Origin of the sequence: Clostridium sp. NSJ-145 (assembly GCF_021044725.1) — a bacterium.
In the GTDB taxonomy this organism is placed as follows: Bacteria; Bacillota; Clostridia; order Clostridiales; family Clostridiaceae; genus Clostridium; species Clostridium disporicum_B.
This window is the reverse complement of record NZ_JAJNOS010000013.1, coordinates 57,672-102,092: the sequence shown is the minus strand read 5'-3', so window position 1 is coordinate 102,092 and position 44,421 is coordinate 57,672. Positions and strand designations below refer to the sequence as shown.

Annotated in this window: 42 protein-coding genes, 2 riboswitches and 2 other annotated features (1 of these 46 cut by a window edge); of the genes, 33 read left to right on the top strand and 9 right to left on the bottom strand. The window is 29.7% G+C overall.

Annotation, left to right across the window (positions count from 1 at the left end; all coding sequences use genetic code 11):
- Nucleotides 1-323: 323 nt before the first annotated feature.
- The 9 genes from LQE93_RS12565 (at nucleotide 324) to LQE93_RS12525 (ending at nucleotide 8,307) form a co-directional block, all read left to right on the top strand.
- On the top strand, nucleotides 324-1,292 hold the full coding sequence (locus LQE93_RS12565) for an ABC transporter permease (protein ID WP_186837735.1): 969 nt from the start codon (nucleotides 324-326) through the stop codon (nucleotides 1,290-1,292).
- Nucleotides 1,293-1,303: 11 nt separating this feature from the next.
- The gene (locus tag LQE93_RS12560; RefSeq protein WP_186837736.1) at nucleotides 1,304-2,320 is read left to right on the top strand and encodes an ABC transporter permease; all 1,017 of its coding nucleotides are present in this window, start codon (nucleotides 1,304-1,306) and stop codon (nucleotides 2,318-2,320) included.
- A 151-nt stretch (nucleotides 2,321-2,471) separates the two neighbouring features.
- Nucleotides 2,472-3,467 carry an ABC transporter ATP-binding protein gene (locus LQE93_RS12555; protein WP_347707658.1) on the top strand — a complete coding sequence of 332 codons (996 nt, stop codon included), beginning with the start codon at nucleotides 2,472-2,474 and terminating at the stop codon, nucleotides 3,465-3,467.
- Nucleotides 3,468-3,481: 14 nt separating this feature from the next.
- Nucleotides 3,482-4,465: an ABC transporter ATP-binding protein gene (locus tag LQE93_RS12550; protein WP_231073887.1), complete on the top strand. Its 984-nt coding sequence runs from the start codon at nucleotides 3,482-3,484 to the stop codon at nucleotides 4,463-4,465.
- A gap of 166 nt (nucleotides 4,466-4,631) precedes the next feature.
- Nucleotides 4,632-4,883, top strand: coding sequence for a GIY-YIG nuclease family protein (locus LQE93_RS12545; RefSeq protein ID WP_186837738.1), 252 nt, complete (start codon nucleotides 4,632-4,634; stop codon nucleotides 4,881-4,883).
- A gap of 352 nt (nucleotides 4,884-5,235) precedes the next feature.
- The gene (locus LQE93_RS12540; protein WP_231073885.1) at nucleotides 5,236-5,583 is read left to right on the top strand and encodes a hypothetical protein; all 348 of its coding nucleotides are present in this window, start codon (nucleotides 5,236-5,238) and stop codon (nucleotides 5,581-5,583) included.
- Between the two features lie 34 nt (nucleotides 5,584-5,617).
- The gene (locus LQE93_RS12535; protein ID WP_055265148.1) at nucleotides 5,618-6,286 is read left to right on the top strand and encodes a response regulator transcription factor; all 669 of its coding nucleotides are present in this window, start codon (nucleotides 5,618-5,620) and stop codon (nucleotides 6,284-6,286) included.
- A gap of 2 nt (nucleotides 6,287-6,288) precedes the next feature.
- Complete coding sequence (locus LQE93_RS12530) at nucleotides 6,289-7,656, top strand: sensor histidine kinase (RefSeq protein ID WP_055265146.1); 1,368 nt, start codon at nucleotides 6,289-6,291, stop codon at nucleotides 7,654-7,656.
- Nucleotides 7,657-7,686: 30 nt separating this feature from the next.
- Nucleotides 7,687-8,307 carry a PepSY domain-containing protein gene (locus LQE93_RS12525; RefSeq protein WP_055265144.1) on the top strand — a complete coding sequence of 207 codons (621 nt, stop codon included), beginning with the start codon at nucleotides 7,687-7,689 and terminating at the stop codon, nucleotides 8,305-8,307.
- A 263-nt stretch (nucleotides 8,308-8,570) separates the two neighbouring features.
- Here LQE93_RS12525 and LQE93_RS12520 read toward each other — a convergent pair whose 3' ends face one another.
- Entirely contained in the window at nucleotides 8,571-8,672 is a 102-nt protein-coding gene (locus LQE93_RS12520; RefSeq protein WP_041081648.1) for a putative holin-like toxin, read from the bottom strand.
- 246 nt (nucleotides 8,673-8,918) lie between these two features.
- Between LQE93_RS12520 and LQE93_RS12515 the strand changes: the two genes are divergently transcribed.
- Together LQE93_RS12515 and LQE93_RS12510 are read left to right on the top strand one after the other, a co-directional pair.
- Nucleotides 8,919-9,194, top strand: coding sequence for a MerR family transcriptional regulator (locus LQE93_RS12515; protein WP_231073883.1), 276 nt, complete (start codon nucleotides 8,919-8,921; stop codon nucleotides 9,192-9,194).
- Between the two features lie 114 nt (nucleotides 9,195-9,308).
- On the top strand, nucleotides 9,309-9,848 hold the full coding sequence (locus LQE93_RS12510; protein ID WP_231073881.1) for a hypothetical protein: 540 nt from the start codon (nucleotides 9,309-9,311) through the stop codon (nucleotides 9,846-9,848).
- Nucleotides 9,849-10,011: 163 nt separating this feature from the next.
- On the opposite strand, the gene LQE93_RS12505 is transcribed toward LQE93_RS12510, so the two are convergent.
- Nucleotides 10,012-10,665, bottom strand: coding sequence for an HD domain-containing protein (locus tag LQE93_RS12505; RefSeq protein WP_231073879.1), 654 nt, complete (start codon nucleotides 10,663-10,665; stop codon nucleotides 10,012-10,014).
- Between the two features lie 113 nt (nucleotides 10,666-10,778).
- Between LQE93_RS12505 and LQE93_RS12500 the strand changes: the two genes are divergently transcribed.
- Nucleotides 10,779-12,701 (top strand): ABC-F family ATP-binding cassette domain-containing protein, encoded by a 1,923-nt coding sequence (locus LQE93_RS12500; RefSeq protein WP_231073877.1) that lies wholly within the window; start codon nucleotides 10,779-10,781, stop codon nucleotides 12,699-12,701.
- A 315-nt stretch (nucleotides 12,702-13,016) separates the two neighbouring features.
- On the opposite strand, the gene LQE93_RS12495 is transcribed toward LQE93_RS12500, so the two are convergent.
- Nucleotides 13,017-13,238, bottom strand: coding sequence for a (2Fe-2S)-binding protein (locus tag LQE93_RS12495; protein ID WP_055265136.1), 222 nt, complete (start codon nucleotides 13,236-13,238; stop codon nucleotides 13,017-13,019).
- A 253-nt stretch (nucleotides 13,239-13,491) separates the two neighbouring features.
- Nucleotides 13,492-13,738, top strand: a binding site (T-box leader).
- A gap of 165 nt (nucleotides 13,739-13,903) precedes the next feature.
- On the opposite strand from LQE93_RS12495, the gene ileS reads away from it, so the two are divergent.
- Entirely contained in the window at nucleotides 13,904-17,014 is a 3,111-nt protein-coding gene (ileS, locus tag LQE93_RS12490) for an isoleucine--tRNA ligase (protein WP_231073876.1), read from the top strand.
- A 187-nt stretch (nucleotides 17,015-17,201) separates the two neighbouring features.
- A complete protein-coding gene (locus tag LQE93_RS12485; RefSeq protein ID WP_055265132.1) occupies nucleotides 17,202-18,200 on the top strand; it encodes a LacI family DNA-binding transcriptional regulator in 999 nt (332 codons plus the stop codon).
- 248 nt (nucleotides 18,201-18,448) lie between these two features.
- Here the strand turns inward: LQE93_RS12485 and LQE93_RS12480 are convergent, their stop codons facing one another.
- The gene (locus LQE93_RS12480; RefSeq protein WP_055265131.1) at nucleotides 18,449-18,634 is read right to left on the bottom strand and encodes a hypothetical protein; all 186 of its coding nucleotides are present in this window, start codon (nucleotides 18,632-18,634) and stop codon (nucleotides 18,449-18,451) included.
- A gap of 358 nt (nucleotides 18,635-18,992) precedes the next feature.
- On the opposite strand from LQE93_RS12480, the gene LQE93_RS12475 reads away from it, so the two are divergent.
- From LQE93_RS12475 to LQE93_RS12395, 17 genes are all read left to right on the top strand, one after another.
- A complete protein-coding gene (locus LQE93_RS12475; protein ID WP_055265129.1) occupies nucleotides 18,993-19,568 on the top strand; it encodes a nucleoside recognition domain-containing protein in 576 nt (191 codons plus the stop codon).
- Between the two features lie 13 nt (nucleotides 19,569-19,581).
- Nucleotides 19,582-20,106, top strand: a complete 525-nt coding sequence (locus LQE93_RS12470; protein WP_055265127.1) for a spore maturation protein — start codon at nucleotides 19,582-19,584, stop codon at nucleotides 20,104-20,106.
- 84 nt (nucleotides 20,107-20,190) lie between these two features.
- Nucleotides 20,191-21,456 (top strand): aminopeptidase P family protein, encoded by a 1,266-nt coding sequence (locus tag LQE93_RS12465; protein WP_231073874.1) that lies wholly within the window; start codon nucleotides 20,191-20,193, stop codon nucleotides 21,454-21,456.
- A gap of 80 nt (nucleotides 21,457-21,536) precedes the next feature.
- A riboswitch (Lysine riboswitch) is annotated at nucleotides 21,537-21,713 on the top strand.
- Nucleotides 21,714-21,836: 123 nt separating this feature from the next.
- Nucleotides 21,837-23,582 carry a Na+/H+ antiporter NhaC family protein gene (locus LQE93_RS12460; RefSeq protein WP_231073872.1) on the top strand — a complete coding sequence of 582 codons (1,746 nt, stop codon included), beginning with the start codon at nucleotides 21,837-21,839 and terminating at the stop codon, nucleotides 23,580-23,582.
- Between the two features lie 95 nt (nucleotides 23,583-23,677).
- Nucleotides 23,678-23,915: a binding site (T-box leader), on the top strand.
- A 130-nt stretch (nucleotides 23,916-24,045) separates the two neighbouring features.
- Nucleotides 24,046-25,998: a methionine--tRNA ligase gene (gene metG / locus LQE93_RS12455; RefSeq protein ID WP_055265121.1), complete on the top strand. Its 1,953-nt coding sequence runs from the start codon at nucleotides 24,046-24,048 to the stop codon at nucleotides 25,996-25,998.
- A gap of 445 nt (nucleotides 25,999-26,443) precedes the next feature.
- On the top strand, nucleotides 26,444-27,895 hold the full coding sequence (locus tag LQE93_RS12450) for a methionine--tRNA ligase (RefSeq protein ID WP_055265119.1): 1,452 nt from the start codon (nucleotides 26,444-26,446) through the stop codon (nucleotides 27,893-27,895).
- A 304-nt stretch (nucleotides 27,896-28,199) separates the two neighbouring features.
- On the top strand, nucleotides 28,200-28,730 hold the full coding sequence (locus LQE93_RS12445; RefSeq protein ID WP_231073871.1) for a sigma-70 family RNA polymerase sigma factor: 531 nt from the start codon (nucleotides 28,200-28,202) through the stop codon (nucleotides 28,728-28,730).
- Nucleotides 28,731-28,735: 5 nt separating this feature from the next.
- Nucleotides 28,736-29,056, top strand: a complete 321-nt coding sequence (locus LQE93_RS12440) for a hypothetical protein (RefSeq protein WP_055265115.1) — start codon at nucleotides 28,736-28,738, stop codon at nucleotides 29,054-29,056.
- An 18-nt stretch (nucleotides 29,057-29,074) separates the two neighbouring features.
- On the top strand, nucleotides 29,075-29,851 hold the full coding sequence (locus LQE93_RS12435) for a zinc ribbon domain-containing protein (RefSeq protein WP_231073868.1): 777 nt from the start codon (nucleotides 29,075-29,077) through the stop codon (nucleotides 29,849-29,851).
- A gap of 413 nt (nucleotides 29,852-30,264) precedes the next feature.
- Nucleotides 30,265-31,050 (top strand): TatD family hydrolase, encoded by a 786-nt coding sequence (locus LQE93_RS12430; protein WP_055265111.1) that lies wholly within the window; start codon nucleotides 30,265-30,267, stop codon nucleotides 31,048-31,050.
- A 230-nt stretch (nucleotides 31,051-31,280) separates the two neighbouring features.
- A complete protein-coding gene (locus LQE93_RS12425; protein WP_186837750.1) occupies nucleotides 31,281-32,327 on the top strand; it encodes a 3D domain-containing protein in 1,047 nt (348 codons plus the stop codon).
- 176 nt (nucleotides 32,328-32,503) lie between these two features.
- Nucleotides 32,504-33,058: a ribonuclease M5 gene (gene rnmV, locus LQE93_RS12420; protein ID WP_055265107.1), complete on the top strand. Its 555-nt coding sequence runs from the start codon at nucleotides 32,504-32,506 to the stop codon at nucleotides 33,056-33,058.
- Nucleotides 33,059-33,901, top strand: coding sequence for a 16S rRNA (adenine(1518)-N(6)/adenine(1519)-N(6))-dimethyltransferase RsmA (rsmA, locus tag LQE93_RS12415; RefSeq protein ID WP_231073866.1), 843 nt, complete (start codon nucleotides 33,059-33,061; stop codon nucleotides 33,899-33,901). It abuts the gene before it with no gap.
- A gap of 140 nt (nucleotides 33,902-34,041) precedes the next feature.
- Nucleotides 34,042-35,253, top strand: coding sequence for a DUF7922 domain-containing protein (locus LQE93_RS12410; protein WP_231073864.1), 1,212 nt, complete (start codon nucleotides 34,042-34,044; stop codon nucleotides 35,251-35,253).
- Between the two features lie 136 nt (nucleotides 35,254-35,389).
- Entirely contained in the window at nucleotides 35,390-36,217 is an 828-nt protein-coding gene (locus LQE93_RS12405; RefSeq protein ID WP_055265101.1) for a hypothetical protein, read from the top strand.
- Between the two features lie 13 nt (nucleotides 36,218-36,230).
- On the top strand, nucleotides 36,231-37,070 hold the full coding sequence (locus LQE93_RS12400) for an Mrp/NBP35 family ATP-binding protein (protein ID WP_055265099.1): 840 nt from the start codon (nucleotides 36,231-36,233) through the stop codon (nucleotides 37,068-37,070).
- Nucleotides 37,071-37,145: 75 nt separating this feature from the next.
- On the top strand, nucleotides 37,146-37,334 hold the full coding sequence (locus LQE93_RS12395; protein WP_055265097.1) for a ferredoxin: 189 nt from the start codon (nucleotides 37,146-37,148) through the stop codon (nucleotides 37,332-37,334).
- 27 nt (nucleotides 37,335-37,361) lie between these two features.
- Here the strand turns inward: LQE93_RS12395 and thiT are convergent, their stop codons facing one another.
- From thiT to LQE93_RS12375, 4 genes are all read right to left on the bottom strand, one after another.
- The gene (gene thiT / locus LQE93_RS12390; protein ID WP_231073862.1) at nucleotides 37,362-38,015 is read right to left on the bottom strand and encodes an energy-coupled thiamine transporter ThiT; all 654 of its coding nucleotides are present in this window, start codon (nucleotides 38,013-38,015) and stop codon (nucleotides 37,362-37,364) included.
- A gap of 53 nt (nucleotides 38,016-38,068) precedes the next feature.
- A riboswitch (TPP riboswitch) is annotated at nucleotides 38,069-38,171 on the bottom strand.
- A gap of 22 nt (nucleotides 38,172-38,193) precedes the next feature.
- The gene (locus tag LQE93_RS12385) at nucleotides 38,194-38,397 is read right to left on the bottom strand and encodes a hypothetical protein (RefSeq protein WP_055265093.1); all 204 of its coding nucleotides are present in this window, start codon (nucleotides 38,395-38,397) and stop codon (nucleotides 38,194-38,196) included.
- Between the two features lie 84 nt (nucleotides 38,398-38,481).
- Complete coding sequence (locus LQE93_RS12380) at nucleotides 38,482-38,937, bottom strand: PadR family transcriptional regulator (RefSeq protein ID WP_055265091.1); 456 nt, start codon at nucleotides 38,935-38,937, stop codon at nucleotides 38,482-38,484.
- A gap of 5 nt (nucleotides 38,938-38,942) precedes the next feature.
- Nucleotides 38,943-39,788: a DegV family protein gene (locus tag LQE93_RS12375; protein ID WP_055265089.1), complete on the bottom strand. Its 846-nt coding sequence runs from the start codon at nucleotides 39,786-39,788 to the stop codon at nucleotides 38,943-38,945.
- A 288-nt stretch (nucleotides 39,789-40,076) separates the two neighbouring features.
- Between LQE93_RS12375 and nrdD the strand changes: the two genes are divergently transcribed.
- Both nrdD and nrdG read left to right on the top strand, forming a co-directional pair.
- Nucleotides 40,077-42,188, top strand: coding sequence for an anaerobic ribonucleoside-triphosphate reductase (gene nrdD, locus LQE93_RS12370; RefSeq protein WP_055265087.1), 2,112 nt, complete (start codon nucleotides 40,077-40,079; stop codon nucleotides 42,186-42,188).
- A 276-nt stretch (nucleotides 42,189-42,464) separates the two neighbouring features.
- The gene (gene nrdG, locus LQE93_RS12365; protein WP_186837751.1) at nucleotides 42,465-42,974 is read left to right on the top strand and encodes an anaerobic ribonucleoside-triphosphate reductase activating protein; all 510 of its coding nucleotides are present in this window, start codon (nucleotides 42,465-42,467) and stop codon (nucleotides 42,972-42,974) included.
- Between the two features lie 218 nt (nucleotides 42,975-43,192).
- Here nrdG and asnS read toward each other — a convergent pair whose 3' ends face one another.
- A protein-coding gene (asnS, locus tag LQE93_RS12360) for an asparagine--tRNA ligase (protein WP_055265083.1) crosses the window boundary here: on the bottom strand, nucleotides 43,193-44,421 show its 3' portion. Its footprint extends 166 nt past the window's final position; only the last 1,229 of its 1,395 coding nucleotides appear in the window; the start codon falls outside the window, past its right edge; the stop codon is at nucleotides 43,193-43,195.

The window sequence follows — 44,421 nt, the reverse complement described above, 5'->3', positions numbered from 1 at the left end:
TAATAAAAGAAAATTTGAGTTTTAAATAGACAATTTTAGTATATTACGATTCAAATAGGATGTCCATTTGGACATCCTATTATGTTATGCTAATTTCAACACTATTTTAAAACAAAGCCTAAATAAATTAAATTTAAGTTATCTAGTGCAATGATTATAAAACTAAAATTTAATTGAAATGTAAAAGTAAATACTGTAGTAACTAATATCATTAAATACTTTAAATGTAATTTATTTATTGCAAATGTGTGAATAAAGTATTAATTAGCCAATATAAAAAATATCATTAAATAATTTTAAATCTGAACGAAAGAGGTGTATCTATGAAGCAATATGTTATACGTCGTATATTAATTAGTATAGTTGTTCTTTTCGGAGTATCATTCATGATTTATGGGATATTACGTTTAATGCCTGGGGACTTTATTGAGCAAATGACATCAGGAAATCCAAGTATAACAGCGGAACAAAAAGAGTTTTTAAGAGAATCTTATGGATTAAATGGAACTGTTATTGAAGGATATGTAACTTGGATAAAAAAAGCTATCACAGGAGATTTCGGAAAATCATTCCTTTATGCAAAGCCTGTTACTGAAGTAATAAAGAGCAGAATGTGGACATCTTTCTCATTAGCAGCAATTGCTTTTGTTATACAGCTCTGTATAGCGATTCCGCTCGGAATACTTGCGGCTACAAAACAATATACAAAAACAGATTATCTTATAGTTTTTCTTGCATTAGCAGGAATATCTTTACCAAGCTTCTTCTTAGCAGCTGTTTTACAAAGAGTTTTTGCTATGGGACTGGGATGGGTTCCTTTATCAGGTATGGTAACGGCAAGAGAAAATTTTACAGGATTTAGATTAACTTTAGATATTGGATACCATTTTATTTTACCAATTACAGTGTTTGTAATAACTGGTATTGGTGGATGGTTAAGATATGTTAGAACAAATATGTTAGAAGTATTAAATGCTGACTATATAAGAACTGCACGTGCTAAAGGTTTATCTGAGCGTAAAGTAATAGGAAAGCATGGATTTAGAAATACATTAATTCCAATAGTAACATTTATCGGAGGAACAATACCAAGCTTGTTTGCAGGAGCAATAATATCAGAAGGAATATTCTCTATTCCTGGATTAGGAAAAGCGGCTCTTGATGCAGTTCAAAATAAGGATTTACCTTTCTTAATGGGATACCTAATGTTTATGGCTGTACTTACATTACTTGGAACACTTATTTCAGATATATTATACGCAGTAGTTGATCCGAGAGTTAGATATAATTAGGAGGGGTTTTGATGATAACTGCAGAAGAATTAAAAAACATTAAGCAATCTAACCAAGAAGAACAAGATAGTTTTGAGAAAAACCAAATAATTCAAACTCCAGGTCAGCTGATAATGAAAAGATTTTTAAGAAACAAGTTAGCTATTTTAGGGGTATGTATTATTTTAGCAATTTCCTTGTTCTCATTTGTAGGACCATTATTTTCACCTTATGGAGAATATGAAATATTTTATATAAATCAAACAACTGGTGAAGAAATAAGAATGACTGATACGGAAGGAATTAAAGGGAAGAATGTAGGAGTTAATGTAAAAGCTCCAATGTCAGCTTCTCACCCTTTAGGTACTGATGCTGATGGTCGTGACGTATTAACTAGACTTATGTACGGTGGAAGAATATCCATAATGTTCAGTGTAGTTGTAACAATCATTGAGTTGCTGTTAGGAGTAACTTTAGGAGGAATAGCTGGTTATTATGGCGGAAAGATAGATATGTTAATCATGAGATTAGTTGAAATATTCTATTGTATACCATTCTTCCCGTTAATGCTTGTTACATCATCATTGATGGCTGCCTTTGGAGTAAAGCCTCAGATGAAGATTTATTTCTTAATGCTTATAATGGGGGTATTCAACTGGGCAGGTGTTGCGAGAATGATTAGAGGACAAATTCTTTCAATACGTGAAATGGACTATATGCAAGCAGCAGAAGCTTGTGGTTTAAGTGTAAGTCGTAAGATATTTAAGCATCTAATTCCTAATGTTACTCCAGTAATCATAGTAATGGCTACTATGGATCTTGGTAGTTTCATATTAACTGAATCAGCTTTAAGCTACTTAGGAGTAGGACTTTCATTCCCATATGCATCATTAGGTAATATGGTTAATGCGGTTAATAGTACTGTAATAATGAAAAATTACTTAAATATTTGGTTACCACCAGGAATAATGATATTATTCATAGTTATGGCCTTTAACTTTATTGGTGATGGTTTAAGAGATGCATTCGATCCAAGGATGAAGAGGTAGGTGAGTAGAAGTGGAAATGAATAATAAAGAATATAAAAAGCAACAAAGAGCTAAAATGAAAGAAATAAAGAAATTCAACTCAAAGATGTATAAGAAGTATAATAAGGATAAGAAACTTAAAAATGTACCAGAATCTCATTATACAGTAACTATGAGGGATGAAAATAATATATTAGAGTTTCATAATTTACAAACTCACTTCTTTACTGATACAGGAACTGTAAAAGCTGTTGATGGAGTATCTTTTGATATCCCAAGAGGAGCTACAGTAGGTGTAGTAGGTGAATCAGGATGTGGTAAATCTGTAACTAGTCTTTCTATAATGAGATTATTACAAGGACCACAAGGACAAATTGTTGGTGGAGAAATAAGATTTAATAATAAAAGTTCAGGAAAGGCAGTAGATATTGCTAAACTTCCTTTAACAGAAATGCAAAAGTTACGTGGAAATGAAATCTCAATGATTTTCCAAGAACCTATGACTAGTTTAAATCCAGTGTTTACAATTGGTGATCAATTAGCTGAACCAATTATGTTGCATGACCCTAAGATGAAAAAAGCAGATGTAGAAACTAGGGTAATAGAATTATTAAAACTAGTAGGTATAGCTAATCCAGAAGGTATAGTTAATAGATATCCTCACGAATTAAGTGGTGGTATGAAACAAAGAATTGTAATTGCAATGGCATTATGCTGCGACCCTCAATTAATTGTTGCAGATGAGCCTACAACAGCATTAGACGTTACTATTCAGGCGCAAATATTAGATTTACTTCGTGATTTGAAGGATAAAATAAATGCATCTATAATGCTTATAACTCATGACCTTGGAGTAGTAGCTAGTATGTGTGATTATGTAGTTGTTATGTATGCAGGTAGAGTAATTGAAAAAGGAACAGTACATGAAATATTTAAAGATCCTAAACATCCATATACTATTGGGTTAATTAAGTCTTTACCAAGTATGAATGAAGGTAATGATAAGCTATATTCTATACCTGGAAATGTTCCAAATCCAATTAATATGCCAAATCACTGTTACTTCAAAAATAGATGTGATAAGTGTAATGATGAATGTTTTGGAGATTACCCTCCTATTAAGGAAATAACACAAACACATAAAGTAAGCTGTCATCTTTATAAATAACTAAGGAGGTAATTATGAGTAGCCAAAATATTTTAGAAGTTAAAAATTTAAAGAAGCATTTCCCTATAAAAGCTGGTGTATTCCAACATGTTGTTGGACATGTTAAGTCAGTTGATGGGGTGTCTTTTGAAATAAAAAAAGGACAAACATTTGGGCTAGTAGGTGAATCTGGTTGTGGAAAAACTACAATAGGACGTACAATACTAAGATTAGTAGAACCTACAGAAGGTGAAGCTATATTAAATGGAAAAGACATATTTAAAATGTCTAAAAAAGAGCTTCAAAAAATTAGACCAGAAGCTCAAATTATTTTCCAAGACCCATACTCTTCATTGGATCCTCGTATGCCTGTTGGTGAAATTATAGGTGAAGCTGTAAGAGCACATGGAATAGTTCCAAAAGAGCAGTATAGAGAATATATAATGCAAATAATGGAGGATTGTGGATTAAGACCATATCATATAGATCGTTACCCACATGAATTCTCAGGAGGACAACGTCAACGTATATGTATTGCCCGTGCATTAGCTCTTAATCCAAGTTTAATTATTGCTGATGAACCAGTAAGTGCATTAGATGTTTCTATTCAAGCACAAATAATAAACTTAATGAGAGAACTTCAAGAAAAGAGAGGTATTTCTTATTTATTTATATCGCATGATTTATCAGTAATAAAATATATTTCTCATGTAATAGGTGTAATGTACTTAGGAAATTTAGTTGAATATGCAACAACTGAGGAGCTATTTAATAATCCTATGCATCCATATACTAAGGCATTATTAAGTGCGGTTCCAGTACCGGATCCAGATGTTAAGATGGATAGAACTATATTAGAGGGAGATCTTCCATCTCCAGCTAATCCACCAGTTGGATGTAAATTTAATACACGTTGTCCAGAATGTATGGATATCTGTACTAAAGAAGCACCAACATTAAGAGTAATGAAAAATGGACATAAAATAGCTTGTCATTTATATGATGAAAAAGATTTATAATATTAAATACTAAGTAAGAAGAGCTGTTCGATGAACAGCTCTTTACTTATGTGAAAATAAGGTGCAATTAAAAAAATGATTCTTACTTTTATACAATGTCTTTTACATATAAATAAGGAATATTATAATAAATGTATACAATAAAGATGTGGATGGATAAGTTGATATGAATTATGTTTATATTTTAAAGTGTAGTGATGATAGTCTATATACTGGTTGGACAAACAATTTGGAGAAAAGATTTAAAGCGCATTCCACTGGTAAAGGAGCAAAATATACAAAGGCTAGATTACCAGTGGAATTAGTATATTATGAAGAGTTTGAAGATAAGATAGATGCAATGAAGAGAGAATATGAGATAAAGCAATTGAAGAGAAAAGAGAAGTTAGAATTAATTAATAGAAAAATTGATGTGTGAATGTCAGCGATTAGAAATTAAATCTTAGAATAAAGAGAAGTGAATATTAAAAATAGTAGTATTAATAAATAAGTTATAGAAATAGTAGAATCTTTTTATATGAAAAGACTACTATTTTTTTTGAAATTTTTAATAAGTATAATGGAGAAACTTAAAATTTGAGTTTTGTTAGTTGAATTTATATTTTTATTACTAGAAAAAGAAATTACACTTAATATTAATAATTACAGTTGGTGTATATTTGGTGTAAAAAGATTAAAAAATTTTAATTTTACTCTAATTTTGTCTTCATGAAAGATATTAGCTTGTATTATATAATTCAATTACAGATTAGCAATAAGGAGAAGATAATATGAATAAATATTTAGAAGCAATAAGAGATAAAATAAAAACAAATAAAAGAAAATTAATAAAAAGAGCATCAATAGTAGTAGCCATAATAGCTGGATTAGGTATTGCAGCATTTGCAACTGTTTATAGTATAGCAAAATCTAATATTAATTATACAGTTGAAGAAGCAAAAGCAATAGTACTTCAATCAGTTCAAGGAGAAATAGTAAGAGTTAATAAAAGATTAGATTTAGATACTTTTAGTTTTGACTATGAATTTAAAATAAAAGATAAAAATAATATGCTGATAAAGGCTGATGTAAATTCTAGCTTAGGTGTTATTACAGATTTAGATAGCTATTATGATTAAAATTCAAATATGAATTAAATAAGGAGCAATCACTGTGAAAAACATATTAATTGTTGAAGATGAAGCAAATATTTCTGACTTTGTAAAAGGAGAATTAGAATATGAAGGATATAATGTTTGCATTAAAGAAGATGGTAGAGAAGGTTTGGAAGAAGCTTTAAAAAACGAATATGATCTTATAATATTGGACGTTATGTTACCTTCTATGAATGGTTTTGAAATATGTAGAAGATTAAAGAGAGAAAAACAGTCCACGGTAATAATGCTCAGTGCAAAAGATAGTGTAATGGATAAGGTTAATGGTCTTCAAATAGGAGCGGATGATTACATAGCAAAACCATTTGCAATAGAAGAATTACTTGCACGTATTGAAGTAGTATTTAGAAGGCAAGATAATTCAAATAATTACATAATAAAATTTAAGGACATCACAATTAATAAAAGTTCAAGAATTGTTAAAAAAGATGGTAATGAGATAAATTTAACTAATAAAGAGTATGAATTATTAATGATATTGCTAGATAACAAGGATAAGGTGGTTACTAGAGAAGAACTATTAGAAAAAATATGGGGATATGGATATGAACCAGAAACTAATGTTATAGATGTATATATCAGATATTTAAGGTCAAAGTTAAATAATGAGAATAAGGAACAATATATACAAACAGTTAGATCAGTTGGTTATATTATGAGGAGCTAATAATGAAAACTAAAAAGGTACCTATATTTTTAGAATTTATGAAAAAATCATTTTTTATAATTGGTTTAATTTTATTTATATATACAATTGGTCAACTAATTGCATTTGGTATGTTTACAGATGAATATGAAAGAGATTTATTAAAAGATAGGTATAAAGAGATAGTTAGTTTATCTCAAGATATAAACGTACAAATATCAGAAAATAGTTTTTATCAATACTTACAACATTTAGCAAATGATGATGAATATATTAGGATTTATTCATCAAACAAAATATACTATGAATCTCTATCTGAAGTATGGGAAAATATTAAATTTGATTATTTAAATAAAGATATTTCAATTAAACCTAGATTTTTTGATTCTGATATATATATGGTACTAACAGCCCCAATAAATATAGCAGGGTCCGAATATACATTACAGATAGCTAGAGAAAATGAGATGTTGAAGGATTTTACTGAAAACTCTTTTCCAATTTTAATTTTTACATTAATTTTAGGATTGATTTTAAGTGGTATAGGAGCTATTTACGTTTCAAAGAATTTTATAAATAGACTTAGAAGGCTTACAACAACTATGAATGAAATAAAGGAAAATGGTATCAATAAAAGAGCTGAGATTTCAGGACTAAATGATGAGATTGATAAAGTAAATATTGTTTTTAACTCAATGATGGATGAATTAGAAGAAGCATTTCATGAGCAAAGTAGATTTGTGTCAGATGCATCACATGAATTAAAAACACCGCTGACAGCACTTCATGGACACTTAAGTATGCTTAAAAGATGGGGAAAGAATGATAAAGATCGTTTAGAGAAATCATTGGATATATGTTTAAAAGAAGTTGAAAGATTAAAAAAATTAGTAAATGATATGTTATTACTATCTAAAGCAGAAAAATCAGAAATAAACTTAGATAAATTAGAAGAAATTAATCCGATAATAGTAGTTGATGAGGTTATAGAAGAATATAGAGTTTTAAAGCCAAATGTAAAATATATCGTTAATACTGATGAAGATATAAATATGAAAATTGACCCAAATGATTTAAAACAATTATTAATTATATTTATTGATAATTCTATAAAATATAACAATAAGGATAATATAGAAATTGAAATAACATTAAAAAAAGAAGCTAGTAAATTAAAATTAGAAGTTAAGGATAATGGGATTGGAATTCCAGAGAATGAAATTAATAATGTAATGAAGAGATTCTACAAGATTGATAAATCTAGAGTAAATAATAATTCTTTTGGAATTGGATTATCCATTGCAAATAGAATAGCAAATAATTATAATGCTAAAATTCAAATAGATAGTGAATTAGATAAATATACGAGGATAAGTGTATATTTCAAGTGATATAAATTATATTTAACAAAAGGAGAAAAAATGAAAAAATTAAGTTTAGCAGCGATTATAGTAACAGTTAGTATTAGCTTAATAGGATGTACAAATTCAGGTGTAGCAAATAACGGTAATGGGAATAACACTGAATCTAGTATACAAGATAGCAGTGAAAGTAGTAAACAAAATAATAATGTAAATAATACAGGTGATATTTCATTAGATAAAGCAAAAGAAATAGCGTTATCACATGCAGGATTAAGTAGTGATCAAGTAACATTTGTTCAAGCAAACAAGGATTTTGATGATGGAATTCAAAAATACGACATAGAGTTTTATTGTAATGGTAAAGAATATGATTATGAAATTAACGCATATAATGGACAAATTATACAATATGATTATGATATGGAGTATGATTATATTCAAAACAATAATAATCAAAGCAATGTAAATAACATAGCTAAGATTTCAGTAGAAGAAGCAAAACAAATTGTATTATCACATGCAGGTTTAACAAGTAATCAAGTTACTTTCAAAAGGACAGAATTAGATTTTGATTATGGGATTCAAAAATATGAAGTAGAATTTTATTATAATAATAGAGAATATAGTTATGAAGTAGATGCTAATACTGGAGATATATTGGCTTATGAGCAGGATTAGCGTATACTAAGAAAGAAGTGCTACTCTTAAATAGGGGAGCACTTTTTTGCCACAACATATTTTTATAAAGATATTATTATTAAATATATTTAAGTTTATTTTTTATAAAAATTTGATATAATATAAATAAGAAGTTCAGAAAATAAAAAAGTAGAGTGCGTCAACACTCTACTAAATATACAATTCTAGTTGCTTAGGCAACTGGTATCACTAATTTTTTATTGATTTAAAAATAGTAGCTGTCCAATTGCGATGTGGGGCTACTATTTTTTTGAGATTTTTTCTATAAGTAACACTATAAATGTTAATAATGCTATTAAGAATATACCTGCTGTAAATAGTAACATTAAATCATCGTTACTCATTAGTATCACCTCCTTTCACAAGAAAGGTGAGTGATACCAGTAGCCCACATTCAACTTTTAAATTGTACTTTAGAATTATACCATAATTATGTAGAAAACAAACAGAAGAATAAAATGGTAAAACTATTAGTACTTGCAATAGTTACTGAGAACCGTATCACAAAGAATATGAAAATTTAAAAGTAATAAATTGTTATTGACTGATACCTAGGGCATTAGATTAACATCTAAATTAGAGGTGGTTATATGTTAATAAATGAAGTATGTAAATTAACAGGCTTAACAAAGAAAGCAATTGAATATTATGAAAAACAAGGATTAATAAAGCCTATAAAGAGCGATAATGGATATAGAAATTATTCACAAGAGGATATAGCTTTATTAAATGAAATATCCTTGTATAGAAAATTAGATATAAGCATTAAAGATATTAAGGTAATAATAAAGAGTAGAGATAAGAAAGATATAATTAATAACATTATTAAAGATAAACAAAATAAAGAAATTCAAATAAAAATGTAAAAGAGATATTTAGAAGAAATAATAGAAAATAACTTCGATAGAATTTCAATAAAAGAATTAAATGATGAGATTATTGAAAGTGAAAAAAATAATGGAGAATTTATTAAGAGAGAGTTGATTAGAGCTTTTCCTGATGGAATGGGAAAATATTTAGCATATCATTTTGCACCATACTTAAATGAACCTATAGATACTCCTGATAAATATGAAGCATGGATTAATATTGTTGAATTTTTAGATAATGTTCCTGAAATAAAAATACCTAGATTTATTCAAATTGGATATGAGAATATAAGTGATGAAATAGCAAAGAAAATAAATGATGATACAAGAAATGAAATAAACAATATGCTAAATGCAGAAGGCGAAGAGTTAGAAAGGTATAAGCAAAAATTATTGGATAATATAGAAAAACAAAATGATAAATCATTATTAAAAGTTATGAATCCTTTTTATAAGTTTAAAAAGCAACTTAATGAATTTTTTAATAGCAGTGGATACTATGATATATTTTTACCTAACATGAAAATATTAAGTAGTGAGTATAAAGAGTATCATGATAAACTTACAAAGTTAAATGATAAGCTATCTAAGGAATTAGGGATTAAATATGATGAAAATATGAGAGTAATAATATCTAAAGATAATGATTAATAGTGTAAGAATAATATATAATTAAAATAGATGTGAAAAGTAGCTTTAGTTATTTATAGTGGTTAACTAAGGCTACTTTTAATGTTTTTTATATAAGTTTTAATAGTAATTTGCTATTATGAATATTATTAACTATAATAACTGCACCAATTATTGCCTAATATTATTTCCCAGGAAAATTCCACTCAGAATAAAACTCATCTAAAAAGCTTTCCATAAATTCATGTCTTTTTTTAGCTATTTCTTTAGCTGTTTTTGTATTCATTAGGTCTTTTAGCTTTAATAGTTTTTCGTAAAAATGATTTACAGTATGATTTTCTAGGTTTTTAACTTGTTCTAAACTTTCAAAGTTGATTGGAGCTACAGATGGGTCATAAATAGGTCTTCCTTTACTACCACCATAAGCAAAAGTTCTAGCTATTCCAATAGCACCAATGGCATCTAGTCTATCAGCATCTTGAACGACCTTACCTTCAATAGAAATTTGAGTAGAATCTACTACACCACCTTTAAAGGACATAGTTTTAATAATAGATATAATTTTATTTATATCATCTTTAGATACATCTATAGAATTTAAAAAGTTTTCTGTAACAGTAGTATTAGTTTCAGTACCATCTGAAAATTTCCAATCATCAATATCATGTAATAATGCAGTCATTTCGACTATAAAAAGGTCAGCATTTTCTTTTTCACCAATAAATTTAGCTAAATTATAAACTCTTTCTATATGAAACCAATCATGGCCACTACCTTCACCGTATAGCTTTTCTTTTACGAAGTCTTTAGTATTCTTTATCATTTTATTTTTATCCATAAATGACTCCTTTGATTTTTATTTAGTATTATTTTATTATACATAACATTTAATAAAGCTAGTAGTTATATTATAATAAGAACATAAGATTCGAAAATGAAGAGGATGATTTTATGAATTTAATTACATTAGAAAATATAAGTAAAAGTTATTCGGAAAAAATATTAGTAGATAATATATCATTAGGAATAAATGAAGGCGAAAAAATAGGTATCATAGGAGTGAATGGTACTGGGAAATCAACATTTTTAAAAATAATTGCAGGTGTTGAAGAGCCAGATTCAGGAACTGTAACTAAAGGAAATAGAGTAAGAATAGAATATCTTTCACAAAGTCCTAACTATGATGAAAATGCAACAGTTATAGAGCAAGTATTTAGAGGAAACTCTGAAGAAATGAGTTTATTAAGAGATTATGAAGAAGTATTAGAAGAAATAAGTAAAAATCCTTCTAATGAAGATTTAAATAATAAGTTAATAAAGCTTCAAGGAAAAATAGATGCTTTAAATCTTTGGGGACTAGAAAGTGAAGCAAAAGTTGTATTAACTAAGCTTGGAATAAATGATTTTGAAGCAAAGGTAAGTACTCTTTCTGGGGGACAAAAGAAGAGAGTAATGCTTGCTTCTGCATTAATAACTCCATGTGAATTATTAATACTAGATGAGCCTACTAACCACTTAGATAATGAAACTATAAACTGGTTAGAAGAATATTTAAATAGCAGAAAAGGTGCTTTATTAATGATAACTCACGATAGATATTTCTTAGATAGAGTTACAAACAGAATTTTAGAATTGGACCAAGGAAGACTGTTTAGCTATGAAGGTAATTACTCTGTTTTCTTGGAAAAGAAGATGGAGAGAATGGAAATTGAGCAAGCATCAGAAGAAAAGAGACAAAACCTTATAAGAAAAGAGCTTGCGTGGGTTAGAAGAGGTGCAAAGGCTAGAACAACTAAACAAAAAGCAAGATTAGATAGATTTGATGAACTTGTTAATCGAAAGGTATATGAACAATCTGAAAATGTTGAAATCTCAGTTATGGGAAGTAGACTTGGTAAGAAGATAATTGAAATTGAAAATATATCTAAGAGCTTTGGCGATAAGCAGTTAATAAAAGATTTTAGCTATATTGTGACTAGACAAGATAGAATAGGTATAGTTGGTGAAAATGGTGTAGGTAAATCTACATTAATTAAAATGTTAGAAGAGAAATTAAAACCTGATAGTGGAGAGATAGTAAAAGGTGAAACTGTTAGAATAGCTTGCTTCTCTCAAGATGATGAGCACATGAATCCAGATATGAGAGCTATTGAGTATATAAAAGAAGTAGCAGAGTATTTACAAACAGCTACAGGAGAAAGAATAACTGCATCTCAAATGTGTGAAAAGTTCTTATTTGATGGAACTTTACAATGGACTCCAATTGGAAAGTTATCAGGTGGAGAAAGAAGAAGACTTCATCTTTTAAGAGTTCTTATGGATTCCCCTAATGTACTTTTATTAGATGAGCCTACTAACGATTTAGATATAGAAACTCTTAAGAGATTAGAAGATTATCTTGATGACTTCGGTGGAGTAGTTATAACTGTATCCCATGATAGATATTTCTTAGATAGAATATGTAATAAAATTTTTGCTTATGAAGGTAATGGTAATATAAGAATATACACAGGAAACTATAGCGATTACCTATTAACTAAAGAATATGAGGAAGCTATAAATAAACAAGAAAAAGCTTCAGAGAAGCCTAAAGATTTATCTGAGAAAAAAGAAAGAGTAAAAGAGAAAAAGTTAAAATTTACTTATAAAGAAGAAAGAGAATTTGAAACTATTGATGAAGATATAGAAAACTTAGAAAATAAAATATCTGAAATAGATATATTAATGGAAAAAAACTCTAGAGATTTTGGAAAACTTCAAGAATTGATGAAGGAAAAAGAAGAGGCTGAAGCTGAATTAGAACATAAATATGAAAGATGGGAATATTTAAATGATTTAGCTCAAAAAATAGAAGAACAGAAAAATAATAAGTAGTGAAAAATACTACCAATATATATTTAGTAGATGTACACTTACAGTGTAACTTCAAGTAACCAAATTAAAGTTTGGACTTTTAGTCAAGTTTGTATGAGTGAATCGAAAATTTAGATTTCACTTATGTATAATTAAAAGAAAAAATCACATAATATTAATGTAGCAAGGATGGGTAAAGATAACTCAATACCTATGCTACTGTAGATGAACTAGTAATATTTTATATTGCTAGTTCATTTTAGTTGCAAAAAAATATCCTACAATATAATTATAGGATATTCTACATATTTGGGGATATGTATATTAAAGTTAATGTTAATTACTATTTAAATGATCGTTTATTAAAGTTTGAATTTTATCTTTGCATCTAAAGCCTTTGCAGCCACCAGTACAAGCACCAGTTACTTTTACAACATCATCAACAGTATGAGCTCCTTTAGCTATTACGTCTTTAATTGTTGCTCTAGAAATAGCTTTACATACACAAACCTTAGTTATCTTATCAAGAATCTCTTGATTTAAATTATTGTTTTCCATAGTGTATCCACTCCTAAATATTAAGAACCATCTTATTAGAGAACTAATATAATAATCTATGATTTAATTATAATAATAGAAAAAACAAAAGTCAATATTAATTAATAATGATTATTAATGCAAACTTTATACCAAGTATGCTATTATTATTCGTCTTTTGATAGTAAAGTATTTTATTAAAACTAATATTATAAAATAAAACAGTTTTTGGATGTAATTGACAATGAACTTTTCATAATATATAATAGAACCGTTAAAAACTATGATTAGGAAAAGTATTTAAGTTTTTTCTTTAAGAGAGTGATTGGTTGGTGTGAAATCATAGAAATGCTTTAAGAAAATCACCTATGAGTTGGAGGCTGAAAGTTTGACAATTAAGCTATCCCGTAATCCTGCGTTAAAGGATAGGATATGATAGTATCTGAAGATATGGCTCGTTTTATATATAATGTGAGCTTAATAACCATAGGTGGTATAGCGAATAACACTTCGTCCTTTTGGATGGAGTTTTTTTATTATATAAAAATTATATATATTTAATTTAAGTAATTTTTCTTATTTAAAGGTTGATACTAAAGATGTTGATACTAAGGATAATGTAAAAATATTTATTATTTCAATTTAAAGCAAAATAAGTAATTACATTAAGAGAAGGGAGAAGCAATATGTACAAAAAAGTAGAACTTCCAAATGGTTTTGTTGGCTTAGAAAAAGAAGTTGCAAATCTTTGGACTGCAAGAAATGTCATAAAAAAGAATTTTGATATGAACCAAGATGGTGAATATTTCACTTTCTATGATGGACCTCCAACAGCAAACGGTAGACCTCACGTAGGACACGTTTTAACAAGAGTTATGAAGGATATAATCCCAAGATACAAGGTTATGAAGGGATATAAGGTTATAAGAAAAGCTGGTTGGGATACTCACGGACTTCCAGTTGAACTTGAAATCGAAAAGAAGCTTGGAATTTCAGGTAAAGAACAAATAGAAGAGTACGGAGTTGAAAAATTCGTTAAAGAATGTAAAGAAAGCGTATTTACTTACGTAAGTATGTGGGAAAAGATGACTAACCAAATCGGTTATTGGGTTGATATGGAAAATCCATATGTAACTTATCATAACCCATACATCGAATCAGTTTGGTGGGCATTAAAACAAATGTGGGATAAAGGTCTTTTATATGAAGGACACAAAGTAATGCCATACTGCCCAAGATGTGGAACTGCATTATCATCTCACGAAGTTGCTCAAGGATATAAAGACGTTAAGGACTTAACTTGTATAGCTAAATTTAAAGTTGAAGGAGAAGAGAATAAGTATATCTTAGCTTGGACAACAACTCCTTGGACATTACCTTCAAACTTAGCTTTATGTATAAACAAAGCATACACTTATGTAGAAGCAAAAGTTGGAGAAGAAACATTAATATTAGCTAAAGATTTAGCAGCGAAAGTTTTAGGCGAAGATTATGAAATAGTTAGAGAATTCCCTGGAACTGAACTTTTAGGAACTAAGTATGAACAATTAATGCCTTTCGGTAAAGTTGAAGGTAAAGCATTTGAAGTAATTCACGGTGATTACGTTACTTTATCAGATGGTACTGGTATAGTTCATATAGCTCCAGCTTACGGTGAAGATGACAGCTTAGTAGCTAAAGCTAATGGAATCACTTTCATTAACTTAGTTGACAGAGAAGGTAGATTCGTAGAAGAAGTTACTCCATGGGCAGGAAAATTCGTTAAGAAATGTGATGAAAGCATCTGTAAATGGCTTGAAGAAAACAACAAGTTATTTAAATCAGAAAGACACCTTCACTCATATCCACATTGTTGGAGATGTGACACACCACTTCTTTACTATCCAAAGGAAAGCTGGTTTGTTGCAATGACAACTCTAAGAGATAAGCTTTTAGAAAACAATAATAAGATTAACTGGTACCCAGATAACATAAGAACAGGTAGATTTGGTAAGTTCTTAGAAAATGTTATCGACTGGGGTATTTCAAGAGATAGATATTGGGGAACTCCACTTCCAATTTGGGGATGTGAATGCGGACATAAAGAATGTATCGGAAGCATCGAAGAATTAAGAGAAAAGGGAATAAATGTTCCAGAAGATATCGAATTACACAAACCTTATATAGACAATGTTCACTTAAAGTGTGAAAAGTGTGGAAAAGAAATGACAAGAACTAACGAAGTTATTGACTGTTGGTTTGACTCAGGTTCAATGCCATTTGCACAATTACACTACCCATTTGAAAATAAGGAATTATTCGAGGAAAACTTCCCAGCTCAATTTATATCAGAAGCTGTTGACCAAACAAGAGGATGGTTCTACACATTATTAGCAATTTCAACTGCTATATTTGATAGAAATCCATTTGAAAACTGTATAGTTTTAGGTCACGTTCTAGATAAGAAGGGCTTAAAGATGTCAAAATCTAAGGGTAATGTTGTAGATCCATTCACAGTATTAGATGCTCAAGGTGCTGATGCTACAAGATGGCATTTCTACACTGCAAGTGCTCCATGGTTACCAACAAGATTCTCAGTTGATGATGTTGGTGAAGCTGGAAGAAAGTTTATGGGAACATTATGGAATGTTTACTCATTCTACGTTCTATATGCTGAATTAGACCAATTCAATCCGCTTAACTATGCTGATTTCGTATCAGAAAATGTTATGGATAAATGGATTATGTCTAAGCTTAACACATTAGTTAAGGACGTTGATTCTATGTTAGATTCATACCAAATAACTCAAGCTGCTTTAGCTATTGAAGATTTCACAGATGAGTTATCAAACTGGTATGTAAGAAGAAACAGAGGTAGATACTGGTCAGAAGAATTAACTAATGACAAGATTGGTGCTTATGTAACTTTATACAGAGTATTAACTACTTTAATAAAGGTTGCAGCTCCATTCGTACCATTTATAACAGAAAATATTTATCAAAACTTAGTAGCTGGATTAGACAATAATGCTCCAGAAAGCATTCACTTATGTTCATGGCCACAAGTTGATGAAAGTGCTATAAATAAAGATTTAGAAAAGGAAATGGATTTAGCTTACACAATAGTTAAGCTTGGAAGAAGTGCAAGAAATGGTGCTAACATTAAGAATAGACAGCCACTTTCTAAGATGCTTATTTCAACAGATTCACTTCCAGAATACTACGGAGATATCATAACTGATGAGTTAAATATCAAAGAAGTAGAATTTGGTGCTGACCTTTCTAAATACGTTAACTTTGAAATCAAGCCAAACCTACCTGTATTAGGAAGAGCTTATGGTAAGATGATACCTGGAATCAGAAAAGAAATAGCTGCTAGAAACCAAATGGAATTAGCTCAAGCTATCCAAAATGGGGAAACAGTAACTATAAATGTTGATGGAACTGAAATTGAACTTAATAAGGAAAACTTATTAGTTACAATGCAAGGTTTAGAAGGATATGCATTTGCTGGTGAAGGTTCAATAGGTGTTGTTCTTGATACTCATATTTCAGAAGAACTTAGAGAAGAAGGTCACGTAAGAGAAATGATTTCTAAGATTCAAAATATGAGAAAAGATAAAGGATTTGAAGTTGCAGATAAGATTAATTTATATGTAGCAGGAAACGAAATGCTAGAAGGCGTTATCAAAAAGTTTGCTGATACTATAAAGAAAGAAACTTTAACTCAAGAAATAGTATTTAATGGAGATTATGATTATACTGAAACTGTTATTAATGGTGAAAAATTAAATATGACAGTAGAAGTAGTTAAATAATTTAAAAATATTATGGTAAAGAAGGGAATTAACTCATAATTCCCTTCTTTTTTTGAAAGAATATATAAAGATAGATAAATTAGTTCAAAATTATATTATATTAATAAAATACTTATATGTTCTTGTACAACTAATGAAAAAACGGTATAATTAATAATTAAAATGAAAAAAATGGAGTGATGTTGACATGGCTACTTCTATTAAAGATGTTGCAAGAGAAGCGGGCGTTTCAATAGCTACGGTTTCTAGAGTACTTAATGATATAGATGTTGTAAATGAAGATACAAAGAAAAAGGTATTGGATGCAATAAAGAAATTAGGATACAGACCAAATATCGTAGCTAGAAGCTTAAAGACTCAAAGAACGAAGACAATAGGAATATTAGTTCCAGATATATCAAGTGGATTTTATCCTGAAATAGTTAGAGGAGCAGAAGATGTTGCTAATATATATGATTATAACGTTATATTATGTAACTCAGACTTTGACTACGATAAAGAAAAAGATTACTTAAGAGTATTGAAAGAGAAAATGGTAGATGGAGTTATCTACATGAGCTCTTCATTACAAGAAGAATCTCTAGATATTATTAATGATTTAGATTTAAAAACTGTTTTAGTTGAAACAAAAGACAGAGAAGGAAGATTACCAAGCGTAACTATAGATAACATAGAGGCTTCATATGAAGCAACTAAGCATTTACTTGAAAAAGGAATAAAAAATATTGCCTTTGTAGGAGTAAAGAAAGAGGTAGCTAATGCTTGGGGAGATAGATTCTTAGGATACGAAAAAGCTTTAAAAGAAGCTGGATTAGAAGTTGATGAAGATTTAGTATACCTTCAAAATCTTAAATACAAGACAGGTAGTGATGCTGCGGAAAAATTCTTAAGCCTTTCTAAAAAATTTGAAGGGGTTGTATGTGCATCAGATGAAATAGCTATGGGAGTTATAAATGGATTAAGAGAAAAGGGAATTAATACTCCAGATGACGTTAGTGTTATAGGATTTAATAATAACGCTGTAGCATCATATTTCTATCCAAGATTAACTACAGTAAATCAACCAAGTTATGATATGGGATCTGTAGCTATGAGAATGTTAATTAAAATCTTAAATAATAAACCTTTAGAAGAAGGTCAATATGTATTAGATTATAAGTTAATACAAAGAGAAAGTTGTAAATAAGTCGTTTTATACGACTTATTTTTTTTTATTTATAAAGATTGTAATAATAAAGAAAATATGGTAAACTATATACATAAGGTTGAGAACGTTTACTAAATAAAATAAAATGGGTTAAAAAATTCAACTATGTATGTGTTATTTTATGAGAGTATAAGTTAAATGGGTGTAATAATAATTTAGTAAACAAGATAATAAAAAGATAGCTATGGGTAAGCTATCTTTTTTTATTTTGAATAAAATATGTTATTTTATAATATTCCTTCATTTTTTAATATATCTTCTAATTGTTGTACCTTTTGAGTTAAAGTATAGAATTTTTCCTTTAAAACTTCTTTTGGGGCATCTATTGTATCAACGAATTCTTCCATTTCTTCAACCGTTTTTAATGCTTCCTCTATGTCTCTTTGAGCTAATTTTAAGTTTGATTCTTTCATCGGTACATCTCCTTATATTTAAAGTAAAACTAATATAGTATTTATCTTTATCCTATCACTAATAAATAGACGTTGCAAGGCATATATTTTAAATAGTTAACAGTTAAAAGAGAAAAGTTAAGAAGTGAAAAATCAACAGTTCCACGCGTTTATAAAATTAATAGTTAAAAGTAAAAGTTGGGGTGTAAATTCAGCTGAACTGAATTTAAAACATAATATAAAAAATTACGGAGTTGTTTTATCCATAACTTTTAATTTGTTATTTTACACTATTAATAAAAATAAGGAACGGTTTTATAAAAGCTAATAACTACTAAATCTTAACTATTAACTATTAATTAAATTGGGGGGATAGTAAATGATAAATTACATATGGTTTATAATGATTTTTCTAGGAATACTAGTTAGTATATTTACTGGCAATGGGGAAGCTATGTCTAATACAATAATTAGTTCTATAGATAGTACCGTTACTTTTATTATAAGTTTAGTTGGATTAATGTGCTTTTGGTGTGGAGTAATGAAGGTTGCTGAAAAAAGTGGATTAACAGAGAAGTTAGCAAAGCTTATGAAACCGATACTTAAAGTGATTTTTAAGGAAGCAGCAAAGGATGAAAAAGCATTAGGGGCAATTGTAATGAATATAACTGCTAATATGATGGGGTTAGGAAATGCTGCTACACCTTTTGGGATAAAAGCTATGGAAGAAATGGATAGATTAAATAGAGATAAAGGAAGAGCTAGTAATGATATGGCGTTATTTCTTGTACTTAACGCGGCTTGTGTTCAGTTAGTACCATCCACGGTAATTTCTATAAGAGCGGCAGCAGGGTCTACAAATCCTGGGGTAATAATTTTACCTGCGATTATATCAACCACGGTGGCGGCTATTGTAGGTGTTATATGTGCTAAAATTCTTCAGAGATATTTTTAAGGAGGGATAGAGTATGTTTCAATATATAACTAAAAGTATAATTCCTATAATAGTATTTATAATAATAACTTATGGGATGTTTAAGGGAAGAAAGGTTTATGATTGGTTTGTTGAAGGTGCAAAAGATGGATTAAAGGTATGTATGAATATTTTTCCTTATCTTTTAGCTATGATTTTGGCGGTTCATATATTTAGGGAAGCTAAGCTTTTAGATATGTTAAATAATCTTATCTCTCCTATATCAGGATTAATAGGTTTACCTAAAGAAGTAGTTCCTCTTGTTTTAGTAAAACCTCTGTCAGGAAGTGGAGCTATGGGAATATTTACTGATATACTTAAAAATTATGGACCAGATACGTTTATAGGGTTAGTATCATCAGTAATAATGGGAACTACAGAAACTATATTTTATACTGTAACGGTATACTTTGGTGCAGTTAAAATTAAAAAAGTAAGACATACAGTTTGGGCTGCAGTGATGGCTGATATGACAGCAATTATTATGGCAATATTAATGGTAAAAATTCTTATATTTTAAAAGTTTATGGAAAAATTTTGTTTTTATAGATATAATATTTATTAATTGTAGCTGTTAATTTAATACGCAAAGGAGAAAAAGTATATGAAGGCAGATTTTTTTAAAAATAATAGAAAAAGATTATTTGAAAAAATAAAAGATAATTCAATTGTGATTTTATTTGCAGGTAATGCGCCTAAAAAGACTGCAGATGAAGCATACCCATTTACGCCTAATAGAAACTTTTACTATTCAACAGGAATAAGTGAAGAAAATCATATTCTTGTAATGAGTAAAGTAGGTGGAAGTGAGAAGAGTACATTATTTATAAAAGATATAGACCCTGATTTAGAAAGATGGATAGGAAAGAGTATTCGTAAAGATGAAGCTACTGAAATTAGTGGTATTGAAGACGTAAAATTTAAAAGTCAATTTGATTCAGAGATTCATAGATTGCTTTGCTTAAAAGAAGAAGTGAATCTATACTTAGATTTAGAAAGAGATAGTATTTCTTCAACATCTAGTATAGCAAATGAATTTGCTAAGGATATAATTTCTAAATATCCACAAGTAATGATTAAAAATATATTTAGTATATTTGGAGAATTACGACTAGTAAAAAGTGAAGAAGAAGTTGATAACATAAAAAAAGCTATATCAATAACTATCGAAGGTATTGAAGCTTTAATGAAAAATTCTAAAGCAGGAATAAAAGAATATCAATTAGAATCATATTTTGATTTTGTATGTAAAAATAATGGGGTAAAGGATTTTGCATTTAAAACTATTGCAGCTGCAGGAAAAAATGCAGCTACATTACACTATGTAGCAAATGATTCAGAATTAAAAGACGGAGATTTAATTCAGTTTGATTTAGGAGCACAATATAACTTTTACAATGCAGATATTTCGAGAGCCTTCCCTGTAAACGGAAAATTTACAGAGAGACAAAAAGCTGTTTATAATGCTGTTTTAAAGGTTAACGAAGAAATAATAAATGATATAAAACCAGGAAAAACATTTAGAGATATCAATAAAAAAGCTACTGATCTAATAGCTGAAGAATGTATTAAACTTGGACTTATAAAAGAAAAATCAGAGGTTAGTAAGTATTATTTTCATAGCATTGGACATAGTTTAGGACTAGATACTCATGATTTAGAAACACCTCATAGAGATATAACATTTAAAGAAGGTGTAGTATATACAGTAGAACCAGGAATTTATATTGAAGAAGAAAATATGGGCATAAGAATAGAAGACGATATTCTAGTAACGAAAGATGGAGTAGTAAATTTAACAAGTGGAATGATAAAGACTGTGGAAGAAATAGAAACTTTTATGGCAAAGTATAATAATAACATTAAATAAATATACTTGAAAAAAGTTATAAAATGGTATTGTCAAGAACGAATATAATGTGTATAATTATAATAAATTAATCGTGAATAAATAAAGGTAGAGGCGCGATACTTAAGAGTACTATTGATGAGGTAAGCACTGTGAGTTAATAGGAAAGGAATTATCGCCGAAGCATACAACTAATGCTTTAAGGTTGTATAGCTGGGGATGTATATAATATATATATCACTGTCACAAACTTGTTTTTGTGGTGAGCTATCATTTGAGGAAGACCTAATTTTTTAATGCAATTTTAGGGCCTTGAGTGTTAACTCAAGGCTCTTTTTATTGCACAAAAGCAAAACCCTTTAATTATTCACAAAAAATATATTAATTAGGGGGAAACAAAAATGAAAAAGACGGGATTTAGAGTAATCCTACTAACAATGATTATTTTTACTTTATCAACAACAATGGCATTTGCCAGTGAGTTAGAACCAGCAGCAGTAAATGCAGAAAGATTTGGGTTATTAACTTTAATACCACCAATAGTAGCGATAGTATTAGCATTTATTACTAAGAACGTTGTTATTTCTTTATTTATAGGGATTTTATCAGGTAGCTTTTTAATTAGCCTTACAGGATATAATGTGTTTTATGCACTTATACAAGCATTCTTAGATTTTGTTACAAGAGCATTAAATTCTTTAGCAGATCCATGGAATGCAGGTATAATACTTCAGGTATTGGCAATTGGAGGAGTTATTAATTTAGTAGGTAAAATGGGTGGAGCTAAGGCTATAGCAGAAGCTTTAGCAAAAAAAGCAAAGACTGCAAGAAGCACTCAATTAATAACTTGGTTATTAGGATTATTCGTATTCTTTGATGATTACGCAAATTCACTTATAGTTGGACCTATAATGCGTCCAGTAGCTGATAAGATGAAGATTTCAAGAGAGAGATTAGCGTTTATAATTGATGCAACTGCAGCGCCAGTAGCTGGGCTTGCAATAATATCAACTTGGATTGGATTAGAAGTTAGCTTAATAGGTGAAGGGTTTAATCAAATAGGTGTAGAAGCAAGTGGATTTGGAGTATTCCTTCAAACTATACCATATAGATTTTACAACATATTAATTCTTGCATTTATAATTATTACAGCAGTTACTTTAAAAGAATTTGGACCAATGAGAAAAGCTGAAATAGCTGCAAGAAAGAGAAATAAAGATATTGTTGAAGAGATAGCAGCATCATCTTCACAAATGGATGAATTAGAACCAAAAGAAGGTGTAGAGCTTAGCATATGGAATGCAATTATTCCAATAGGGACACTAATTATTTCAGCGCTAGTAGCATTCTACTATAGTGGATATAGCTCAATAATGGGTGGAGATAACGTAGCACTTCAACAAATAATGACTAACTCACCAATGTCATTTGCAGGAATAATGGAAGCTTTCTCAGCAGCAGATGCTTCAGTAGCATTATTCCAATCAGCATTATTTGCATCAGTTGTAACTATAATTATGGCTGTTAGTAAAAAGATATTTACTTTAAGTGAAGCTATAGAAACTTGGGTAGATGGAATGAAAGGGCTAATTATTACAGGAGTTATTCTTATATTAGCTTGGTCTTTAGGTTCAGTAATTAAAGAACTTGGAACTGCATATTATTTAGTTGAAGCTTTACAAGGTGCTATACCAGCATTTTTATTACCAAGTTTAATATTCGTTCTAGGAGCAGTAATATCATTCTCAACTGGAACTGCATATGGAACAATGAGTATATTAATGCCATTAGCAATACCTCTTGCACATTCAATTAATCCTGAAATGTCATTTATAGTAGTTTCTACAAGTGCAGTATTAACAGGGGCGATATTTGGAGATCATTGTTCACCAATTTCAGATACAACAATACTTTCATCAATGGGTGCAGGATGTAACCACATAAATCACGTTAATACACAAATATGGTATTCATTATTTGTTGCAACAATAACAATATTATTTGGTTATATTCCAGCAGGTTTAGGATTACCTATATATCTAGTATTACCATTAGCACTAGTTGCTGTATATGTTGGGGTACAAATATTTGGTAAGAGGGTAGATGAAGCTAACATAGAAGATGAAACAGGCGCTTTAGCAAAATAAGAAAATAATAGGGGCTATATAAAGGCTGTGCATGGGGGCACAGCTTTTATTTTTGCTTATTGACAGTTTTTACATTTTAGCATATTATAAAATTAATAAATGCATAGAAAAGAAGAGTAGTTTAGGAATATGTCTAAAGAGAGCTAGGATTTGGTGAAAGCTAGCGTCATTGAACTTTATGAAGATGGTCTTGGAGCAGATTATCTGAGTCTTATGATTAGGATAATACGGTAGCAACCGTTATATTGCACGGTGATGATAGTCACCTAGTGAGATATTTATTGTGAGATAAATGTAAAAATAGAGTGGTAACGCGTATATAACGCCTCTATATGGGTAATTAACCTATATAGAGGATTTTTTTATAATTAAAAATTAATAATTAGAAGTGAATATTTAACGAAAATATCAAAATTTAAATTCCTATATCTTAATTATTAATTAGAAAAAAGGAGGAAGAAATATGACTAAAAAACCATATTATATAACTACTGCAATTGCATATACTTCAGGTAAGCCACATATAGGTAATACTTATGAGGTAGTTTTAGCTGATAGTATAGCAAGATATAAGAGATTACAAGGCTATGATGTTCAATTCCAAACAGGAACAGACGAACATGGTCAAAAAATTGAGTTAAAAGCTCAAGAAGCTGGTATTACACCAAAGGAATTTGTTGATAATATAGCAGGTGAAATTAAAGGAATTTGGGATTTAATGAATACTTCTTATGATAAATTTATCAGAACAACTGATGAGTATCATGAAAAACAAGTTCAAAAAATATTCAAGAAGCTTTACGAACAAGGGGATATATATAAAGGTCACTATGAAGGATTATATTGTACACCATGTGAATCTTTCTTTACTTCATCACAATTAGTTGATGGTAAGTGTCCTGACTGTGGAAGAGAAGTTCAACCAGCTCAAGAAGAAGCATATTTCTTAAAGCTTAGCAAATATACAGATAGATTAATTGAGCATATAAACACTCATCCAGAGTTTATTCAACCAGAATCACGTAAAAATGAAATGATGAACAACTTCTTATTACCAGGATTACAAGATTTATGTGTATCAAGAACATCATTTAAGTGGGGTATTCCAGTTGATTTTGATGATAAACACGTTGTATATGTATGGCTTGATGCTCTTTCAAACTATATAACTGGTTTAGGATATGATTTAGATGGAAATCATGCAGAAGCGTATACAAAATTCTGGCCAGCAGATTTACACTTAATAGGTAAGGATATTTTAAGATTCCATACTATTTACTGGCCAATTATGTTAATGGCTCTTGATATTCCATTACCAAAGCAAATTTTCGGTCATCCATGGTTATTACAAGGTGACGGAAAAATGAGTAAGTCTAAAGGTAATGTTATATACGCTGATGATTTAGTAGAATTATTTGGTGTTGATGCAGTTCGTTACTTCGTTCTTCATGAAATGCCATTCGATAATGACGGAACAATCACTTGGGAATTAGTTACTGAAAGAGTTAACTCAGATTTAGCTAATACTTTAGGAAATCTTGTTTCTAGAACAGTTACAATGGTTGAAAAGTATTTTGATGGAGTAATTCCAGTACCAATGGTTAAAGAAGCTGTGGATGATGAGCTTATCTCATTAGCGCTTGAAACTCCTAAAAAAGTTGCAGATAAGATGGAGCATTTAAGAATTGCAGATGCTTTAGATCAAATATGGAACTTAATTAGAAGAACAAATAAATATATAGATGAAACTACTCCTTGGGTTCTTGGAAAAGATGAATCTCAAAAGGATAGACTTGCTACAGTACTTTATAACTTATGTGAAAGTATAAGATTTATATCAAGCTTAATTGCACCATTCTTACCAGAAACAAGTGCAAAAATCAATGAACAAGTTAATATTTCAAAAACAGATTTAGAAAGCTTACATTCATTTGATGGAACAGCTGCTGGAACAAAGGTTAATAGAGGTGAAGCAATTTTCCCAAGACTAGATGTAAAAGCAATATTAGAGGTAGTTGAAAAGAAAAAAGCAGAACAATTAGCAGCACAACAAAAAGTTGAAGAAAAGAGAGAAATAACTCCAATTAAAGAGGAAATCACAATAGATGATTTTGCTAAGCTTGACTTAAGAGTAGTTAAAGTAACTGCTTGTGAACCAATCAAGGGAGCAAAAAAATTATTAAAATTAAAAGTAGATTTAAATGGTGAAGAAAGACAGGTAGTATCAGGAATAGCTAAATTCTATAAACCAGAAGAATTAGTAGGAAAATACGTTGTTTTAGTAGCTAACTTAAAGCCAGTAACATTAAGAGGAGAATTATCTCAAGGTATGATACTTGCTGCAGCTACAGACGATGATAGTGTATTAAACCTAGTAAGTCCAGGTGAACTACCAACAGGAAGCCAAGTAAGATAAGTGAGACTCTAAATCTCCGATTTAGCTAGTCGAACTTACACCTACGAACGGATGTGAGTCGGTGTTTCCTCTAAGACTCTAAATCTCTGATTTAGCTAGTCGAACTTACACCTACGAACGGATGTGAGTCGGTGTTTCCTTTAAGACTCTAAATCTCCGATTTAGCCAGTCGAACTTACACAGACGAACGGATGTGAGTCGGTGTTTCCTCTAGACTCTAAATCTCTGATTTAGCTAGTCGAATTTGACTAAAAGCTCAAGTCTGTGATTGGGTATCTTGAAGTTACACTATAAGTGTATTGATTTGACGATAGAGGAAGTTTCACTTAAAACAAAGGAGCCATTAGGCTCCTTATTTTATAGTGAAAAGTTTTGCTAAAGCAATATTTTCACTTTCACCGTAGGTGAACTTTTCATCTTTGTAGCAATAAAAGGGGGTTTTTTAATGAATATAATTATAGGAAATGCATGGCCTTATGCTAATGGACCACTTCATTTAGGAAGAATTGCTGTATGGTTACCTGGGGACATTTTAGCTAGGTATCATAGAATGATGGGAGATAATGTTGTATTTATATCAGGAACTGACTGTCATGGTACTCCTGTTACTAATAGAGCAGAAGAAGAGGGGATATCTCCGTTAGAAGCTGTAGAAAAATATCATAAGGAATTTCAAAAATGTTTTAAATCTTTAGGATTTTCTTTTGATATTTTTGAAAAAACTCATTCTGAATATCACCAAGAAAAGGTAAAAAAATTTATTTTAGATTTATATGAAAAAGGATATATATATGAAGAAATAGTAGATGGGTCAAAACATTTATTCTTTGCTTTATCTAAGTTTGAGGATGATGTAAAGTACATATTTGATAATGAAGATGGATGGAGAGAAAATGCCAAAAAAATATTAAAAAGATATCTTGATGAAGGATTAAGGGATAGAGCTGTAACAAGAGATTTTAATTGGGGCGTTGATGTACCGTTAGACGGATATGAAGATAAAAAAATATATGTATGGATTGAAGCGGTAATGGGATATCTTACTGCCAGTATGAAATGTCTAAGTGAAAGAGGAGAGGATTGGAAAGAATATTGGAGCGGAGATGATTCAAGGGTTTATTTTGTTCACGGAAAAGATAATATACCTTTCCATACTGTTATTTTCCCAGCTATTTTATGTGGAGTAGGAATTAAAAATCCTAATTTAAGAATGATATCAAGTGAGCATTTAAAACTAGAAGGAAAACCATTCTCATCAGTTAAGAATTGGGCATTATGGGCTGATTATATTACAAAGAATTATAACGTAGATAGTTTTAGATATTATCTTATGCTAAACTCTCCAGAAGATAAGGATACTGATTTTTCATGGAGGGATTATATAAATGTAAATAATTTTGATTTGGTAAGTACTTTTTCTCACTATGTACAAAGGGTAATAACTTTCTCAAGAAAAAATTATGGACCGAGAATACCAAGTGGAATTATAGAGGAAAGTTTAAAAAATGAAATTTTAGATTTATATTTTAGCGTTGGAGACGATATTGAAGAGGGGCATTTTAATAGTGCGTTAAATAATATAATGGCTTTTTGCAGAAAGGCTAATAAAGATTTTAAAGAAAATTTATTATGGGACATGGCAGAGAAGAATCCTGATTACTGCAAGAATAAGGTCTATAATAATATTCAAATAGTAGCTAATATAGCTAATTTATTAGAACCATTTATGCCTAATATTTGTGAAAATATAAGAACTTCCTTAAGTATTAATGAACCTATATGGAGTTTTATAGAAAAAAGAGATGGAATATTAAAAGAGGTTGATTTAGAACTAAAGAGAATTGATAAAAGAAGAGCTATTGATGAAGTTTTAAGATTAAAAGAGAAAAGAAATTAAAAAAAAACTAGAGCCTAAGTTGGGGGACGTCGGCTCTAGTTACCATTCTTTATAAGGAAACTCTTTCTCCTGAAATGTAACTTCAACTAATAAAATCAGAGATTTTGAGTTTCATTTAAGGTGGTTTTTTAGGGGTAAATAATAATGCTTTAACTACTTTACAAGTATTATATTACCCTTTTTTTGTGTCAATTAAGTGTCAAAAAAGCAAAGAAAATATTAACAAAATTTTTTGAAATTAAAATGAACTATTTTGAAGATATTACGTCTTAATAATGAAAGTTAATTTAAGGGGGTATTAAGAGTGGAGGAGATAGAGCTAATCAAAAAAGCTCAAGATGGCAATAAACATGCCATGAACATATTGCTTCAGAATAATTATAAAGCTCTATATGGATTTACTCTGAAAATGACTGCTAATGAAGATCTAACTCAAGATATAGTTCAAGAAGTTTGCTTAAAAGCTGTTGTTAATATAAATAAGTTCAAAGGGAAATCGAAATTTCAGTCATGGTTAATATCAATAGCTATTAATTATTATAGAGATATTATAAGAAGAAATAAAAAAATAGATTATAGTTATGAAATAGAGTTAAGCTATATTGAAAATAATGAAACAAACACTATATTAGATAGGTTACAAGTAGAAGAGATGCTTAAAGAGCTGAAAAAAATGCCTTATGAAAAACGAATATCATTTATATTGAAACATTATTATGGATATTCTTATGAAGAAATCTCTAAGGTATTTAAATGTTCTGAGGGAACTGTAAAATCTAGAGTGTTCTATACTGCATCAAGGTTAAAAAAGAAATTAGTAGGAAGTGAGGTGTGATATAAATGGATGATAGTAATATGTTAAATGATGAAAGCTTAGATAAATTAGGATATATAAAAGAGTTAGACATATTTTCTATAGTAGATAAACAGTTTGATAAAAAGCGTGAAAGAAAGAGAGTAAAAAGAGCGATTTTTATTTCTATATTAATAGTTGTATTTGTATCACTAATAACATGCTTAGCTATAATTATGCCTAGGATAGCAGTTATTGATAAAAGGATTATGAATATACCTAAATTAATTATAGGATATTATTTTGTTTCTGTATCAATGATGATGTTACTTATTATACCTATAATAAAAAGAAAGAAGTCTTATTAGAAAAGGGGGAGAAATTTTATGTTAATTATGTTTATGCCAATGATTTTTATGGCTATAATTTTTGGATTATTTATATGGCAAGCTATTTGGGTTGCTCTTGATTCAAGAAAAAGAGGAGAAGAGTATTGGTGGCTATGGACTATAGCTGCATTTATAGCATTTCCAGTTGGAATTATAGTTTATGCAATAGTTAGTAGAAGCGATAGAAGAAGATGCAATAACTGTGGAAAAGAAGTACCAAAAGACTTAAAGTTATGCCCATACTGTGGGGAAAGGTGTGGAAACTTTTGTCCTAACTGTGGACAAAATGTTCAACCGGGGTGGAGATTCTGTCCTAATTGTACAACAGAACTACCTGATGAAATAGCTAATAGTAAAAGAAAAATAAATAATAAACCTATTATAATAGTAGTTTCTATAATAGTAGTATTAGCAATTTTATTTGTGGGTATGTTCGTAGTAAGCTACGTTAGTTTCTCTGGAATTACTGGAAGCTACGCTGAAGAGATTAACACTTTTGATACAAGCGGATATCAAGGTAGGGTATTTAATGAAAGAACAACAGACGTTTTAGAATATACAATTACATCTAATCAGCATAGCTTTTGGTATAAGGGAGAAAGAGAAAAAGGCGATATAGTGGTGAAGCTATATGATAAAGATGGAAATTTAAAATCAGAAACAGATAAGATTTCAGCTGAAGAATTTACTGAAGGAATGTTTGTAGAACCAGGACAAAAGGTAGAAGTTTATCTAAATGATTATAAAGGTTCATTTTATGTAAGATTCAATTAATGAGAGGTATTACACCATAAAGGAAATTGGAACAAGAAGTGGAACGAGCTTGGAACAAGTTTTAAAAGTAGAGCACTTCTTTTTAAAAATAGAATAATATGTGGAACAAGAGGAACAAGAATCGGTCTTGTTCCTTTTGTTGTTCCATATGGGAAGTGGCTAAAATACTAGGATTGATTAATGTTTGGAACAAGGGAACAAGAATTATATATTAAGAACGAATAATAAGTAATAGTAATTATAGGTGCGCGTACACGCATATACACGCGTATAGGAAAAAATGGAGCTTGTTCCTATTCTTGTTCCACATAAGAATATATAAGATTGAAATTTAATGTTTATATACTTATCAAAATTTTGAGCTTTGGTATAATAAGAATAATGATTTAAATTGAAAAATAAGGAGATATATTATGGAACCTAAATATAAGATTTTTGATACACATGCTCACTATGATGATGAGGCTTTTGATGAAGATAGAGAAGAGGTATTAAAACAGATTCAAGAAGCTGGAGTTATAGGAGTATTAAATTGTGCTTGCTCTAGAAAAAGCTTAACGACAACTAATGAATTAACATTAAAGTATGATTTTATATATGGGGCATTAGGGATACATCCAAGTGATGCTTATGATTATAATGAAGACGTTAGAGCTGAGATTATAGAAAAGGCTAATTCTAATAAAAAGATATTAGCTATTGGAGAAATAGGATTAGATTATTATTGGGAAGAGAATCCAGATAGAGAAACTCAAAAAAGAGTCTTTAGAGAACAGATGGAATTAGCTAGAGAGTTAAAACTTCCAGTTGTTATTCATGATAGGGATGCACATAAAGATACACTAGATATAATGAAGGAATATCCAGAGGTTAAGGGGATAGTTCATTGTTTTTCAGGTAGTGTAGAATTTGCTAAAGAATGTGTAAAATTAGGTTACTATATAGGAGTAACAGGAGTAGTTACATTTAAAAATGCTAAAAAAATAGTAGAAGTAGTGGATGAAATTCCTATTGATAGATTATTAGTTGAAACTGATTGCCCTTATATGGCACCAGTACCTAATAGAGGAAAAAGGAATAAATCGGATTATATTGAATATATAATAGAACAAATAGCTGAAATAAAGAAAATTGACCCGATTAATGCAAATATCAAATTAAATGAGAATTTTGAGAGGTTGATTTCAAGAGAAAAGTAAAGTAAAATAATACTACAGGTTTTCCTTTTATTTCCATCACAATTAACATAATATCATCAAAAACTTAACATTTTAATAACTATAAAAACAGCTATCATTTTATTTATTTTATTTTTTATGTACAGTGGTACATTTTTAGTAGTTAAATATAGTAAGAGTGGTAAATTTGACAAAAAGTATTGAATTATAATATAATTCAAATACACTCTTGCCAAAGGAGGTTTAGGTAGATGATAGAAAAATGTAAGGAATACCTTAAAAGAAATTTTTCTAATAGTCCTAAGGCAAAGATTTTGTTATGTGCTATTGTGACGGTAGTTATAGCATTATCTGTAGCGAGTCTGAGAAAAACTGTAACGTTAGTTGTAGATGGAAATGAAGTAAAAGTTACAACGTTTAAAGGGACTGTTAAAGATCTAGTATTAGATCAAGGAATAGAACTTACTGAAAAGGACAAAGTGCAGCCAGCTTTAGATGACAGATTATCAGAAGGCGAAAAGATAACAATTACGAAAGCTGTAGAGGTTCAGTTAATAACAATGGATAAGGAATTATCAATTTTAACAGCTGAAAAAACTGTAGAAGATATGTTAGATGCTGAATACGAAGCGCTTAAGTCACAAGGAATTGAATTTATAAAGAATATAGATGAGGTTGAGCCTAATCTTGATACAAAAATACAAAAGAATTTACAAATTAAATTAGTTAAGGTTGAAGAGGTAAAAGAAGTCGCAACTGAGACAATTCAATTTGATACAGTTACAGAAGAAGATGGAAGTTTAGACATAAGTGTTGAAGAAATTAGACAAGAAGGAGTTCCTGGGCAAAAAGAAATTACTTATAGAGTACTGAAAAAAGATGGCAAAGAGGTTTCTAGAGAAGTAGTAGGTTCTAAGGTAGTAGCCGAACCAGTAAATGAAATAATTGTTCAAGGGACAAGAAGGACCTTCGCAAGTAGAAGTGGAGAGGTTCTTGATTATAAAGAACTTCTGTATTGTGAGTCTACAGCTTATACAGGTGATGGAATCACCGCTACTGGAACTGTTCCAGTGTACAACCCTAATGGTATAAGTACTATAGCTGTCGATCCAAGAGTAATTCCGCTAGGATCATTAGTATATGTTGATGGCTATGGAAAAGCTGTTGCCGCAGATACAGGAGGAGCTATTCAAGGAAGTATAATTGATATATATGTAAATAGTCACGATCACGCTACCAGTTGGGGTAGAAAATATGGTGTGCCTGTATATATATTAGCTTATCCAGGAGAATGGTAAAGGAAAGAGGTTAGTTTGGACTAGCCTCTTTTTATATGTGTACAAATAAAAATATATATTATAAAAAATGTAAATTCTAATTTTTTATAAGAGTGGATTTGCTATTATAAAGTTTGACATAATAGAGATATAGGGATACAGTAATATAAGATATACTATGAAAGGAAGATAGTACTTTGATTAAAGAAGTTATAGTAGTAGAGGGAAGAGACGATATTACTGCAGTAAAGCAAGCAGTAGATGCAGAAATGATAGCAGTTGGTGGATTTGGAATTAATGCAAAGGTAATAGCAAGAATTAAAGAAGCCCAAAAGAGAAAAGGTGTAATAGTTCTTACTGATCCAGATTTCGCTGGAGAAAAAATAAGAAAAATAATAGCTAAAAGAGTGCCAGGGATAAAGCATGCTTATATTGCTCAAGAAGACGGAATTAAGGGCGATGATATAGGTGTAGAAAATGCAACTCCTGAAGTTATAATAGAAGCATTAAATAGAGCTAAGGTAACATTAGAAGTAAAAGAAAAAGTATTTGATTATGAGGATATGATTTATTTCAAGCTTACTGGAGATAGTAATTCTAAGGCAAGAAGAATTGAACTAGGAAAAGAGCTAGGAATAGGATATGGTAATGCAAATCAAATGTTATCTAGATTAAATAATTACGGAATTACTAAAGAAGAATTTATAAATGCTATAAATAAAATAGATAAAAAATTAGAAGAGGGTAAATAGATGGATATACAAGATGTAAAAACAGCCGAATTGGTTAAAAAATATAATTTTAAATTTACTAAAAGCTTAGGACAAAACTTTTTAGTAGATCAATCTGTTCCAAGAGACATAGTAGATGGAGCTGATGTTGGTCCAGAGGATTTAGTTATAGAAATAGGACCAGGGGTAGGTACATTAACAGCTCAATTATTAAAAATAGCTAAAAGAGTTGTAGCTATAGAATTAGATGATACCCTAATACCAATACTTACAGAAGAATTAGGAGGATATTCTAATTTTAGTCTTATACATAATGATGCATTAAAAGTAAACTTTGATGAGATAATAGGTGACGAGAAAAGCGTAAAACTAGTTGCTAATCTTCCATATTATGTTACAACTCCAATAATAGTAAAGCTATTGAAGGAAAAGCATAAGTTTAAATCATTAACTATAATGATTCAAAAGGAAGTAGCAGAGAGAATGAATGCAGAACCTGGTAATAAGGAGTATGGTGCATTAACTTTATTGGTTCAATACTATTGTAATACTAAGATTGTTAGAAAAGTACCACCTGCTTGTTTTATACCAAGACCAAAGGTAGATTCTATAGTTATAAGATTAGATAAACTTGATGAACCAAAAGTAAAGGTAGATAATGAAAAATTATTCTTTGATATAATAAGAAATTCATTTAATATGAGAAGAAAAACTTTATGGAATGGCGTAAAGAGCATTGGACCAGCAAAAGAAAAATTAGAAGAGGCATTTGAAAAGGCTGGAGTTGATCCTAAGAGAAGAGGAGAAACACTAACTATACAAGAATTTGCAACATTATCTAATTGTATAAATGAAATAATTTAAATAATTAATAATTAAAGTCAGCGAAAGCTGGCTTTTTTCATTAATTAATAATTATAAATTCTTCAGTTTTAATTATTAACATATTTGGCTATGCAATGCATATAATATATGGAATTTATATAAATTGGAGGTTCTATAGAGTGGCAAGTAACAATAAATTGTATAGAAACTTTATAATATTGCAAGAAGACGAGAGAGGATATTCTAATGCAACAGGTAAAACGCTATCAGGATATTCTAAGATTGAAGCAAGAGCAGAAAAATGCAAAGTTTCTTTCTATGCTCAAAACTTGAAAAAAGATACTGATGATTATCATATGGTACTTATCTGCTGTAAGAAAGATTGCAAACAAATAATCGATCTTGGAAAAATAGTAATAAGTGATACTGGTAAGGGAGAAATAACAAAAGAGTATGATGCGTCTAATATAGGTGGATTAGGAGTTAGCTTTGATAAGATATGTGGAGCTGCTGTGGCTAAAATGAAAGATGGACTACCTATATATGTTATGTGTGGATTTTTAAATAGTGAACAACCTTCAGACAATTGGAAGAATTATAAGGTTGTAAAATGCAATGAACATAAACCAATAACTATGGAGAAAAAGCCTAAGAAAGATGACTGTAAGGATGATAAAAAGTCAGATAAAAAATCAGAAAAGAAATCAGATAAGTGTGAACATAAAAAGAGAGATGATGATGATAAACCTGTAGAAATTTCTTCAATTAGTAAAGATGATAATAATGATAAGGTTCAAGAAGAACCTAGGGCAGAAGAAGTAAATACAGAAGAGACTAAAGTAGAAGAAGAAAAAGTAGAAGAGCCGAAGGTAGAGGAAGTTCCATATGTTCCTAGGGAAAACTTAAGAGGTAAGTTTGAAGAGTATGAAGAACAAATAGAAGCTGTTAAGGAATTTGACCCAGATGCTTCTGATATAAGAGGTAGTATAGGAGAATATTTTGAAGCAGTAGCTAACGGATTCGAAAGATGTAAGGGTAAATATAAGGAAGTTAAATATACAAAATGGTATAAGGTTCCTGTAAATGATTTATATGAAATGTGTAATATGTCTAATTATAATAAATATACTTTAGCGTATTATCCTATGCTTAACTACTATCCTTATATTAAAAAACATGGATATTTTATGTTAGGATATAAATGTGATTCTGAAGGAAACTTAAAATATATAGTTTATGGAATTCCAGGAAAGAAAGATAAAGATGAACAACCTTATGATGGAAAGACTGGATTTGTTACATGGGTAAATGATAATGACAGTGATGAAGTAGGATGTTGGTTAATGTTCTATGATTATAAGAATTCAACTGTGGTTGTTCCTATGCAATAATTGGGAAATGTATAGGAAATATGTAACATTAATGTTTGCGATTAATTAATTAAAGTATTATAATTATTTATAATTAGGAGAAGTATTTATACTTCTCCTAATTACTTTAATTAAAAGGTATATAAAGGAGAAAAAAATGACAAGAAAAGCAAAAGTAACTTTGTTATCAATTTTTCTAGTAACTATGACTATCTTAGGAGGATGTAATCCTATAGAAAGTATAGAGAAAAAATTTGGAATTAGGAATGAGTATTTTGAGTTTTTAAATAATAATAATGTAAGTAAAATTAGTATTCAAAGTACTAGAGATCCAGGTTTTAAGTTTATTGTAACAGAGGATAGTGCTATAAAAAATATGTATCAACTCTTAGCAAAATCAAAAGTAAGCGAAAGTAAGTCAACATTAGAGCCTGATTATATATTTGAATTTCAAATAGGTGAAGAAGTAAGAAACTTTTATTATGTAGTTGGTTCTGATGAAGGTAATTTTTACAATGATAATGATATTTTCACAACATCTAAGAGGTTAGATGAAGGAATAATACAGAATCTTTCATTTATAAGAAAACCAAGAGATTTTGATTATATATACTATCAATCAATTTTAGATGTATTAAATGTTATTAAAGATAAAATAAAGCTAAGTGATTATAATATAGGAATAAATATTCAAGGAGATATTGAATGTTTAAAATACGTATTTTCAATTGATTTAAAGAGCTTTTTAGAAAAAGCTAGAAAAATAGCTCCTAATATAGACTTAGTAAAAAACAATGATGAAAATTTTGATTTAGTAATAACAGTTAAAAATAGAGGATATGATAGTACAAATTATAAAACGAAAATAACTGTTAATGATAGAATACAAAAATATACTGATGAATATTTCATAACTGCAGTGAATGAATTTAAGGAATGGAATATTAAAGTAAGTGAAGCAAACAATAAACCTAAAGATTGGTAAGGAGGAGAGAGAAATGGGAAATTGTTCAACATGTTCAAGTAAAGCAAGCTGCAATGCTAGTAAATCAGCAGAAAATAATTGTGGAAAAATATCAATAAAACATGGAAAAATAAAAAATGTAATTGGAGTTATAAGTGGAAAAGGTGGAGTTGGAAAGTCTACAGTATCAGGAATTTTAGCAGTTAATTTAGCTAAAAAAGGATATAAGGTTGGAGTATTAGATGCCGATATAACAGGACCATCAATGCCAAGATTCTTTGGTATAAATGAACAAAGAGCTAGAATGATAGCTGTGGATGAAAATAATGCGATTTTTGAACCAGTTATAACTAAGAGTGGAATAAAAGTAATGTCTATGAATCTTTTAATACCAAAGGAAGATGAGCCAGTTATATGGAGAGGACCAGTAGTAACTGGAGTTCTTACTCAAATGTTTACTGATACAAATTGGGGAGAATTAGATTACTTAATAATTGATATGCCACCAGGAACTTCAGATATAACGCTAACTATAATGCAAAGTTTTCCTATATATGAGCTTGTAGTAGTATCAACGCCACAAGATATGGTTTCTATGATAGTTAAGAAAGTAGTATCTATGGCTGAGAAAATGAATATAAAAATTAAAGGTTTAATTGAGAATATGGCATATATAGTATGTACAGATTGTGATAAGAAATTAAAAGTATTTAGCAATAAGTCATCAGAGGAGCATGCAGAATATTTAGGATTGCCTTTATTAGGAGAATTACCTATAAACTTAGAATTAACTGAGGCTGTCAACGAAGGAAGAGCAGAGGAATATATAAAAGATAATAGCTTATATAGTTTAATTTTTGAAGGATTATATTAAAAAGTAAAAAGCGATACATAAAAATCACCATCTGGGGAAAATTAGTATTGTGATTTTTTATAAGAGGTGATAATTATGAAAGCAAACGTAGATCAAGAAACTTGCATTGGATGTGGAATGTGTCCATCAATCTGTCCAGAAGTATTTGATATGAATGATGACGGAAAAGCACATACAATAGTGGATGAAGTTCCAGCAGGAAAAGAAGATGAAGCACAAGATGCAGCTAATAGCTGTCCAGTAAGTGCAATATCAGTAGATTAAAAAAAGATGCCTAATGGGCATCTTTTTTTATATATTAATATTTGAACTCGGATTAAGTGTTTTTAATATTTGATTTAAAGGTAGTAATCCTAATATTACTAAACAAATTAAAAGTTCTATACCTACAGCTGGACCATTTACTGCTAATGAATATATTGCAGGAGACATACCAGCAGGTGCATATTCACCAAAGAAAACAACTCCAGAAATAAAGTGGCATATAAATCTTAAAAACATTCCTACAGTAGCTCCAATTAGTTTTTTATCCCTAAAGAAGCCAGCTATCCCTACAGCCATAAATGGAAGAGGATAATCAAATAGTACTTGAATAGGACTTAATATATACGGATTAATCATTAGCTTTAATAAGCCAAAAAGGAATCCTGTAAATATCCCAACAGATGGTCCATAAACATATGAGATTATAAATATAGGAATCATGCTACCAAGAGATACGCTTCCACCACCATTAGGGAATGTGTAAAGCTTTATCATATCTAATATGATAGCTAATGCTAAAGCTAGTCCAATTCTAGCCATAAGTTGAGCATTAAATTTTATAGATTTAAATTTGATAAATGCAATTAGTAAAATACCGCATGCAAGTAATGTTAGTAGTGTTAATGGACTACTAAATAGTGTTTTAAAATTTTCTGATAAGGTTGCTAGAAAATTTGTCATAAAAAAATACCTCCTTGTTTTGCGCAAGAGGTACCAGTTAAACGAAAATAATAAAAATCCGTATATAGCTTCCCTACGCTGGTATTACCCAGATCAGGTAAAGAAGGGTTAATGATAAAATCATCTCTCAGCCAATTGGCACCCCTAGCACCTTATATAAGATATATTATATAAATTGCTAAAAAAAGTCAATAGATTTATCATGTATGTTAGAAGGTTTATAATTAATACTATAAGTGCCGTTGTACAATCTATCTAAACTTATATTACTACCTATTGGAGATGTATGGCTGAATGATGATAATGGTAGAGTAACAACTGAGTCATCTTCTAATAAGACAAATACTTCCGTTGGCGTATAATCTAAAATAGTTCCTTTCATATTTATTCCTCCTTAGATAACTTTGTGTTAGTTTATGTAATTTTAAAAAAAAATACACCTAAGGTTTTCCCTTAAGTGTAAAATTTATAAATACAAATCACCATAAACTAATCTAAATACTTTTAAAGATTCTTCAATCTTTGGCTTTAATAAAGATTTTCTGTAAGAAAACTCCTTTTCACCCAGAGGAGTTAAAGAATACAATTTTTGAGTTTTCTTTTTTAAATCATTCCATTCACCAACAACTAGGCCTTCTTTTTCTAGCTTTTTTAATAATGGATATATACCACCAGTACTAGGAGACCAAAGTCCTTTTGTTCTTTCAGATATTTTTGTTGATATATCGTTGCCGTTAGTAGGTCCCATACTTAATATATATAAAACATATATAGGTAAAAGTCCTTTAGCGAATACTTGCCCAACAGCTTCTTTTTCTTTCTGAACCTTTTTTAGTTCAGAAAGTTTTTGTTTATACTCTTCATGGAGCCTCTTTTCTTCTGCCTTTAGATCTTCTATGTTGCTAAAATCATAATTAGCCATAATTATTAATCAACAACCTTTACACAGAAGCCCATTAATCCTGGACCGCCATGTACACCAAGAGCAGGACTGATTTCAGAAAGTTTTAAGCTATTAATGTTGTCTAATCCTTTTAATGACTCCATGTATTTGATGGCTTCAGCTTCACAACCACCTTGAAGTACAGTTACATCACATTTGTTTTTTGCAAGGTGTGTTTTTAATATATCAGTAAGTTTTGATAAAGCTTGTTTTCTGCCTCTAGCTTTAACAATATTGTAGTATACACCATTTTCATCTGTTGTAATTATAGGTTTTAAATTTAACATTTCTCCAAGAGTTCCGGCAACTCTTCCGATTCTTCCACCTTTTTTTAAATATTCTAAGGTATCTATAGTAAAGTAACCAGTTATTTTTTCACGAATTTTAGGTAGAGCTTCGATTATTTCTTCGAAAGTTTTTCCAGACTTTATAAGCTTTGATACTTCTATAACTATTTCACCTTCAGGATAAGCTAAGATTTTAGTATCGTAAACATAAGAAGTAAGGTTAGGATGATCTTCTAAGCTTAATCTTAATGAATTAGCTGTTCCAGAAAGACCACCAGATATACATATTGCTATTACATGAGTATATCCTTCTTCTTCTAATTTAGTTAGTATTTTTTCAGTTGTTTCTGGGCTTGGTAAAGATGTTTTTGGTACCTCTTTATCTAAGTTCGCATAAACATCACTAGCTTTTATATCTATTTTATCTTGATATTCACCAGTAGAATAAGAAATTCTAAGTGGTAATAAGTTTACATTATATTCTCTAAGTTCTTCTAAGCTTAGGTCACTACCGCTATCGGTTATTAAAGCAATTTTTTGCATAATTAATCCTCCGAAATTATTTTATTAATTTTATTATATCATAAAAGATATCATTATCAATATTGATAATGTATATGTAGTTATCAGTATTGATAATATCTGTTATATATTTTGTACAATTTAAAATAAAATAGACATATTTAATAAGTGTTAAAAAAGGAAGATAAAATAAAAAAACATTCAAAAATAAGGCTAGATTACCAGCTATATAGGTAAATCGAAATTGCTTTAAAAATTTAAAAAAATTATAATTATAATACAAGATATTGTGTGTAGGGAGTGAAGAAAATGCTATATGTGGTAAAGAGGGATGGTAGAGAAGTAAGATTTAATTCAGATAAAATTGCTAATGCTATAAAAAAAGCTGCTAAGGAGATTGAATATAACCTTAGAGAAAGCCAAGTATTAGATATCGTACAAAAAGCTATAAATTATATAGAGATGACTGGAAAAGAAAAAGTATCTGTAGAAGAAGTACAAAATTTAGTTGAAAAAGCTTTAAATGATAGCGGATATGAAAAAATTCAAAAGGTATATTCAACTTACAGAATTGAAAGAACACGAGTTAGAGAGATAAAATCAGATTTGATGAAAGCGATTAATAAGATAGGAATCGAAACTGATAGAGATAACGCGAATGTTGGAAATAATTTTAGTTCAAAGTTATTGAGAATAGCTTCTGAATCTAATAAATGGCACAATTTAGCTACTATGCCTAAGCACTTAGCAAAGGCACATGAAAATGGAGAATTATATTTTCATGATTTAGATTCTTATAATCTTACAATAAATTGTCTTCATATACCAACAAAAGAGATTTTGGAAAAAGGCTTTAATACAGGTTATGGAACAATATGTCCTCCAAAAAGAATAGAAACTGCAGCGGAGCTTTCTTGCATATTACTTCAATCAAGTCAAAATGATATGTTTGGAGGTCAATCTCATCCAGATTTCGATAACGATATAAGTGTATTCATAGAACCTACAAGACAAGAAATAAGAAAGGAATTAGAGGAGCTTGGAATTGACGAGGAAAGATTAGATGAATTAGTAGAAAAAAAATTAAATAAGAGAATTCATCAAGCTATGCAAGGAATAGTATTTAATCTAAATACTATGCATTCTCGTGCAGGATCACAGGTTCCATTTAGTTCTATAAATTTAGGTATTCCATATACAAGAGATGCTGCACTTGTATGCGAAGCATTTTTAGAAGAATATGAAAAAGGATTAGGAAAGGGAGAACAACCTATATTCCCTAATATCATTTTTAGAGTAAAAGAAGGTGTAAATAGGGAGCCTAAAGATCCATATCATTATCTATATCAATTAGCATGTAGAGTAGCATCTAAAAGAATGAATCCTACATTTATGAATATAGATGCAGATTTCAATAAAGAATTTTATGATAAGGGATATATGCCAGCAACTATGGGATGTAGGACTTATTTAATGAAAAATGTTAATGGAGAGCCAGGTTGTAAAGGAAGAGGAAATATAGCACCAGTTACAATAAACCTTCCAAGAGTAGCTATAGAATCAGGAAAAAATATTGATAAGTTTTTTGAAATATTACAACAAAGATTATCATTAGCAAAAGAAGCACTCCTAAATAGATATGGAGTTCTTAAAAATCTTAAAGTTAAGGATTTACCTTTTGTAGCAGGTCAAGGATTGCTAAGGGGCTCAGAAGGGTTAAAAGAGGATGATTCTATTGAGCCAATATTAAAGCAAGGAACTTGGGGAATTGGTTTTATAGGCCTTGCTGAAGCACTAGTTGCTTTAACTGGAAAGCATCATGGTGAGAGTAAAGAGTCAAGAGAATTAGGACTAAAGATAGTAGGTTTTATTAGGCAATATACAGATAGATTAGTTGAGGAGACTAATTTAAATTGGAGCTGTTATGCTACTCCAGCAGAAGGCTTATCAGGAAAATTTATAAAAAATGATAAAAAGGTTTATGGAATTATAGAAGGTGTAACGGATAAGGAATATTACACTAATAGTTATCACATACCAGTAAAATACCCAATATCAATAAAGGATAAAATTGATATTGAAGCACCTTATCATAAGCTTTGTAACGCAGGACATATATCTTATATAGAAGTTGATGATAGGCCATCACCGGAGACTATCATGGATATATTAAACTATGCTTATAAAGAAACTAATATAAGCTATGTAGGAATAAATTTTCATATAAGATATTGCAAGGATTGTGGTAATTATTTATTTAGTCATGAAGTAACTTGTCCAAACTGCAAAGGAAGTAATATTCAAGGAGTATCCAGAGTAACAGGATATTTAAGTTTAGATGAAAGGTTTGGCCCAGGAAAATATGAAGAAAGACAAGATAGGTATTGTCATTTTAGCGGAAAGAAAAATTCTTATAAATAGATGATTTCAAAGAAATAAAGTTACTAGCATTAATGTAGGTAACTTTATTTTTTTAATAATTATTATAGTTAGTTTAGTGTTTTTAAAAATATGGATAAAGTCAAAATAATACAATAATATATTTTAAAATTAAGATAGGGAGGTTATGAGTGTCGTAGATAAAGTTAATAATAGATTTAGGTGAAACTGTATCTACGATAGAAGTTGTTGAAGAGTTTTGCAGATATATTAATTAGCTAAGAATAAATAGGTTTAATGATATATGAGGTGGTTATATTGGTAAAGGAAGTAAGATTATCAGGTATTGCTTATGAAAGTTTAGTAAATGGACCGGGAATGAGAAGAGTATTTTTTTCACAAGGTTGTAAACATAATTGTGAAGGTTGTTTTAATCCAGAAACACATGACTTTTCAGGTGGAGAAGTAAGAAATATGGATGAGCTTATAGAAGATGTATTAAAAAATAAAATGATAAAAGGTGTAACTTTTAGTGGAGGAGACCCTTTAGAACAAGCAGATAAATTTGCATATATGGCTAAGGCTTTTAAAGATGCTGGATTAAATATATGGTGTTATACAGGATATACATTTGAGAGTCTATTAGAAAAGATGGAAAATGATAATGAAGTTAGAGAATTGCTTGAAAATATTGATGTATTAGTAGATGGAAAATTTCAATTGGATAAAAAGGAGGATGGACTTAGATTTAGAGGGTCTAGTAATCAAAGAATAATAGATGTAAAAGAGAGCTTACTTAGAGACAAAATATCTATTTTAGAATATTAGAATTTGCTTAATAACTAAGTTTTTAGATGGATTATTATAAAAGAACACAAAAAAAGCGCTTGCGCGCTTTTTCATTAATAATGGGGGGATGGGACCTGCATTAAATGCAAGTTGTTATTACATTATAAGTATGGACTTAAATTAGAATTTATATACAACATATTTGTAAAAAAATAAAAAAAGTTAAAAAAATAGAACCCTTTTAGGGCTCTATTTTTTTAGAAGTCTGATTGACCAGTTGTTCTTGGGAATGGAATTACGTCTCTTATGTTAGACATACCAGTGATGTACATTATTAATCTTTCAAATCCAAGACCAAATCCAGCATGCTTAGTTTCTCCGTATTTTCTAAGCTCTAAATACCACCAGTAATCTTCCTCTTTAAGATTTAATTCAGCCATTCTAGCCTTTAATACATCAAGTCTTTCTTCTCTTTGGCTTCCACCGATGATTTCTCCTATTCCAGGAACTAAACAGTCAGTTGCTGCAACAGTTTTTCCATCATCGTTAAGTCTCATATAGAATGCCTTAATGTCTTTTGGATAGTCAGTAACGAATACTGGTCTTTTGAATATTTCTTCAGTTAAATATCTTTCATGTTCAGTTTGAAGGTCAATTCCCCATTCAACTGGATATTCGAAAGTCTTACCACAATTCTTTAACATTTCAACTGCTTCAGTATAAGTAACTTTTCCGAAATCAGAAGATACTATGTGATTTAATTTATCTAATAGTCCTTTTTCTATAAACTGATTAAAGAATGCCATTTCTTCAGGACATTCATCCATAACGTATTTGATTACGTATTTTAACATTGCTTCAGCTAACTCCATATCATCTTGTAAGTCAGCAAAAGCTATTTCAGGTTCAACCATCCAGAATTCAGCAGCGTGTCTAGCTGTATTTGAATTTTCAGCTCTGAAAGTTGGTCCAAAAGTATAAACATTTCTAAATGCTAAAGCGTAACATTCAGCGTTTAATTGACCAGAAACTGTAAGGTTAGTTTCTTTTCCAAAGAAATCTTCCTTATAGTTTATTTTTCCATCTTCAGTTCTTGGAATGTTATCTAAGTCTAAAGTACTTACTCTAAACATTTCTCCAGCACCTTCACAGTCACTACCTGTTAAGATTGGAGTGTTTGTATAAACAAATCCTTGGTCTTGGAAGAACTTATGGATAGCATAAGCAGCTACTGAACGTACTCTGAATACTGCAGAGAAAGCATTACTTCTTGGTCTTAAGTGAGCTATTGTTCTTAAATATTCAAATGTATGTCTTTTCTTTTGTAGTGGATAATCTGAATCAGACATACCTTCAATAACTACTTCTTTTGCTTGTATTTCAAAAGGTTGTTTAGCCTCAGGTGTAGCAACTAAAGTACCCATTACTTTTATAGATGAACTTATTGGAAGCTTTGATACTTCTTTAAAGTTTTCTAAATTATTAT

What these genes read in the sequence shown, in the direction of transcription:
- LQE93_RS12565 (WP_186837735.1), top strand. Translation starts at nt 324, where the DNA reads ATGAAGCAATATGTTATACGTCGTATATTAATTAGTATAGTTGTTCTT.
- LQE93_RS12560 (WP_186837736.1), top strand. Translation starts at nt 1,304, where the DNA reads ATGATAACTGCAGAAGAATTAAAAAACATTAAGCAATCTAACCAAGAA.
- LQE93_RS12555 (WP_347707658.1), top strand. Translation starts at nt 2,472, where the DNA reads ATGAGGGATGAAAATAATATATTAGAGTTTCATAATTTACAAACTCAC.
- LQE93_RS12550 (WP_231073887.1), top strand. Translation starts at nt 3,482, where the DNA reads ATGAGTAGCCAAAATATTTTAGAAGTTAAAAATTTAAAGAAGCATTTC.
- LQE93_RS12545 (WP_186837738.1), top strand. Translation starts at nt 4,632, where the DNA reads ATGAATTATGTTTATATTTTAAAGTGTAGTGATGATAGTCTATATACT.
- LQE93_RS12540 (WP_231073885.1), top strand. Translation starts at nt 5,236, where the DNA reads ATGAATAAATATTTAGAAGCAATAAGAGATAAAATAAAAACAAATAAA.
- LQE93_RS12530 (WP_055265146.1), top strand. Translation starts at nt 6,289, where the DNA reads ATGAAAACTAAAAAGGTACCTATATTTTTAGAATTTATGAAAAAATCA.
- LQE93_RS12525 (WP_055265144.1), top strand. Translation starts at nt 7,687, where the DNA reads ATGAAAAAATTAAGTTTAGCAGCGATTATAGTAACAGTTAGTATTAGC.
- LQE93_RS12520 (WP_041081648.1), bottom strand. Translation starts at nt 8,672, where the DNA reads ATGAGTAACGATGATTTAATGTTACTATTTACAGCAGGTATATTCTTA.
- LQE93_RS12515 (WP_231073883.1), top strand. Translation starts at nt 8,919, where the DNA reads ATGTTAATAAATGAAGTATGTAAATTAACAGGCTTAACAAAGAAAGCA.
- LQE93_RS12505 (WP_231073879.1), bottom strand. Translation starts at nt 10,665, where the DNA reads ATGGATAAAAATAAAATGATAAAGAATACTAAAGACTTCGTAAAAGAA.
- LQE93_RS12500 (WP_231073877.1), top strand. Translation starts at nt 10,779, where the DNA reads ATGAATTTAATTACATTAGAAAATATAAGTAAAAGTTATTCGGAAAAA.
- LQE93_RS12495 (WP_055265136.1), bottom strand. Translation starts at nt 13,238, where the DNA reads ATGGAAAACAATAATTTAAATCAAGAGATTCTTGATAAGATAACTAAG.
- ileS (WP_231073876.1), top strand. Translation starts at nt 13,904, where the DNA reads ATGTACAAAAAAGTAGAACTTCCAAATGGTTTTGTTGGCTTAGAAAAA.
- LQE93_RS12485 (WP_055265132.1), top strand. Translation starts at nt 17,202, where the DNA reads ATGGCTACTTCTATTAAAGATGTTGCAAGAGAAGCGGGCGTTTCAATA.
- LQE93_RS12480 (WP_055265131.1), bottom strand. Translation starts at nt 18,634, where the DNA reads ATGAAAGAATCAAACTTAAAATTAGCTCAAAGAGACATAGAGGAAGCA.
- LQE93_RS12475 (WP_055265129.1), top strand. Translation starts at nt 18,993, where the DNA reads ATGATAAATTACATATGGTTTATAATGATTTTTCTAGGAATACTAGTT.
- LQE93_RS12470 (WP_055265127.1), top strand. Translation starts at nt 19,582, where the DNA reads ATGTTTCAATATATAACTAAAAGTATAATTCCTATAATAGTATTTATA.
- LQE93_RS12465 (WP_231073874.1), top strand. Translation starts at nt 20,191, where the DNA reads ATGAAGGCAGATTTTTTTAAAAATAATAGAAAAAGATTATTTGAAAAA.
- LQE93_RS12460 (WP_231073872.1), top strand. Translation starts at nt 21,837, where the DNA reads ATGAAAAAGACGGGATTTAGAGTAATCCTACTAACAATGATTATTTTT.
- metG (WP_055265121.1), top strand. Translation starts at nt 24,046, where the DNA reads ATGACTAAAAAACCATATTATATAACTACTGCAATTGCATATACTTCA.
- LQE93_RS12450 (WP_055265119.1), top strand. Translation starts at nt 26,444, where the DNA reads ATGAATATAATTATAGGAAATGCATGGCCTTATGCTAATGGACCACTT.
- LQE93_RS12440 (WP_055265115.1), top strand. Translation starts at nt 28,736, where the DNA reads ATGGATGATAGTAATATGTTAAATGATGAAAGCTTAGATAAATTAGGA.
- LQE93_RS12435 (WP_231073868.1), top strand. Translation starts at nt 29,075, where the DNA reads ATGTTAATTATGTTTATGCCAATGATTTTTATGGCTATAATTTTTGGA.
- LQE93_RS12430 (WP_055265111.1), top strand. Translation starts at nt 30,265, where the DNA reads ATGGAACCTAAATATAAGATTTTTGATACACATGCTCACTATGATGAT.
- LQE93_RS12425 (WP_186837750.1), top strand. Translation starts at nt 31,281, where the DNA reads ATGATAGAAAAATGTAAGGAATACCTTAAAAGAAATTTTTCTAATAGT.
- rsmA (WP_231073866.1), top strand. Translation starts at nt 33,059, where the DNA reads ATGGATATACAAGATGTAAAAACAGCCGAATTGGTTAAAAAATATAAT.
- LQE93_RS12405 (WP_055265101.1), top strand. Translation starts at nt 35,390, where the DNA reads ATGACAAGAAAAGCAAAAGTAACTTTGTTATCAATTTTTCTAGTAACT.
- LQE93_RS12400 (WP_055265099.1), top strand. Translation starts at nt 36,231, where the DNA reads ATGGGAAATTGTTCAACATGTTCAAGTAAAGCAAGCTGCAATGCTAGT.
- LQE93_RS12395 (WP_055265097.1), top strand. Translation starts at nt 37,146, where the DNA reads ATGAAAGCAAACGTAGATCAAGAAACTTGCATTGGATGTGGAATGTGT.
- thiT (WP_231073862.1), bottom strand. Translation starts at nt 38,015, where the DNA reads ATGACAAATTTTCTAGCAACCTTATCAGAAAATTTTAAAACACTATTT.
- LQE93_RS12385 (WP_055265093.1), bottom strand. Translation starts at nt 38,397, where the DNA reads ATGAAAGGAACTATTTTAGATTATACGCCAACGGAAGTATTTGTCTTA.
- LQE93_RS12380 (WP_055265091.1), bottom strand. Translation starts at nt 38,937, where the DNA reads ATGGCTAATTATGATTTTAGCAACATAGAAGATCTAAAGGCAGAAGAA.
- LQE93_RS12375 (WP_055265089.1), bottom strand. Translation starts at nt 39,788, where the DNA reads ATGCAAAAAATTGCTTTAATAACCGATAGCGGTAGTGACCTAAGCTTA.
- nrdD (WP_055265087.1), top strand. Translation starts at nt 40,077, where the DNA reads ATGCTATATGTGGTAAAGAGGGATGGTAGAGAAGTAAGATTTAATTCA.